Source organism: Aporhodopirellula sallentina SM41 (genome assembly GCF_000346505.1).
Classification (GTDB): domain Bacteria; phylum Planctomycetota; class Planctomycetia; order Pirellulales; family Pirellulaceae; genus Rhodopirellula; species Rhodopirellula sallentina.
In genome coordinates, this window is record NZ_ANOH01000141.1 from 1 (window position 1) to 57671 (window position 57671).

A 57671-nucleotide genomic window follows, 5' to 3' on the forward strand; every position below is an offset into this window, starting at 1 on the left:
GCCCGACCACAACACGGTCGCGTTGGGATCGGTAACCACCGGTTGATCCGGAGTCACGATCAACGTCACGGGGTCGTAATGACTCGTGATCGCCGCCATCCCGCTGCCTTCGAGCCGCACGTTGAACAAACCGCCGGCTAACATCGCGGTCATGCGTTTCATCATTTTGATGTTGTAGCTCAACGACGTTTCGAACGCGAGCAAGTCATTGCCGTTCACACAGATCGCTTGGTTCTCCAAATTGAGAATCGTGATCTTCTTTCCCGAATCGGCACAAAAGACGGAACCACGACCGCTCACTTTCGTCAACGAAGCCCCTTCGCCCGAGACGGCTTTCTTCAGCAAATTTCCCACACCGCGAGACAGGATCCCTTCTCGCTCGAAACGCACGTTGCCCGTGTATGCGACCATCGCTCCGAGTTTCGTCCAAACCTCGCCGTTGAGATTGATATCGAGCATGCGATCCGACTCGAGCTCAAACAAACCCTGACCGAGGTCGCGGTCACGTGTCTCTTCCAGGAACGCTTCGAGTGAAAAACGATTGTCGGCCATGATGAACTGCGCCTACTCGGTCAAATGAAAATTGGGCAACGAATCAGACAGCATGTCCGCCGGCCAGTTAACCAAAACTGGCCTCGAACAAACCGCCTGCTAATAAACAGGCCGCCAGTCTATCAGGCTGAACGTCACCGCATGACACCCCATCGGACGCCACGAATTTTGACGTCGGCGATTTCGAGTGAGAACACTCGATCGCCCGTCCGCAAAAAAATCCGCGATGGTTTTGACCAATTCATCGGTCGCATGTTGAATTTCAGCCGATTTGCCCGATCAGGTTTTGCAATTCCGCAGATTCGCCAGCCATAATCAAACAACGCTTCGTCCCCACCAGCTTTCCCTCCCGCTTTGCTCTATCCAATCGCTTGCCAATGCCATTTCCAGCGTCCTTCTTTTCAATCGGCCGGTGCCTCCTCTTCTGCTTCACGGTTGCCTGCCTCGGCAATTTGACCGTCCCCTCGAACGCGAGGGCGGATCAGACGCGAACGATCAACATGCGTTTGACCCCGCACTGGATCGACGAAGACCATTTTTGGTTCGAACGGACAACTCCCTCGGGCGAAACTGAAATCGTCAACGTTGACGCTGACAGCGGTTCGCTGACGGTCGCAACCGACGAGTCTTCCGGCGCAACCTCGAACCAAACGAGTGGATTCCGCGGCGGCAAAGCACCAGGTTCCGGTGCGGCGGATGATGACGCAGAAGTCACCTTTGTGAACGCGTCCAAGAAAACCGTGCAAACCTATTGGATCGATTCCAGCGGCAAACGAGTGCCGTACGCAAAGTTAGAACCTGGCAAATCGCACGTGCAGCACACCTACGTTGGGCACGCCTGGGAAGCGGTCGGCGATGACGGAACTTACTTTGGCAACATCGTGGTCAGTCGTTCGAAACAATCTGCCACGATCGAACAAACCTTTCCTCGACCGGCCAATCGATCGCGTCGACGCGGCCAACGTCGCTCGGTCCCCGATAACGTCCGTGATCAACTCTTAAAGCTTTCCGAGCCTCTCGATCCCGACGTCATGTTGGTGTCCCCTTCAATGTCACCCGACGGCAAGTTCTTGGCCGCGTGGAAGATAACCCGCGCCAACACGGAACCGGTCTTCACGATCGAATCGTCGCCGGCCGAAGGCGGACGCGCAAAACTCATCGAGCGCCCGTACGCTTTGCCGGGCGACGAAATGGACCGATACGACCTCGTCGTATGGAACGTTGCCGACGCGAAAACCGTCAACCTCGAAATGCCAACGATCGACTTCCGTCGACCACGTATTCGATGGAGACGCGGACATGAGATGCTGGTCGAAAAAGTCGATCGCGGACATCAACGTTTTCGACTGTTTTCAATCAATCCGTCGACTGCAAAGGTACGAACTCCGATCGATGAGTCCACCGACACGTTTATCTGGACTGCTCACGCGGGGAAAGTGCCGCTGGTCACTTACCTCGACAACGAAGACGAAGTGATCTACGCGAGCGAAAAGAGTGGCTACCGCCATCTGTATTTGGTCGATCTATCGAGCGACAAAGTGCAATCAACCGACACGATGCGTCCGATCACGCAAGGTGACTATCTCGTTCGCGAGATCATCCACATCGACGAATCGGAGCGTTACGCGGATCTCGTTGTCGGTGAATACTACGACGACCAAGATCCCTACCACCGCCACCTGATTCGCGTTGGGATTGATGACGGAGAAGTCATTTCGTTGACCGATGGTGACGGCGATCACGAATTCGAATTTTCAGAGGATCGACGATACGTCATCGTGAACCACAGCCGAGTTGATTCGCCACCGGTGCACGAACTGCGACGTACCAAGGATGGTTCGCTGGTTGCAACGCTCGCCGAAGCCAAACGGATCGGCGATGAGGCTCCGCCCAGTTTGCCGACCCGCTTTGCCGCAAAAGGACGCGACGGTGAGACCGATATTTGGGGCATCATCTGTTTCCCCGAAGACTACGATGCCGATCGGGCCGCGCAGTATCCGGTCATCGAAGCGATCTATGCCGGCCCTCATGACTCCCATGTTCCGAAACGATATCGGGCCGGGAAATGGTTCGGCGATCTGACTTCGTTGGGTTTCATCGTGGTTCGCATCGACGGCATGGGTACCGCGAACCGATCCAAAGCCTTTCATGACGTGTGTTGGCACAACCTCAAGGACGCGGGCTTCCCGGATCGCATCGCATGGATGAAAACGGCCGCCAAAGAACATCCCGCGATGGACCTTTCCCGTGTCGGAATCTTTGGCACATCCGCGGGCGGGCAAAACGCCTGTGGGGCGTTGTTGTTCCACGGCGACTTCTATCGCGCCGCCGTCGCGTCGTGCGGATGTCACGACAACCGAATGGACAAAGCCTCCTGGAACGAGCAATGGATGGGCTATCCTGTGGGCCCACACTATGCCGAATCGAGCAACATCGACAACGCCGGAAACCTACAAGGCGACCTGCTGCTGCTCGTCGGCGAACTCGACAGCAACGTTCCTCCGGAGTCCACGTTACGTTTGGTCGACGCGTTGATCAAAGAAAACAAACGCTTCGATTTTCTCATGATCCCTGGAATGGGACACAGCGACGGAGGCGCGTACGGAAAACAACGCACTCGTGAATTCTTTGTCGAGAAACTCAAACCGAACTCTCCGCCGTCACAATCTCGCGTCTCCGCTTCGCCAATCGATCCCACAGATCTCACGCCGAGCACCATCGCTGCCGACGCACTGAAACTTTACCGGGTCGACCGCGATCTGCTGCGTCGTCAACTGCCGTTGTCCATCGATCCGAATCGCCTTCGCCAAACAGAGCTCTTTCTGTCCAAATGGGAAGACGCCGTGTCGACGCTCGACGAAGCCGAGGCACTCGAACTGCGAGAACAAATCGAAAGTGATCGCGTGCAACTCGCCCGCAACAAGGTGTCTTACCAGCGTTGGCTTTCGAACGCACCGTTTGTCCAAACCATCATCGAACGATGCGAACCGGATCGCCGAGGCACGCCGGTGCAGTACGCCGAACTCGCCACCGAACTCGAAACACTGCTGCGTCAACTCGAAGCAGCCATCGATAACGAAAGCTTGACTACCGCCCCGTCAAAGAACATTGTTCGCGAACTCGATTCGACAGTCGCATCGGAGCTGGGAGGTGTGTTTGGATCGTGGAGACGATTCTACGCCGACTACGATCCCCAGTTCGATTGGTGGGCGAACGACACGGCAACGAAGGTCGAAGAAAAGTTAAAGCAATGGCGGCCCACTTTCCCCGAGCAGCCCGCGAGCCCGTCGATCTCGCAATCGCCCAACGAACAAACCGCGATGTTCGGCCCCAACTATCCGGATCTATCTCCATTCGAGAAGTCGCAAGGTGCGATCATGCCGGGCATCATGCGTCAGTATCGCGCCGACATCCGATCCGTCAAAAAACATCAGCGATCCGAACGACTCCGCGGATGGCAAAACGCGTTGGAGTTGCTCACCGCGAATCGGCCTTTCGATTCGTGGCCGAAACACGATCAAGTCGACTATCACCGGCTTCGTGAAGACATCCGCTACCGGTTGGCCGTGCTCGATCTGGCCGACGCGCCGAAGGTGATCGCCAAGTCGTCTGACGGTTCAGGGATTCAGGGAACCGTCGTCGGGCGCGATCGATTGCTGCTCGAGTTGCGCCGCGAATTGATCGATCACACGCCCGAAGAACTCATCGCGTTAGCTGAGATGGGTTACGCCAACTGCCGTGCCGAAATGGTGCGAGCGTCGCAGGAGATGGGTTTCGGAGATGACTGGCAGGCGGCGGTCGAGAAGATCAAAAACCATGCACGTCCCCGTCGGCCAGCAACCAAACCTGATTCGAAAGACGGCGAACGATTCGATAGCCTGGCTGCGTCAGAAGGACATGTTGACCGTCGAACCGTTCGCCGAAAAGAGTTGGCGGATGGAAATGATGAGCCCTGCACGACAATTGGTGAACCCTTTTTTCACGGGCGGTGAAGTCATCAGCGTCTCGTTCCCGACACGGCAGATGACCGCCGAACAACAGCGGCAAAGCCTACGGGGCAACAACGTTACATTCGCCAAAGCGACCGTGCATCATGAATTGATTCCCGGCCACCATTTGCAGGCATTTCAGTCGTCGCGATATCAATCTCACCGGTCCCAATTCATGACGCCGTTCTGGCTCGAGGGATGGGCCGTTTACTGGGAATTCCTTCTCTACGAGGACGGGTTTCCTCAATCGCCGGAGGAACGTCTCGGCTTTCTCGTATGGCGGGCCCACCGATACGCTCGCATCATCTTTTCGCTGCGTTTTCATCTCGGCCAAATGTCGCCGGATCAGTGCGTTGATTTCCTCGTCGACAACGTAGGCTTCGATCGGATCAACGCCGAAGCGGAAGTGCGTCGCAGCGTCGGACCGAGCTACCCGCCGCTCTACCAAGCCGCCTACATGGTCGGCGCAATGCAGTTACTCACGTTGAAAGATCGCTACGTGGCGACCGGCAAACCGGCCAAAACGTTTCACGACGAAGTCATGCAACAAAGCAGCCTGCCGATCTCGCTGCTCGAAGCGATCGTCTTGGACCAAACGATCCAACAAGACAATCCACCACTCTGGCGATTCGACGAATCGCAGTTTTCGCAGTAGTGCTCTGCAAAAGCAAACGTTCAATCTCCAGTGAACTGCCACAGCCAAAACCAAGGGATAAGGCCGTAGCGAAAACCGCCAAGGCTTTCGGTGATTCACGAACCCTCCCGAAACTCTTGGCGAGTTTCGCGACGTTGAAATCACGACGCACTAACACGAAACCGCCCCAGAACACTAGCGACACGCAACGCGAACCGCCGCCGGCAAACCATCGGGCAACGGATGAAACTCCGGGTGCAGGGCGTGGGCCAGAATTTCGAGACTATCGATCAAACGTGGCCCCGGTCGGCTGAAGTAGGCGGAACCGTCGACGATCGAAACGCGATCCGAACGCACACACGAGAGCGAATCCCAACCTGGATAATCACGTAAAATGGGAACATCTTGCAGCGTGCGTTCAACGTCGTATCCGCAACACGCGATCACCACCACATCGGGATCGGCATCGACTACCTGTTGCCACGGTGTGGTGACTGATCGTTCTCCCGCCTGACCAATCGCCTCGCGTCCGCCCGCGATCTCGACCAACTCAGGACTCCAGTGCCCGGCACTGAACGGAGGGTCGATCCATTCGAGCATCATCACGGAGGGCCGATCGGTGATTCCCATAGACCGGTCGGCAACACGACGCACTCGCTCTTTCAATTGACCGACATAGTCCACCGCGGTTTGTCTCGCATCGGCGGCATCGCCGACACGCATGATGCAGTCCATCACGTCATCGAGACAGCTCGGTTCGAGATTGATCACCCGCGGTGAATGAGGCAGCGAACATGCCGCATCGCGAACCTCGTCTTCCGCGACCGCGCACACATCGCACAACGCCTGCGTGACGATCAGGTCAGGATTCAGTCGCGTCAGCACGTCCATATCGAGCGAATAGAGCGCGGCCTTGGTTTTCATTCGCTCCCGAACCAGACCGTCAATCTCGCGGCTCGTTGCATCAACCGGAATCAGCGTCTTGGTCACCTTCGGCAGTTCAACGACGTCGGCCGGGTAGTCACATTCGTGGGTCACGCCGACCAATTGGTCACGCAGTCCCAACCCGCAAATGATTTCGGTAGCACTTGGCAGAAGAGAAACAATTCGCATGAGCGTTTTCGAGCAGGAGCAAGGTTACGGTGGTGTGCCGATATCGGATCGAGCCGAAAGCCAACTCGAATTTACGGGCACAAAGACTTAACCGACCGATCAATGTCAATACGCGACGTCAATGAGTGACCGCGCTGAGTTCTCTCAATTTGTCGATGCACGACTTCATCACGTCGATGTCAATTTCGTGCACGTTGATACTCTCGCCGATGTCGCGCAGCATCGTGACCGTTAACCGGCCGCCGAGATGCTGTCGAAACTCCTCGAGCCCTTTCAGCACCGCGTCACCGTCATCAATCGCCGAGCACCAAATCGGGGCGCCGATCGATGCAATCGTGTGGCACACCTCGAGCGCGGTTTCATGAGGCAGTCCAAACTTCCGGGCCGAATACAACGTGTCCAACGCCACCCCGATCCCGACCGCTTCGCCGTGCCGCAGTTCGTAGCGGGTCATCGGTTCGAGACGGTGCGCCGACCAATGTCCAAAATCCAACGGCCGCGCCTCGAGCGACTCGAACGGGTCACCTCCGAGCGTGATGTGATCGAGGTGCAAACGACACGAACGGGCAATCACCTCGGTACAGATCGCTTCATCACGTCGCTGGATCGCGTCAGCATGATCACGAATGAACCGGAACAACTCAGGATCTTTCAACAACGCAACCTTGATCGCCTCGGTCAACCCAGATCGGAAGTCACGATCGGGAAGGCTTTGCAAGATCGCGGTGTCGTTGATCACCGCCCACGGAACCGCAAAGGTACCGATCCAGTTCTTTTTGCCAAATTGGTTGACCGCGTTCTTCACCCCCACACCCGAATCGGCCTGCGCGAGCGTCGTGGACGGTAACCGAATCAGCCGAATGCCGCGGTGCGCGATCGCCGCGGCGTACCCCGCCACATCCAAAACCGCTCCGCCTCCCGCGACGACGATATAGCTGCGGCGGTCCATGTCGTGTTCATTGATGAGTTGCAACAGTTGCCGGAGCAGAGCATCCGAATTCTTACAGACCTCTCCGCCGGGAATCCGGTGCATCGGTGCCGCGAGATCGATTCGGTCGCAATCCGCCATCCGCGCGTGCAACCGAGCCGCAAAGTTCTCTGCATCAGCCGTACTTGCTCGGCCACTGCTTGCTTCACGACCGGCGTCGTCGAGATGCGAATCCACCCACAGCAAAACCTTGGCCGGTTGTTTCGCGTCAGTCTCGAGCAAATCGGTCAGGACAGCAAAGTCCGCACCGCTGACATCCACCGTTTGTCGAAGCCGGTGCGTGAAGGAGACCACAAAGGGGACATCAATGTTCGTCACGGCTTCTTTCGTTGCAGCCTCGTTTGTTGCAGCCTCGTTCGTCACAGCGTCGCCTCCACGGATTCGCAACATGCCTCGTGGTTGGTTGACTCGAATTTGCTTCCCTGCGTCTGATCTTTGCGTGGGGACGAGTCTCGATGTTTGACGTCAATAATGACAGGCATGCCGAATGGGATCACGAAAAGGCGATAGGTGGGTGGGATGGAGGCGGGGGCAGGATGAAAGGAACGATCGCGTTGGCAACGAATGGGGGATCGCTGTGTCAAAGCAATCCTGACGCCCGGGCGTGATGGGTCGCTGCAAATTCCGGCTTTCGAGCAAACTCGCGGTGCGTTTTCGTTCAGTCCGCGTGGCTAAACGCAACCGGGGATTGATGCCCAGCGTCAGGACGTTACAAACCTGCATCGAAGTATTGTAACCGCATTTCAACTCGTTCCCAGGGAACACAAAACGATGCAACAACGACGATTAGGCGGTAGCGGGCTGACGGTATCGGACATTTGCATGGGAACGATGACGTTCGGCGGTTCCTGCGACGAAGCCCTTTCTCACGAAATTTGCGATGTCGCGTTGGACGCCGGGATTAACTTTTTCGACGCCGCGGAAATCTACCCCGTCCCGCCACAGAAGGAGACCGTTGGCGTCACGGAAGAAATTTTTGGCTCGTGGTTGGCCAAACAGCCTCGCGACGCGATCACCGTCGCGACAAAGATCACCGGCCCCGGTCACGGTTGGTTTGCCCCACCGGTTCGCCACGGACGAACGACCATCGACCGTCACCAAATCCTTCGCTCGTGTGATGATTCGCTGCGTCGATTGAAAACCGACTACATCGATCTCTACCAAATTCATTGGCCCGATCACGGCATGCCGTATGAAGAGGTCCTCGACGCGTTGACCCATCTCAAACGCACCGGCAAAGTCCGCGTGATCGGATGCAGCAACGAAACGTGTTGGGGTTTGATGAAGAGTTTGTGGGCGGCGGATTTGCATGACGTCGAACGCTACCAAACCGTGCAAAACAATTTCAGCTTGATCAACCGTCGTTGCGAAAACGAACTGGCTCAGGTGTGTCGCCGGGAGAATGTCAGCCTGCTGCCCTACTCGCCTCTCGGGGGCGGTGTTCTGACCGGTAAATACAACGACGGGCCACCACCGGGGGCTCGGTTCACCGATTACCTCACCTCCGGCGGCGAGCGACAAAAGCGGATGGCGGAACGTTTCGTCAACGAACGCACGATCGAAACAACTCGCCGTTTGATGAAAATCGCCGAGTCCATCGGCGTTTCCGTAACCGCCCTCTCGGTCGCCTGGAGCAAGCAACATGATTTCGTCGCCTCGACGATCATCGGAGCAACCACGGTCGCGCAGTTGAAGGAATGCCTCGAAGCCGACGACCTGATCCTCGACGCCGAGACGCTCGAACGGATCGACGCGATCGAAGTCGAGATTCCTTATCCGATGACCGAAGACGGGCTTCGTCGGTTGAGTTAATCCGCATCGATTGCGGGCAAACCTTCCGTGTGGGGTAAAATCCCGCTCGGCTCGGACAGTATTCCACACGGCGGCATCACCGCATCCGGCAACGAATCCTCGGCCCGGATGCCGACGCTGTTTTTGGCAAACAATTTGCCAGGTGGGTGCGTACCAGCGGGCCGATCCTCTTTTTTCATTCGTGTTGATGGACCGTCGTGATGCCCGCTGTTGATCTTTTCCGTTCACGCAATTCGGCCCGTTCAGAACGTTCCGGTCGCCCGATTACGCGCGGTCGAACGGGTGGGCGGATCTCCTACTCGGCCCATTTGACTCTCGTGCTGGCGTTTGCGTTGCCGGTTGTGCTTGCCGGACCCGGAATCGTTTCGGCTCAGGACGGCGGAACTGACACGAACGAAGCCACGGAAGCTGCGACCGAGGGAGGGCCGGTACTGTTCCAACCATCCGGCGGCGACGACTCCTCCGCCACCACGCCGGAGTTCAGCTTTGGCGGCTCCCAACCGTCGACGTCCAAAATGCCGGCCGCGGATGAGCATGCCGGACACGATCACGCACATGACCACGACAATGGCGAAGCCCCCTCACCGGATCAAATGCGAGATGATCCCGAACAACTCAAGGTCGTGTTGAAGGACCTCCCCGAGGAAGTCCAGCCCGAGGCCAAAGCCGCGTGGGACCGATTTAAGAAGCTCGACCAACAACTCGCTGACGAGATGTTGGAACTGCGACGAACACAGCTTTACTATCGCAACGGATACGACCAAACGCCGTCGGCCATTATCGCGTTTCGCAAGCAACGCAATAAGGTTTGGGACGTGATGGACGAACAGTTCGACGCGGCCTTGGACCTGATGCGTTACCTGCCTAGCGTCGAGGCGGTCAGCTACGTCGTCACCATGGTGCAGCACCACGTGGAAAACGACATCTACGACGAGCGGACTTATGAAGGCGCGGCCCGTCTGTTGGATATCGGGCAGAATTTCCGTTTTCTCTACCTGGGACTCGGACGGTCGGCGGTCACGACCGGAAAATTCGATGTCGCCAAACGTGTTTATGAATCGTTGGCGGAAGAAGATCTCGAAGAAGCCGACTTGAAACTGAAATACCAACTCGAAGAACTCGAGAAACAATACAAAGAGGAACAGGAAGCAATCGCCAAGACGGATCCCGAGACTCTGCCGCAGGTCGAGTTCGAAACCACCAAAGGCAACTTCCTGATCGAACTGTTCCCCGATGCGGCTCCATCGTCCGTCGCTCACTTCTTGAAATTGGTCGAGAACGGATTCTATGACGGCCTGGACTTCTCTGTCGTCTCGCAGAACATCTTGGCCTTGTCGGGTGATTCCAGCGGCGATGGCCGCGGCAACTCGGGGGATTTTCTCGTTGACGAACAAAACCGAGAAGGAGCTCGACCGGGCCTCCGCGGATCGGTCGCGATCGCGAAGATGCCACTCGGCGACGGAAAATTCGTTGAGAACTCGGGCAGTTCCCAGTTCGCGATTCTCTATCTGCCGATTCCATCGCTCAAAGGAAAACAAACCGTCATCGGCCGCGTGATCGAAGGCATGGGCGTCGCGTCTCGATTGCGGCGAGTCGATCCCACGGAGAAGAAAGAGAAAAACCAAATCCAATTGCCGCCCGACGCGATCATCTCGGCAGAGATCGTTCGCCGCGGACCGGAGTTGCCCGAACCGGTCTACGTCGACATGAAGGCGGAGATCGAAAAAGCCGTGAAGGCGGGATTGCTCAAGAAAAGAACGCAAACTCCGCCGCAGTAATCCGGTGTCGGTGCCGCAATCGCTTGGCGGATCAACGGTTGTTTTCGTGGATGATTCCGAGACAATTTTCGCTTCTCGCTGACCCCCACTGCGAACAAGCGGGTCCTCGCGCTACAATGCCCCGTTTTCTCACGACGGGCTGGAACCGATGCCGATCATCGAAGTCAAAGATCTGACCAAGCATTACCGCGTCTATCAGAAGCGTGAGGGACTCGGCGGCAGCATTCGGGGGCTGTTCAATCGCGAATACCGCGAGGTGAAAGCCGTCGAGGGGATTAACCTGAGCGTCGAGCAAGGCGAGTTCGTTGCGTTTCTCGGGCCCAACGGTGCCGGAAAAACGACCACCCTCAAACTGCTCTCCGGCGTGATCCAACCGACCAGCGGCACCGCCACGGTGATGGGGTACGTCCCGTGGTTGCGGCAGAACGAATACCGTCGCCGGTTCGCGTTGGTGATGGGGCAGAAGAACCAATTGTGGTGGGACCTACCGGCGCGAGAATCCTATCGCCTGCATCAACATATTTATGGCGTTGATCCGAAAGAGTTCACCGGGCGGCTCGATGAACTCTCCGACTTGCTCGACGTGACCCGATTGCTCGATCAACCGGTGCGTGAACTATCGCTCGGCGAGCGGATGAAGATGGAACTGATCGCGGCGCTACTGCACAGCCCCGAGGTCCTGTTCCTCGACGAACCGACAATCGGGCTCGACGTGATCGCGCAGCACAACATTCAAAAGTTCCTGCGGTACTATCAGGAGAAACGCCAAATCACGATTCTCCTAACGAGCCACTACATGAAAGACGTCGCGGCACTTTGCCGGCGCGTCGTTGTCGTTGCTCGCGGAACGGTTCAGTACGACGGATCGCTATCGGGCATCGTTGACAAGTTCAGCGGCGACAAGCTGGTCACGTTGCAGTTCGCGGCCTCGGAATCACTCAGTCTTCCCAAGACGCTCGGATCGATCGTCAACGAGAACTGGCCCAAGATCCAATACCGGGTGCCGCGCGGCGACGTGCCCCGATTGCTAGCCGAGACGCTTCGCGATCACGCGATCGAAGACATCGTCGTCGAAGACCCGCCGCTCGAGGACGTGATCGCGGAACTGTTCCGCGAGTCCATGCAGAACGACGAATCCACCACCTCTTCAGCCACTTCATGATCACACTGGACAATATTTCGATCGGGTTTCGCGGTCCGCAACTGCTCGATGACGTCACCGTTCGCATCTCGCAGGGCGACCGCATCGGGCTACTCGGACGCAACGGCGCCGGCAAAACGACCCTGCTGAAGATCCTCGCCGGAGACATCACGCCGGATCACGGTAGTGTCGTCCCCGACGCGGGCAACCAACTCCGCGTGGCTCGTTTGACGCAGGACGTTCCCAGCGACATCGACTGCAACGTTCACGATCTGATCATGGCCAAAGCTGACGCCATCCCGGGGCTCGCCGGATCGCTCGGGCCGGCCGATCACGCGACCCGGGAGAGTTGGGAAATCGAACAACTCACCGAAGAAACGCTCTCGCGGATGGACCTGCGTGGAGACGTCGCGTTCGCTTCCCTATCGAGCGGAATGAAACGCCGCGTGCTGCTCGCTCGAACGATCGCCGCTAAACCCGATCTGCTGCTGTTGGACGAACCGACCAACCACCTCGACATCCCGTCGATCCTCTGGCTCGAGAATTTTCTCAAGAGTTGGCAGGGCACGCTGATGTTCATCACGCACGACCGGTCGTTCTTGCAGTCGCTCGCGGATCGAATTTGGGAGATCGATCGAGGTCGCTTGTTCGATTGGACGTGCGACTACCCGACGTTCCTCAAACGCAAAGCCGCCGCACTCGAGGCCGAAGAGAAACAGAACGCTCTCTTCGACAAACGTCTCGCCGAAGAAGAGGCATGGATCCGGCAGGGCATCAAAGCGCGGCGGACTCGCAACGAAGGTCGCGTCCGTGCGCTCAAGGCTATGCGGGTCGAACGCGGCGAACGTCGCAACACCGAGGCGACGGCCAAACTGAATTTGCAAACGGCCGCTCGTGGCGGTGCGTTAGTCGCCAAACTCGAAAACGTTTCGTTCGCCTACGACGATCACCCGATCGTGAACGACTTCAGCACGCTCGTCATGCGGGGTGACAAGATCGGCATCATCGGCCCGAACGGTGCCGGAAAAACAACGCTGCTGAAACTCATTCTCGGCGGTCTCGAACCGACCGAAGGCTCGATCAAACTCGGCACGAACTTGAAGGTTGCCTATTTCGACCAGCTCCGCGACACACTCGATCCCGAATTGACGGTGACCGAAAACGTTGGCGGCGGCAGCGACAAGGTGGCCGTCGGCGATAAAACGAAACACATCGTCGGCTACCTGCAGGACTACCTGTTCACGCCCGATCGTGCTCGCACGCCCGTCAAATTCCTCTCCGGTGGCGAACGCAACCGTGCCTTGTTGGCCAAATTGATGACGCAGCCCGCCAACGTCATCGTGCTCGACGAACCGACCAATGACCTCGATGCCGAAACGCTCGAAATGCTCGAGGAACAACTCGTGAACTTTGACGGCACGTTGTTGATGGTCAGCCACGACCGAACGTTCCTAAACAACGTCGTGACCAGCACCATCGTTTTCGAACATGACGAAGCCCCCGGCACGGTCAATGAATACAACGGCGGCTATGACGAATGGGAGGCCGCTCGGGCGAACCGAGTCCACGCCGCTGCGAAAGACGAATCGAATCCACGCAGTAACAAAAGCAAAAACCAATCCGCCAAAGCATCGCGTGAAAACACCGATACCAACAAACCCGATCGGCTGAGTTACAACGAACAACGAGAACTCAAACAACTGCCCGGCAAGATCGAAAAACTCGAAGCCAAAATCGAAAAACTGCACGCCGAGATGGCGGATCCGGATTTCTATCAATCCGGAGGCGAAGCCATCGCGGCGACCTCGAAAGTTCTTCGCGATGCGGAGTCTGAACTCGAAACCGCGTACGCGCGGTGGGAAGAACTCGAGGCGCGGGGATCGGTATGACGAAAACCGATCGCTCTTCGCAGCCTCAGTCGTCTGATAGCGAATCGAATTCGTGGTACGACCACCCTCAGTATTTCGACATGGTGTTTCGTGACGAAACGCCCAACGAAGTCGCGTTCTTCGAAGACGTGTTCGAACGGTACGTCAAACGGAAGGTAACGCGTCTTTACGAACCGGGCTGCGGCAGCGGTCGGTTGGTCGCAGCCATGGCGGCGAGAGGATACGACTTGGTCGCGTTGGACAATAACTCAGCCATGCTGGCTTACCTGCGCAAACGATTGTCGCGGCGAAAACTGCCCGGCGAATTGGTGCTCGGCGACATGACCACGCACCAGTGTCGGCCTCGCGTCGACGCGGCGATGTGCACGTTCAACACTTTCCGTCATTTGACCGATGCCGAATCGGCCGAGCGGCACCTGCGCAGTGTCGCCGCGTCGCTACGCAAAGGCGGCGTGTACATTCTTGGGTTCCACTGCATCCCGCTCGACGCCGATCCCGATTGCACCGAACGGTGGAAGGCATCGCACGCGGGAACCGACGTCAGCGTTACGCTGCGGGTTGTCGACTTTCAACGGCGAACCCGTTTGGAAACGTTACGGGTTTCCATCAAAGCGACCAAACCGAGCGGCAAGGTCGAACGGTTCCGCAGCGAGTTCCCGTTGCGACTCTACACGCCTTCGCAAGCCAAGTCGCTGCTCGCGAGCGTCGAGGATGTTTTCGAAGTCGCCGGGATCCATGATTTCGACTGTGACGTCGACATCGACCGCGTGATCGACGAAGACCTCACCGACGCCGTCTTCATCCTGCGAAAACGCTAATGACCCGCGATGCATCGCGAATCCGCCTGCCTCACCCGCTCTAGGGGGTGACATGCACGCGTTAGGCAAAACCACCGGGGATCGTTTATATTCGTCGCTCGGTGTCCCCCACTTCCCCTCTTTTCAAACCGAGTCAAGCGATGGATCGATTCCCTGTTAAAACGGACCGTGGTTCGTCCCGGATTTTGCCGCTCAATGCTTTCGCAGCTACCGCCATCCTGGCGTTGATCGTCGGGTGTGGGGGCGGCGATGCGAAACCCGCCCCCGAGACACCGACGGCTGAAACCGCCACCCCGGATACCGCGTCCGCCGAACCGGCTCAAAAATCATTGACCGAGGGCATGATGTTGCCCGACGATGTCGCCTTGCCCAGCGGCGAGGCCCCCGATTCGGAGGCCCCTGCAACCGAAAATGATGGCCCGAAAGGACTGCAGTTGCCCGACGATCTGCAGACCACGGTCACACCGAGAACCGCCGTCCAATTGGTCAGCACCGAAACCGAAGAATCGCCCGTCGATATCCGATACGGAACCTGGGACGAGATCAGCCGGGAGGTCGCCAAGTCGGGATCGATCACGGTGGTCGATCTCTGGTCACTCGCGTGTGTGCCATGTTTACGCGAATTCCCACATCTCGTCGAATTGCAGCGACAACATCCTGACCGAATCCGAGCGATCGGAGTCAACGTGGACTTCGACGGCCGCGAACGCTATCCGGCGAAATCCTACGCGCCGCGGGCGGAAGTGTTTCTAAGAGCCGTCAAGGCAACGTTCCCGAACTACCTCTCACAAACTCCTAGCGAAGAAGTCCTGCAATCGGCCGAGGTCGCGTCCCTGCCCGCCGTGCTGGTCTTTGACGCGAATGGGAAACTCGCTGCGCGATTTAGTGAAGGCACCGCCGACGGTGGGTTCAACTACGAAAACGATGTCGTCCCGTTGGTTCAAAATTTGCTGAACCAACAAACCGACTGACGCGTCAGCACGAAATATCCCGAGTTGTCCGACCGTCACGCCAATCAATTTGCAGAAGACTTCGTCCGCCGAGGCACTTCTGGCCCGATTGACGCAGTATACTGTCCTTAGACCGATCTTCTGACCGCTATCCTTTGACGGAATATTTATGAGCGTCGAAATGCAACTCGCTCGGATCATCATCTCCGAGCTGACTGACAATCAGGTAATCTATCTAAAGGAAGTCGAAGGCGATCGTCAGTTTCCGATCATGATCGGGATCTTCGAGGCAACCAACATCGATCGTCGCGTCAAACAAGACTACGTGCCCCCACGTCCGTTGACGCACGACCTAATCGTCTCGGTCGCCGAATCGCTCGATGCCACGATCGAACGCGTCGTGATCAGCGATCTGTCCGAACACACCTATTTCGCTCAGTTGCACCTGAAGACACGGTCGGGTGAGTCGATCGAGGTCGACGCGAGGCCGAGTGACGCGATCGCGGTCGCAGTCACCTATGACCCACCCCTGCCGATCTTTGTTTCCGAAGACGTCCTGTCCGACGCCACGGGCACATCGATCGATGGCGGAGAATCCATCTGACCGACGCATGTTGTAATGGTTCAACGTCGCTACTGCTGCGTCACGATCAAAGATGAGGGACCAAGCGCGTAGCGAATGTCGCCAAGACTTTCGGTAATTCACCACCCCACCCGAAAGTCTTGGCGAGTTTCGCTTCCGAAAAACGGGGCGTTGACGCACCACTGGCCAGATCGCGTGACCTCGATCCGCGAGAAACCAGTCATGGCGTATTCTCTTTCGACCGTTCAGTCCTGCTGGCGTTCTCGCTCGAGCCCCTCGACGAATTCCCTCACCACCGTTCGCTGAGTCAGCTTTGGATTGATGTGAGGACGTTTACTCAGCAGCAGAGCTTGAGCGTCTTCGGGCGTCATGTTTCGGTATTGGATCAACCAACAGATCGCGACCGTGGCACTGCGAGCCCGCCCGGCTTTGCAATGGATATAAACGATATCACCTTTGCTGACGTGTTCTTGAACGAACTCGACGCCTTGCCGGATGTTGTCAATCGTTGGGTGCGTGAAGTCAACCGTCGGAATGTGCAACTGCACGATTCCATGGCGACCGTATTCTTCAACCGGCCCGCCGTATTCTTCACATGTATTGACGACCGCCCGGACCCCCAACGCAGCCAGTGCGTTGACGTCGCGGGTGAATGGCCGTGCCCCCACGATGACAAACTCGTCGATGAAGTCCCACCAGTTTCGGACCTTCAAAAACCGACCGAGCATCATGTTCCAAGCGAGGGTCGGGTAAAACACCGTCCCGGCATAGGCCCGGTCATAGAACGAACGTTTCTTCATAAGATTCGGTTGTCGATCAAGCGTGTGCGTCCAACGTGTGCGGCGACCAGTGCGACCGCTCGCTGTTCAATTTTGCTGAGCGGTTCGAGAGTGTCGGCATCAACCACGACGGCGTAGTCGACTTTGTCGCATTTCATGAGTTCCGCCTTCATCGTTTGCTCCAACGATTCCACGTTTCTCTCACCGGCATCGAATGATGCGGCGGCCCGGTCAAGGGCACGCGAAAGCGACAATGCGGTTTCGCGTTCGCTTTCGCTGAGATAACGGTTCCGGCTGCTCATCGCCAAACCGTCTGCTTCGCGAACGATCTCACACGGCACGATCCGGATCGGCATGTTGAGATCACGAACCATGTGTTCGACGACTCGCAGTTGTTGATAATCCTTCTGCCCAAAAAACGCCGCGTCAGCTGGGATGATCTGAAACAGCTTCGTCACCACAGTGGTAACACCCCGAAAGTGCTCGGGCCGCGATTCCCCCTCGAGTCGTCCAGCGACCGGCGGAGGACTGACGAACGTCCCAAATCCCTCCGGATACATGACTGAATCGGTCGGCAAGAAGACAGCCTCGACGCCCTCGCTGCGCAACATCTCGAGGTCGTCCTCGAGCGGACGGGGATAGCGGCTGAGGTCTTCGCCCGCGGCGAATTGAGTCGGATTGACGAAGATGGTCGTCACACAGCAATCGCATTCCGCGTTGGCCCGTCGAACCAAGGACAGGTGCCCCTCATGGAGCGCTCCCATCGTCGGCACGAGCCCCACGGTCCGGCCGCCACGCTGCTGGCGGCGACACCACTCTCGCATTGCCTCGATATCACGAAAGGTATCCAAAACGCATTTTTGTCCGGTTCAAAGGGGATGGTCAATCGCCGCCAATGATAACGTCTTCCACGCCATCTTCGATACCGACCGGACCTGCCGATGGCGACAACGCCAGCGGCTTTTCCTCGCCCCCCGACCGGCCAAACTCTCGGCGAGCTCGGGCTACGGGAAATCGGGAACTCAACGCATCGAAAAGGGTGAATATCTCGCCGAAGGCTCTCATCGCTTCCATCTTCTGATCGATCTGTAATAAGCTAACGCGCAAGATTGTTCACGAATCCAACCACCGAGCGCAACTCCCCAACCCGCGTTCTTGACATCCATTCGGCAGGGACGAAGCCTTGAGTGACTTTTCATCGCGCGCGACATGCCTGCTCGGCCTCGCCGTCTTTATCGCACTGGCGTGGCTCGTTAGCACCGATCGCCGCCGCTTTCCCATTCGCGTCGTCGTCGGCGGATTGTTGCTGCAGATGGTGCTCGCCTATCTGATCCTGCAAACCACTCCGGGAGAATGGTTGTTTCGAAAAATTGGAGAGGGATTCGAATCAATCATGAGCAACGTCGATGTCGGCAGCGGTTTCCTATTCACCGCCGCCGGGCATGACGTGCCATTCGACGCACTTCTCATTCGAACCTTCGCCTTCGGAGTCCTGCCGACCGTTATCTTTTTCTCATCGCTGATGAGCGTTCTCTACTACCTCGGGATCATGCAAAAACTCGTCGGAGCGATGGCGTGGGTGATGAAGTTCACGCTCGGAACGAGTGGCCCCGAAACGCTCGCCGCGGCAGCGAATGTTTTCGTCGGACATACCGAAGCGCCTTTGGTCGTACGTCCTTATCTCAACCAGATGAGCCGCAGTGAATTATGCGCGATGATGACGGGTGGATTTGCAACCGTCACGGGCGGATTGCTTGGCGCGTATGCCGGAATGGGGATCGAAATCAGCCACCTGCTGACGGCATCCGTAATCAGCGCGCCCGCGGCATTGTTGATCGCTAAAGTAATGGTGCCCGAAACGAGCGTTCCTGCCGAAAACCATACCGAATTGGCCAATAGCGTCGATCAAACATCCGCCACCCCAGTCGACGTGAAAACCGACAAAGACGCTGACTCAGTATCAGGGAGGGTCTCCACGAACTCGGACTCCCTCACCATCGAACTCGAACGTGAGAATGTCAACCTCATCGGCGCCGCAGTCGAAGGGGCCAGCGAAGGGATGAAACTCGCAATCAACGTCGCCGCAATGTTGATCGCTTTCCTCGCTTTGATCGCATTGGTAGACACGCTGTTGGCAACCATTTGTGAATCGATCGGATGGGTATCCGCAAACGGTACGCCCGCGATCAGTCTCGGCGTCATCCTTGGCTACTTGGGTTGGCCGATCGCATGGTTGTTAGGCATCCCAGCAAACGAGTGTCTGGTTGCGGGACGATTGATCGGTTTGAAGACCGTCGCCAATGAGTTCGTCGCCTATCAACAACTCGGCGAGATGATGAAGTCGGATTCACCACCAATCAGCGCCCGCACCGGCCATGTGCTCACATACGCGTTGGCGGGATTCAGCAACTTTGCTGCAATTGGCATCCAAGTCGGCGGCGTGGGAGGTCTCGCCCCAAAACGCAAAGCAGAACTCGCCCAACTCGGACTCAGAGCCATGTTCGGAGGATTGCTCGCCTGCTGCATGACAGGCGCGATCGCAAGCTTAATGATGTAGGAATGTCACTAGAAGTCGATGCCCAAACTTCATTCCTTTCCGGCGACATCAACGCAGGCGACCGCGCATAAGAAAAGCGGAGATGAAATTCTCCGCTCTTCGTTCTATATCGGATGCCCCAGAAGAGAAACGTCTCAGTCCATCAATTGTTCTAGGACGCTCAGTGCGTTGCGTGCATCTTCGACGCCGCCCATCTCTTCAACCAATTTCTTCGCATTAAGAAGCGAGTCCAACGAAACTTCGCTTGCCGCGCTGGTGCGTGGTCCGCGACGAGTCGCCTTCTTGACTGCCTTCTTCGAAACAGCTTTGCGACCACGAGTCGTCTTCGACTTCTTTGAGTTCGATTTGACCGTGCTGACAAATTGAGCCGTCACGTCGATCCCTTGAGCCTTCATCGCTTCTGCAACTTCCAATGGCTTCGCCTTCGGGTTTGCTGAGCAGTAGTCGCGGATGGCTTGGGACTTGTTGACTCCGCCGCTTTTCTTTTTGGCCATGTTATCTTTCTGTCTGTGGGTTGGAAGGGTCTGCGTCGATTTCGCATTCATGCTGTCGCGCAATCATCCCTCATTTTTAGATGAACTGTGGTTAAAATAGGCAAACGACAGGATTTGTCAATTGCATATAAATGCAAACCACCTTCAAACCAATCCTACATACGGTCACACACCCCAATACCGAGCAACTTTAAGCCTTGCTTGATCACCCGACCGGTCAATACGACCAACGCCAACCGGGTCTTAAGAATGGTCGGATCGGTGTTACCGAGAACCCGACACGCGTCGTTAAACGTGCTATACGCCTTCGCAGTATCAAAAAGGTAGTCGCATAGCTGATTCGGGGTATAAGCAGCGATTGCGTTGTCGATCGCCTCTTCAAATCGAATCAATGCGATCGCCAAGGCACGTTCTGCGGGCTCTCGCAGTTGGATATCGGGGGTGGAAATGTTTTCGCCGATCCATGACTCGATATCCGCGATACCTTGCTCCTCAGCGACACGTCGCAAAATGCTTTGCGTGCGTGCGTAGGAATACTGCATATAGGTCGCCGTATTGCCTTCCAGGGCAACCATTTTATCAACATCAAACCGATAATCGCTGGTTCGATGATGAGACAGATCGGCATACTTGATCGCCCCCATCCCTACCACTTCAGCGATTTGGTTCTGCTCTTCTTCCCCCATAGGCGGGGACATGTTTGACAATCGTTCAGGGTTGCAGACAACATCCTTCGCGCGAGCGACTGCATCGTCGAGCAAGCTTTCGAGCCCAATCAGCGATCCGCTGCGTGTCTTCATCGGACGTCCATCTTTTCCGAGCACAGTACCGAATGACACGTGCACGAGTTCGATATTCTCCATACCGAGCGGACCCGCCATCGCAAAGAACTTCTCAAAGTGTTCGCTCTGACGAGAATCCACGACGTAAAGAATTCGATCGCATTGAAACACCTCGTTGCGATATTGGAGGGTCGCCAAATCCGTCGTCGCATACAAAAACGCACCATCACGTTTTTGAATGATCATGGGGCTATCAAACCCATCTAAAAAGACACAAACGGCACCGTCGCTCTTGGTCGTTAAGCCGAGCTTGTTGAGCATCTCAACGACTCCGGGCAAACGATCGTGATAGAAACTCTCGCCGAGCGTATGGTCGAACGTCACACCGAGCCGGTCGTAAATTCGGTTGATTTCATCCTTACAATGCGGCAGGAACTTTTCCCACAACGCGCGATTCTCGGCGTCACCTTCGTGCAGTTTGGCCGTTTCGCGCAAGACCGCTGCCGGAACGTCTTCGTGTTCCGCAGCGAGTGCAGCTAGTTTCGCGTCGTTGTCGACGTCGGCAATCTTTGCTTGTGTGGACGCAATGTCCGACTTGATCGATTCGAAACGACGGCGTGCCGCATCGGCCGATTTGCGTGCTTTCTTTTTCTCTTTCGCGGTAGCCTTCTCGTCGCTCTCGATCGCCTTCGCGGCCGCGTCTTCCGTCTCGGCGTGAGATTCCGCTTCGGCTAGTTTTGTATTGAGCTGTGGCAGTGACGCTTTCGCTTTTTGATATTCGATCAACTGGTTGGTCAATCGATACAAACTCGCCAGTTCCGGAACCGGGTTGGCAGCCACGACGTCGGGATCACCAAAATGTTTGTAGCCATAGATAATGATTCCGAACTGCGTTCCCCAATCGCCGAGGTGATTGTCGGTAATCACCTCGTGACCGACGAACCGTAACGTTTCCGAAAGGGCGTGCCCGATCACCGTGCTGCGGATGTGCCCGACGTGCATCGGCTTGGCGACGTTAGGACTCGAGTAGTCAATGACGATTTTCTCGGGTTGCTCAGTGGTAGCGACACCAACTCGCTCGTCCCCAATCATCTCAACAATGGTCGATGACAAAAATTCGTCGCGCAGTTTGATATTGATGAACCCCGGCCCGGCGACGTCAGGCGTTTCGCATACATCCTCGATTTGCAGTGCGTCGACCACCTTGGTCGCAACGTCACGCGGTGCCTGCCCGATCTTTTTACCCAGTGGCATGCACGCATTGGATTGATAATCGCCGAACTTTGGGTCCGCCGCGACACGAATCATTCCGGCGAAGTCTTCAGGTTGGTCGGTCAGTTCATTCAACGCGGCGTGGAACCGCTTCCGGAGTAGCGCGGATAGATTCATCGATACAACGCAAAGTGTTGGGTGAGAGAGTGAGCTTGGCTCATGAATGGATAAACGACTCGGCAACGCGATCGCTTTGCCGCGTGAGAGATCCCGCGGAAATGGACTCGGCGGGAGTCGAATCGACGTTTGCCAGGCAAACGTTGGACGGGTAGATGCTTCGCGAGCCTACAGTGACGACGCGGAGAGAACCGCTGTCGTTATTCGTTCGGAGTCAATCCGAGGTCTTCGAGCGGGACCGAAATGCCGTCAGCCCACAACGATTCGAGGTCGTAATACTCGCGGGTGTCTTCGTCAAAGAGGTGAACGACGAGACTGCCGTAATCGAGAACGATCCAACTGCTTTCTTGATAGCCTTCGATTCCCATGCGGCGATCGCCCATGCCTTTTTCGAGGGCATCATCGATTTGTTCGCTAATCGCGTGCAATTGACGGCGGCTCGTTCCGGTCGCAATCACAAAGAAATCGAACTCAGCGGATTGGCCGCTGATGTCGAGAACGAGGACGTCGCTGCCGTTGTTTTCCAACGCAACCCGCGCCGCTTCGGTGGCGAGCTTTCGTGCCTCCTCAATCCCGTGCGGGCGGATGGCCCGCGTCGGAGTTTCCATCGGATTGTCGCGAGGGGAGTATTTTTCGGCTGCGGCGGCTTGATCCGGGCTAACAGCGTCTTCGGGCGACTCAGAATTTTCGGGGGGGTGATCAGACAATTCGAACGTGCTTTTGCTACTAAATTGGACATATTGATCGGCCCCGACACTCACGCCGGGCCGACTGAGACGCTCTCAGTGTATCGCATCCGGGAATTGTGTCACCAAGGCACCGATTACATCAGGTCGGTCATTTTCCGGCGATCGAGTTCCGCAACCGCTTCGCGGACCCGCTCCTCGCTGCTCCGAGGAGCCACCAGGGTCGCATCCGGAGTCTGCACGACGATCAGATCTTCCGTGTCGATGGTCACAATCGTGTGGCCAGGCCGCGCGTGAATGATGCAGTTTTTGGAATCGATACCAATATGGGATCCGACGACCGCGTTGCCGTCTTCGTCGTGAGGGTGCAGTCGCGAAACCGCCTGCCACGATCCGACGTCATCCCAATCGAACGGAGCTTCGATCACGACGACCTCGTCATGACGCTCCATCACCGCGTAATCGATTGACTTTCCGTCAATGGCTTCGAATTCGCGTTGGAGGGTTTCATCAAAGCCATCCGTTCCGATCACGTCGGCGATCTTTTGGATGTGCGAATACATTTCCGGTTCATGCTTTTCCAACGCATCGAGGATCGTTTGTGCACGCCACAGGAAGATGCCGCTGTTCCATAAGAATGTTCCGGCCTCGACGTATTCTTTAGCCGTCTTTGCGTCGGGTTTCTCACGAAAGCACTCAACGGTGAACGCATCGTGCTCGGGAAGTTTCTCGCCCTGTTGGATATAACCGAACGATTCGGCCGGGTATGAGGGCCGGATGCCGAACGTGATGATCGCGTTGGGATGCTGTTCGAGAATCTTCTGCCCGCGCTGGACTCCCTCGGCAAATCGATCGTGTTGTTCGATCACGTGATCCGAAGGACAAACCAACATCATCGCATCAGGATCTTTCGCGGCCACCAATGCAGCGGCCAACCCCACACAAGGAGCCGTGTCACGACGACAAGGTTCGCCGACGACATTGCAGGCGGTCAGTTCGGGCAATTGTTCAGTGATGGGACTGACGAGAGCTTTGGAGGTAATCACGTAAGTCTGGTCAGCAGGCGACACCGCATCGAGCCGGTCTCGGGTGGCCTGAATCATCGAACGTTCGCCCGCCAAGGGCAGCAATTGTTTTGGTGTCGCTCGTCGAGAGGCGGGCCAAAAACGCGTGCCACTACCGCCGGCCATGATGATCGCGTGAAGCATATTGATTCTGTGCTGATTCTTGAAAGGAGATTGTTAAGGAGGACGCCCTTATTGGTTCTTCATGTGTTCTTCGAGCATCCTTAATGCTGTCCGGAACAATTCCACGTCGGGCTCTAATTCCACTGCACGTTGTAATTGCTTTCGCGCCGCAGGCAAATCACCGGACAAATATAAAGCTAGCCCATACCGATATTGCAGGTCGGCAATTTCAGGGGCGAGTTTCGCGTCACGATCGAGCAGCGGCAGTTCCTCGCGTCGGAGCTGGGTGACCTTCTTCTCAACGCCCGCGATCCCGTCCTCTCCGCCGACCGCGTTTAAGACCTCTTGCACCGACGGATCTTTGCGTGACATCGGAATAAGACGATCGAGCAACGCCGCGAGGTTCGTTCGCGGTCCGGTGGTCCCCGGTTCGACCCGCATCGCATTGCTATAAGAACGAATCGCCTCCGCCCACTGGCCACGCTGTTCGCTCAGCATCGCCCAACCCATGTGCGCACCAGCCCGATCGGACGCGTACATGAATTCATCTTTGACGTCGCTGAGCACCTGATCAAGCTCTCTCCGCTTGGTCCCCGACAATCGCTGATACGCGTTCCCGTTAACGATCCCCCGAGCCGCTTCGCTGCGGACCAACCGCGACGAATGTGACAGCAACGGGTAGAGCTTCTTCTGCACCTGCCCCGGATCCATCGCACCACCGCCTCCGAGCATGCCGATCGCGCGAGCCGCCGACGCGAGCAGGATCGGATGCAACGCTTCCGGATCCCTTTCGTTCTCATCGATCAATTGCTCCGCCGCATCAACCGCTTCGACGTGCCCCTGCATCACCAACTCGTCGAGCGCCGTCGCCCGAGCAATCACTGGCGTTAAGGCCTGTTTCGGATCGGTATTCGATCCGGCAATCAACTTCAACGTCTTGCGAACACCCGACCGATCACCGCGTCGCAGTGCGGCGATGGCCTCGGCATAGTGCGGTGGCTTGAGTCGCTGCTCGCCATACCATTTGTCGCACGCCTCATCGCACCACTGGTCGGTTTTCTCAATGACTTCACTGACCTTTTCATTGCCCTGCGAAGCGGCAAGCAGCCAGTCTTGATACAGTTTCAAATCGTCCGAGACTTCCGCCGGCAACGTGTCACGCAGGTCTTCAACGTGGCATCCGCTGCATGCGTTAGGCGTCTTCAACTCCACCGACAAATCGGGCCGTGGAATGCGGAAGCTATGGTCGCGCCGTGGATCGACCGCCATGTAGGTCGTGTGAGGCATGTGGCAATTGACGCACATCGCCCCTTCACTACCAACGGGATGATGATGGTGTGACGGCACATCGTATTTACCGGCGGCGTGTTGATGGCAAGAGGTACACGTTTCGTTGCCGGGGTGTTTGAGCTCGAGCGAGTGAGGGTCGTGGCAATCGGTGCAACGAATACCCTGATGATACATCTTGCTTTGTAGAAACGATCCGTAAACATAGACTTCGTCTTTGATCTGTCCGTCATCGTGATAGGTGTCGCCGCGCAGCAACTCCAGGTTGTAGTGGTCGCAGTACGCCGCGCCGGGACTCATCTTTCCATCAAGAACACCGCGTCGGCTGTGGCATGGTGCACACGTTTCAATCTGGGGCGTGGTGTCTTCCGTCTTCAGATTCACGAGCGCATAACCGCGATGCCGGTCCCAAAACAACGAACTCCGGTTGGCCAACTCAACGTGCAAACTCGCCGGACCGTGACAGGCCTCGCAACTGACGTCTATCTCTGAAAACGTTGTGTGGTATCTCTGAGTCGCGACGTCATAATTGCGTTTTAGATCGGTGCTGTGACACTCGGCACACATCGTTTGCCAACGCTGTGCGATCCCGGTCCAGTGCAGCGGATCATCCGGTTCCAACTTTTCGCTAACATCCGGTGGTCGTAGATAAAACCATTCCTTGCGGTTGGTGTCCCAACTGATTCGCAGGACTTGAACCCGTCCGACTTCATCCTCGGCCGCGTCTTCGGGCCGCTCAAACTCGACCATGTATTGCTGCAACGGGTCGACGCCAAAAACGTACTTGACCTCGAAGTGCTCCATCTCGCCGGTCGGTCCTTCGGTATAAACCATGAACTTCTTGCCGTCGCGATACAAACGACTTTCGATACCGTCGTTCACAAACGTGACGTCATTGAAATCGCCCAGCACGGTTTCGTCCGTCGCTAGGTCCATCGCCATGTCATGATGCGAACCGGTGAACGCCTGCGTTTCGGTTTCGTGACACTCAACGCAGGCATCACGGCCCACGAAGGAGGCGACGGCATCTTCCGGAAGGGCACGAAGATAGTCGGCCATCACGCCGCCTGCGACGAGAACGCCTACTGCGACGACGGCGATCAACCACGGATGGCGGGCGACAAAAGATCGATTGGTTGGGTGGGACATGAAGTATGGGGTTAGCGTTTGGTCGCTTCGGGATACTGCTGCAGCAACAAACGGGTGGCTTGGAGCCTCATGCGGTAGATCAGTTCACTGACCGCCTGAGATTGTTCAGAGGAATTCAGCGACGAATCGGTTGCTTGCGTGTGTTTCGTTTCGTTGTCAGACGCCTGCACTAGAGGAACGAGTTTCTCTAGCATTCTCGACGTCTTCAATAATGATTCGGCCGTCTGTACGAAAGCCGAGCGTGTTTGGGTTGACCGAATCGCGTTCGCCTGATGGCCGCGTCCGTTTGCGGGTTTCGCGGCATTTTCGATCCCGAGCGGATCACCCGAATCGGGGTCGAGGCTGGATCCGTCAAGCACGCTGCCTTGGCTGCGAATGACGTCGAGCACGTCGCCGAGCACTCCCGGAGGAGCGTTCGGGGCTTCGCCCTGCAACGCCTCGAAAATTTTCTGCTCCGCCTCCGGATCCGGCATCGGCGCGATCGGATCGGGAATCGGTGTTATCGGATTGGGAGACTCTTGGCCCTGCGTCCCAGGAGACTCCGATTGCGTCGGTACCGGCACAGTGTCGGTTGGCGGTTTAGCCTGACCGTTTGCGACCATCGTCAACAACATGACCGTCATCAATGCCAGCCGGCAACAACGCCTTCGCGACCGAGTGGATGCTCGCTCGACGAAGAGCGATCGAGAACACAGAGATTCGCTCATGAGGGTTTTCGTGTGCGTGTGCGAGGCTGGGGACGAGACTGCGGGAGAGGTTGATTGGCCGCGCGTGGGTCCGTCGGCACGGCGGGCGGCGGCGTTCCGGTCGATTCCGGCGTAGCGACCTTGGTTCCCTTGAGCTGCGCGGGAGCGACCGGCATGATTCGTCCGGACGGGTTGCCGGCAACGTTTCCCTGTCCCGCACGACGTCGCAGCGGCGAAAGAGCTCGCTCGGTTTGACGCGTCACCTCCGACAATAGTTCATCGACGCGGGCACGCAAAACGCCCGACGCGGCCAAAGCCGGGATGGCGACAATAAGACCGCCTACTGTCGTCACCAACGCTTGATAGATCCCTTCGGCGAGATCGCCCGCACCGGCCGAACCCTGCGTCGCGGCAACCTGGCGAAACGCGAAAATCATGCCTGTCACCGTGCCGAGCAAACCCACCATCGGCGACAAATTCGCGATCATCGATAGATAGTCAATCCGTCGGTGCATTTGGGCCGACCGGTCGATCAACGCGTCTTCCACGGTTTTCTCCATTTCCGACCAACCGAATTCCCGATTTGCAAGTGCCAACGAGATTACCCCGGCCAACACACTCGGTCGATTACGAAGCGCATTCTCCGCCTCCGACCAACGCGACTCACGCAGCGCCGCGGCGACTTCGCCGGACAAACCATCAGGAACGATGTCGGCTCGCCGCAACGAAATGAACTGGTCAATGACCAAGTACAATGCCGCGATGCTCAGCAACACGAGGATCAACAGAATTACGATCCCGGGCCAACCGCCACTGGTAACGATCTCCCAAAGCGAATCCGTTTCTCCGGGAGGCACGGTGGTTTGAGCCAACCCAGTCAATAAACAATCCGTCGCAGCCCACGTCATTTCGCATCCTCCGAAACCACCGGCGTGTCCCTCGCCTCGTTTGTTTTCGCCATGCGTCCGATCGACAGGAGAAACTCCGCATCGGCCAAGATCGGATCGCTCCATCGCAACCTCAACACACCGTCACGCTGCAGCGTTTCGATCATTGCATCATGCTGCGTCCGCAACGATCGGGCGATCCTTTCAATCCGCCGGCGTCCCTGACACACTGACAAAACGATCATTGCAAAAATCGCCATCGGCAACAAAGACAACAAGACGCTCGTGAACAGCATCCCGGCACTCGGATGCGGAAACCGCTGCAACCAATCATTCGCGTGCTCAGCCGAGACAGCGACTTCGACCGCTTCGGTCGTCGCGGGTTCGCTGCCGCCGGCCAGGTTGCCGATCGCGACATAGCTCGCATCGAGATAGTTGTGGTACAACGCGACGAGCGGCCCGGCCATCAACGCCCAAAAGATAATGGTGCCAATCAACCCGGCTAAGAACGCGAACGTTCCCGAAACACCTTCGCGGGCGATCGTTTCTTCAAACGCCGCTTGTGAACCTTCCTGCAACGCGTCGACTCCGGCGAGCGTCGCCACGGGCGAATCATCGTCAACAACTTCGCCCAGCGTTGTCCCCGAACGATGCAACCCGTTCAACTCGCGACGAAAACGCGACGCCATCGGCCCGAGTCGTTCGGTGACAGCAGTCGAGGCCCGTTGCCGCAAACCGTTTCGCAGGTCCAACGCGGATTCATGGCCGCCGCGGATATTTTGCACGCTCGTGTAGACCGCACCGACGAGCGAAGGGATCGATCCGGAAAACGACAGCAGCACGCGATCCCACGCCCCATGCGTTAGGTTCAACACCGACAAAACGGTGCGATAAGGGAACCAAATCGCGGCTGTTTCGGACAACAACGACAACCGCAACCGACTGCGAATCGCTGCCTTAAGCGGTATCTCACCGCCGAGCAGTGTGCTCGCGATTTGAGTCGGCAGGCGACGGGCCTCGGCGTCGAGTCGGTCCACCGCTGCGGTTAACTCAGGCAGTTGGCTCGTTAAAACCGACCCGACCGCTGCGGTGAATCTCGCGTCCAAAGCCGACAACCGAGTCGAGCGTCGGTGATCCCCGCCGCCCGATTCAGCCAACGCTTCGGAAATCGCACCGGCAATTTCCTCAGCGGCCTGCTTTCCGATTTCCTCTTCGCCTCGAGGATCGATTTCGAAATCACGAATCATTACCGCCGAAGCGATGCTGCTCTGCGGTGCCACCGATCGCAAGCGAGAGACCAACGTCTCGATGTCCGCTGTCAAATCATTATCGACATCCGCCCGCTGCGCGGTGCCCGATGCCGGCGTGAATTCATCAACGCCGACCATGTTTACGACCGGTATCACGATCGTTCCTTCGGACGCCGAAGCGAGCCCAGTGACACGTTGGCTGCGGAGCTGATCGCGGCGAACCACCAGTACCAAAACCGATGCGAGCGAAAGTGCGCGTTCGGCCACTCCAGCGATCGCACGACGGTCGTCGGTCGATCCAGGAGCGTCGACGATCAAATACGGGCCACCAATCGACTGCATCTTGGACGCGTCGCAGACGAGATATCGTTCGTGCCGGGTATCGAGATCCGATGGCGGTTTGGGGCCGACCCAGGTGAGTTTCTCGGTCGCTTCATCAAGGTTATTGCCGCTGCGGATCGCCGCCGCGATCGCGGGGTCACCCACCAATTGTCGGGCGAGCCATGATTTGCCTTGACCGGTCGTTCCCACGATAGCCACGACCGTCGCGTTGTCGGCGCGATCGGCAATCACCATCGAGCGAGCCTCATGATGGTGCCGACAAAGCTCAACAATCTCGATCCCCGCGTCACTGTCGCCGAGCACCCGAGTCGCCGCCCGTTGCACACGCTGGGTGAACTGTTCTCCGGCATCGCTCACGCTGACTTCCATCCCACGCGGCAGAGCATCGCTTACGCTCATTTCTTGATCCCCGAGGAACGCGGCAAGAGTTTGTTCAGTTCGCTAACGAATTCATCACGAACACGATACACCGGCATCGTCGGGCCGCTCGTTTCGCTGCGCGCGATTCGCGAGGCGGGTAAGGTGACTTGATGGTTGGCGACCCGCACCTTCATCGGTGGATCCGGGCGTGCCACACCAAGTTCGTCACAGAGGACCGCGAGGAAATCCGCGAGCTGCTGCCGCGCCGCCTGCTGACCGACTTCACGTGCACCTTGATTTCCCGCCCACATCGCCGCGAGTGCTCCGAGCCCCGCCGCGGCGAGCAATTCCGGGATCGACGCAGCGAGAATGAAGCTATGCCCAAAGTCGACAGGGATCATCAACGCCGCACCAAACGCGGCAAAGATCGTCGCCAAAGGAGTCAGCCCGTGAGCCAACTTCTTATGCATCGGAATCTCCGACCACATCATCCGAATTGCCTCGTCGAGTCGTCTCGGATCGAGCGTCGTAAAATCGTCCTGTTCGAAACGTGTCACCGCTCGCTGAATGGGCGGCAACAACAACTCCGCATCGTTCACAAAACCACGTTGGTTCGAAATCGTGACCGTGCCCTCTTCATTGGGCTCTTCCAACGACAAACCCGAATCGTCAATTGAATGTTTGCCCGGTGACGCTTCGGTTTGGTGATCCCGGTAGTGAGACAACACGACCGTTCCACCGTGTCGTTCGATTTCGGCGAGCAAACCTTCCGGTGCGATCAAGCCACCATACTCGCCGCTGCGGAAACGACCTTTAATGTCGTCGGCCGCCTTCTGCGAAAGAGCCGACGGGGTGAGCGAACGCATGAAGTCGCCGGCGCCACCGACGAACCGACGGATCGTGGAATTCAACCGCACACCCCAACGCGCATACCAAGGCGCGGTCGCGGCAAACGATTCCGATAATTGACGCAAGATCCGTTCGCTCTGATGCAGCCGCAGCTCCATGACTTCGCCACCGATCTTGCGATGCGCGAAGAACTCCAACGACGCGTCCAACAGCACCTCGTGACACTCGCGGGTTTTCGCAAACGAAGCGTCCGCGTTTCTACGAATCGCATCGAGGCCGCGATCCCAAATCACCTTCTCCAAGTTAATCCGCAACGCGCGATGGAGCTGTGAAAACAGCACGCCACGATCGAGCTTCAACGGCAACGATTCAAGGAAACGCCCTTCATCGATGGAGGCCGGCGGGTTTTCATCCGGGTTCGGCGAAACCTCAAAGAACACAGGCAACGGCTCAGACTCCTGCGCCGTTTCGCTCGATTCCACTTTTCCGGTCGACGAATCCATCGGATTAGCTAACCGACGATCACTCGCCTCGTCTTCTCTGTGCGGGATAAACGGGCGGCTCGCCGGCACGTCGTAATCGTACGCAGCGTAAATCGACGCCACGCCGTGTTTCTGGCTCAACGGCGAAAATGTCTCGTGGACTTGATCCGGTGTTTGCCGCGGCCGGACTTTGTTTACCGCCAACATCCGCGGAACCCCGGGCATCAAATCCGACGCGATCCGCATCAGATCAGCCAACGTGGTATCACGCGACGAAGCCGCATCGGTCACGATCAGAAACGCCGAACACAACGTGGCCGCGCGTCCGAGCAATTCCTTGCGTTCTTTGGGTGACCCTAATCCGAGTTCTTCATCAGAAACGATATCCGGACAATCCAACAAACCGACACCGAGTTCGTCCAACGCCGGATCGGTCGCGAGCAAAGCCACGGAGAGTTGCGAGTGATCGCCGCTACGATTGTTGTACTGAGAGGCAGCCTGGTCTGGATTTTCCGAAAGGTCTTCGGGCGGGTGTCCGAGCGAATCGCCGATGCGAGAAACCAGAAGGCTCCATAACTCAACGTCGTCCCGCCACGACTGCGGCAACCATAAAACAAAACGGTGAGTTCCCTCGCGGTTGCTCGTTCCCCGCAGCGTCCTCGCCTGACCAGCCGGACTCAGAAACGAACTCACCAAACTCGTCTTGCCACTATTGAGCATTCCCGCGACAGCGATCGTTGGCCGATCGACCAAACGCCCGGCGGTATCGAGTCGACGCCCCGCGGTCAGTGTTTCGGCAACAACCGAAGACTGCATCCGCCGCAACGCCGTCAGATAACTCTCGCGGCCCGGCGTGGGTGCCAACCGGGCAATGGTTGCGCGACGATCGTCATCCTCGAGAAGAGCCAGCAGCGCCGGCCAATCGATCTCCGGTTCTTTCGTTGAGCGTCGAAGCGGGAACATCAATGGGCGATAACTCCAGGCGGCACGCGTCAATCACGTGCGACGCCTGTTTCAAATAAATAGGAACGCTGGCGTTGAAGAACGAAACGTTTCTATCATCCCGATTCTTGCGACCGAGCACAACCAGACACGCTCATTACAAATTCCGACACCCGCGAGAACGCCTGGGTGAGGATATGCGGTTCGTTTCGAAGGCCTACTGCTCGCAGGCCTCCAACCATCCGCCCAAACGAGTCATCGGACGAATTTCTCGTCCCGCAAATACGGCTCAGTTTAAAACCGCACCTGGTGGCAACGGATCGGCACTGATGATGCGATCGCCCTGTGCGTCGTATTGTCCTGGATCCAAACGATTGGATTGGTAGGTACGTGGTTGCCATCCGCCGTCTGGTACAACGCCACCGGAATAGCCACCGTCGTACGTGCCGCCACCGAGATAGGGATCCACGACCGTACCGTCGTATTGCACACCGCCATAAGACGACACACCACAATCACCACCGCACGAGGTTCCGCATCCGCAGTCGGCAGGCATGCCCACCGAGTATCCGCCATCGACATAACCGCCGTTAGCGTAACCACTGCCGACGCAGCCACCTTGGCATGGTGCCTGGTATGGTGCCGGAGCGTAGGCCGTTGGGCATTGAGGCGCAGGCGCCCGAGCGACAGGAGGTGCGTAGGTCGGCGCCGGGTTGCGATTGAACAAACCACAACGTGGCGTTCCACATCCCGGTGCGGCGGGTGCGCCCGGTGCCGCGTTCGGAGGAGGAGCGAGCGGGTTGATCGCGGTTCCTACCGCTCCGATGCGGCTGCAGAGGCCACAGCGTGCGCCACGGCCAAAGAAAAAGTTTCGCATTCCACCGCACCCGGTTGCACTGCCCATGACCATCACGAGCGTTACAAGTGTGAAAGATCGGATAGTCATCAAAGTTTCCTTCAAAAGCAAAGCAAGCGTAAACGTTGGCCTCCGACGGGTGACCACTGAAAAGTAGTGCGCGTTTCGTGTTGTGCAAACGCAACATCGTTTTTTTTCAGCAACAATTGGTTGTCGCAGTGCAACACACACTCCCTCCGCTTGCGATGCGCCGATACAGAAGCTGGTGTGACAAATCGCTGCACCGGATTTAACCGTCGCAAACCCTTCATCTTCTTCATCCTTCCTTCATCAACGTCTGATCGTCGCCATGCTGCACCTTCTGACCCAACATGACGAATCGCGGATTGCCTCTCCCCAAGGGCAAACGAAGAATCTCCCCATGTCTGGAGCCCCCATGGCCGGAAAAGGAGATGTGTCCCACAACGTGCCCGTGTGTTTAGACGCATCCAAACCGATCGCGACTCAGAAGGCGAGACGCAGCAACATATGGACACGACATCTATTGATGTTCGCGGTCTGCACGCTCGCCACCCTATCAAACAACACGGTGAGTCGAGCCGAACCCTCCCAAACACCAGACGAGTGGACGTCGCCAGTCGATCAATTTTTACCAACACCGACATCTCTATTCGATTCGCCAATCTCCACGATCAGTCACTCAGACGCGAGTGTCGAACTGCACCCATCCATACCCGCCGATGATACGGGCACCACTGCGGTGTCAACGAAAGCGACAACGCCCCTGTCGAGCACGCCGTTGGCGATGCCGGCAATGCCTCAATCCTTGTCAACGGATCTACGCAGCGACCGGTTTTGGTTAGTCAACACGCGGCACCTCACGTGCAATACCTGCCGTATGAATTTGAACCAGCCAAACTTTCATATCTATCGATTGGACCGGTGTGGGCGGCGACTTCCTTCGGGACTCGACGACTACCTTGGCTCCATGGACACGACGCGGCCTCGCATCATCTATATCCATGGCAACCGCCGCGACGCGCCGACTGCGATCAAGCAAGGTCTTTTTGTCTACCGACAACTCGTCCGACATCGCTCCAGTGACCAGCCGATTGATTGGGTGATCTGGAGTTGGCCGAGTGAAGCGGACTCGCTTTTCCTGTCAGACGTTCGCGAGAAAGCTCAACGCACCAACGCGCAGGGTCTCTATCTGGCATGGTTGCTTCGCGAGCACGTCGTTCGCTCGCAGCCGAGCGGATTGATCGGGTTCAGCTTTGGCGGCCGCGTGGTTTCGGGTGGCTTGCACGCGTTGGCGGGCGGAACGCTCGGTCGTCGCACAATCGGTGAACCACCGATCACCGGTGCCAACATCGATGTCGGACTGCTCGCTCCGGCGGTCGATTCGACTTGGCTGAGCTCCAATGGCTATCACCGCTTCGCGACGCAGAACATGAACCGCATGGTGATGCTGTACAACCACCGCGACATCGCACTGAAATACTTCAAATTCGTTGCGGGCAACTCCAAAGCGAAGGCACTCGGTCACGTCGGCCCTCGGTATCTCGCGCCACGATACGACGGCACTCCCCTTCCGGTACGCGCCCGCGACTGTGCCCAAACGGTCGGCAATCATCACAGCGAAAAACGATACTACGAACGAACCTGCTACGCCGGTCGTGAAATGGCCTCACTGATCGATTCCGTCATGCGAGTCGACTGATCCGCGAAAGCGAATCGTTAAACTCTGCCCAGCCCGAACGACCGCGACGACGCGGCGCACATGCAACGTGTGCTCGATCGCTTTGACTGACAAATCCGCTAACACATCGCCGATGACTACCGGTGTGCGGACGGATGCCGCTGTCGATACCGACCCTACCAAGACGGATGCGATTGCAGGATGCGATTGAATACGATTCTCAAATTGCGAACGGTTCTCCTAGTCTCCGTTCTCGCCACCGGAGCTTGTGCGTCGGATCTCCAGGCAGGTTTTCCCTGGCAAGGTCCCTGGCCGTGGTCGAAATACGAAGGCTCGCGCCGCGTTGATGTAATCGGACCGCTCGGCAATCGTTTGCCCGAATCGTACCGCCGAAAATACAATCGCCCGACCTACATCGGCGGAAAGATTGCGTCGAAGGTCGAACCGTCGAGCCAAGAGGCGATCGCGTTCCAACGCGCCGAAGAACTCGGCCTGTACGACAACAACGGTGTCAAAGGGGCACTCAACGGCAAGCACTGCCCCCCGCAGCGTGTCGAACAACACTACTTCTATCCCAAACCGTGGGAAGTGCTCGCTGTCGGTCCCCGCAAAACGCCAATGCGAAATGATCGCAGCAACTCGGAATTCTCATCAGACGCGGGTGCGGAATTGCTCCCCGTCCCACAGTTCGAAGAGCCAAACGAGCACGGCGATTACTCGCCAAAAGGCGGATACTTTGGCGATCCGGAGCTGAACGCCAGCGAAGACTCATTCGAACTGCCGCAGCCCGTTATGGTCGATCCACTCGAATCGGACCTCGAACTGCCAACGCCGGGTTCCAATAGCGAGTAACTTAGAAGGCGTCCTCGTACGTCGCCTCCTTCGTATTCGCTATCGCCATGACCTCGCATCCATCCGCGTCGAGCGCTCTTTCTGATCGAGCAAACGGTTCACATGGCGTCGCGGACACGAATCCCTACGCCAGCCCACCGGCACCGGCGGATGAGAATTGGGTGCAACAATCGTCTCTCGGGGACGAACTGCAGCCGACCGCAAACGATCTTCTTTTACCGGGTGGTGACGAGCGTTTGTGGGCGGTTGTCCCCATCAAGCACATGCCGTTTCGCGAACTCCGGCCGCTGACTCGAAATCTCTTTGAGTATCTGCTGGTTCTGTTTGTCTTTAAATTACTGCGTGTCCCCAATCGTCCATCTTGGGCATCGGCACTGCTCGACCAGCGTGAGATCAGCGAACAGGACATCCCTGAACTCTTTGTTGCGGACTTCGACAAAGCACGAAGTGAAGCGACCGCACTCGGCTTTGTCGACCCTCACTATGTTTCGTCGCCAACCGTCGGGCCTCGCATGAGCGTCGAGATGTTGATGACGACTCCGGATGGACGCGTTCAATTGTCGTTCCACCGTTTGGTGACGATCGATGGATTCGCCCGATTGGACGAAACCCGACGGGGACTCCACAGCCTCCTGGCGGGCGACCGCAACCTCGTCACGATGGGCAACATGCCCACGCCCCGGCCGAGCGAATGGCAAACCGTGACGCGGATGCGAACCAAGTCGTTCGAAAAGCTTCTCGAACGTCATCGCAAACAACTCGCCGAACATGCGTCCCGCCCGATCGAACCGAGTCGAATCGTGGAAGAATCAATGCGCGAAGATCACCGACTGATCCAAGACGTGATCGAACGCGGCCTACTCCGGGAAGCGAACGGGAACGATATCCTGAATATCACCCAGCGTTATGGTTGATCGATGCCAGGCGTTTCTGTTAGCAAGACTCGCCAGAGTTCAGACGGTTCAACACTTCGCCGCGTCACACGGGTTCAGGCACGACCGAAGTCTGGCGACTCCGGCTACGGGATAGCGGGATAGACTGTCAACCGATCCACAACGCGGCACGGGCTAGCTGTAACCAGGCCTCTCCGGTTGGGTTGCTCATGTCGAAATCTTTTGTCGGGATGTAGGCTTTGCGAGAGTCGACAATCCGCACTTGAACCGACGCCTTTTCGACGAGCTGTTCTAGCCGACGGCGATTGCTGTACTGCAAGACAATGAACCGGTCGTTGCTGGTAATCGACTGAATTCCCCATGCCGCCGCATCGAGTCGCAACTCGGCGAGCTGGACCATTCTCGCCGCCGCGTCCGGGATCGGACCGAAACGATCCTTGAGTTCCTCTTGGAACTGAGCGATTTCGTCAGCGTGGTTGATGCGTGTCATCCGGCGATACAAATCAATTTTGTGACGCAGGTCCGGAACATAGTCGTCCGGCAAGTACGCTTCGATCGGCAAATCGATGTCGACGTCCGCAGACAGCTTCGGCGGCAGCTTTTTCGCTTGCCGAACCGCGTCCTCGAGCAATTGACAGTACAGCTCGTATCCCACCGCAGCGATGTGGCCACTTTGTTGACTGCCGAGCAGGTTCCCGGCACCACGGATTTCGAGGTCACGCATCGAGATCGCGAACCCGGCACCCATCTGCGAGTACTCCTCGATCGCCCGCAAGCGTTTGCTGGCTTCCGGCGTTAAGTGTTTGTTGGGCGAAACGAGCAGATAGCAATACGCCTGATGTTTGTATCGCCCGACACGTCCTCGGAGTTGGTGCAGGTCGCTCAGCCCGTACCGGTTTCCCTCATCGATAAACATGGTATTTGCGTTGGGGATATCCAAACCACTTTCGATGATCGTTGTAGCGAGCAACATATCGAACTTGTGATCAATGAAGTCAACCATCACCTGTTCGAGTTCGCCTTCCCCCATTTGACCGTGACCGATTCCGATGCGTACTTCCGGCACGACCTCGTTGATCTTGGCCGCGAGGTCCTGCATGTCGCCGATCCGATTATGGACGAAGTACATTTGACCGCCCCGGTTTAATTCGCGAACGATCGACGCCCGGATCATTTTCGGATCCCATCGTGTGACTTTGGTTTCCACCGGCATGCGTTCCGCCGGCGGCGTTTCCAAGTTACTGATATCGCGGGCCCCCACGAGCGCCATGTGCAACGTTCGCGGTATGGGAGTCGCCGAGAGAGTCAACACGTCCACGTTGGTGTGACGTGTTTTCAAACGTTCCTTGACCGCGACGCCGAAGCGTTGTTCCTCGTCGATAATCACCAATCCCAAGTTATTAAAGTCAACATCCTTGCCCGCCACGCGGTGTGTGCCGACGACAATATCAACCTTTCCACGGCGTAGGTCTTTGACCGTCTCGCGTTGATCGGCGGGAGCACAAAAGCGTGACATTTTGCGGATCTCGACCGGGAACTCCGCCATCCGATCGCAGAACGAATGATAGTGTTGTTCGGCGAGCACGGTCGTTGGAACCAAGACCGCAACCTGGTATCCCGACGTGACGGCTTTGAACGCCGCCCGCATCGCGACTTCCGTTTTGCCGAAACCCACGTCACCACAGATCAACCGATCCATCGGTTGGTGCGATTCCATGTCCGCCTTGATGCTCTCGATCGCTGTTAACTGGTCGGGGGTTTCGAGATACGGAAAGCTGGCGTCGAATTGCCGTTGCCATTCGTTGTCCGGGTCAAACGCGATCCCACGCCGGGTGGCTCGTTTGGCCTGCAGTTCCAACAACTCGTCCGCCATGTCGGTGACCGCCGCTTCGGCCGCCTTGCGTTGACTCGTCCACGAGATACCGCCGATCTTTGCCAACCGCGGACGCGTCTTGGTTCCACCGACGTATCGTTGAATCAACTGAATCCGAGTCGCCGGGACGTGAATTTTGGTCCCGCCGTCGAACTCAATCGTCAGGTGTTCTTGATGCTGGCCGTTCTTTTCGATCGAGTTGAGCCCGCGATACAAACCGATCCCATGCGAAAGGTGGATCACCAAATCGCCAGGTGTCAGCTGCAGAAAACTGTCGATCGGTTTGCCGCGCACCCGCGAACTAACCCGCCGCACCGGGCTGCGGTGAAACAACTCCGCACCGGTTAACACCAACACCTCAGCACCTGACAATCGGAACCCGCCGCTGAGCGAAGCGACCGTCATGTGCAATCGCCCCGACGTTGCCGCGTCGGTGTCACTGAGCAAATCCGTCAACCGTTGTCCGTCGGCAGGCGTGTCGCCCACGACGATCACTTCATGGCCGGCCGCGACACTGTCGACGCGGGTTTTGGTTTCGTCGAGCGACGAGGCAAAACTGTCTGCACCGGCGGTGTGCAAATCGACGAGATCCTCGTCTGCGGCGTCGGCGATCTGAGCGCCGGTGACCACGCGATGGCCGCGCAGTTCGGCGAGCAGTTCGGGCATCGTGACGAAACGATCCGTTCGCGCAACACGCGACAGCAACGCTTGGCTCGTCGCGGCACATTCGGCCGGGTCGACCAACAACACCACCGTGTCACTGGGCAGGTAGTCGACGATCGTTGATTCCGCGCCGCCGTTTTCCTCGGCAATCGGCAACTCGGAATCGAAGTCGTCCGAACCGAGGTCCGGTTTGCCTCGCTTCTTCTTTCGCCCTTTTGTCGGCGGCGGTTCGCTGTCGTCTTCCAGGCTCGCTTCGTCGAAGCCGTCATCAACGAGATTGTCCAAGATCATCTCGCTCGAGACCCCGTCGGCTCCGATCGCGGCGATCTCGACGCTATCGAGCGTCTCGCTGCTCCGCTGCGTGGCGGCGTCGAAACGACGGATCGATTCGATCTCGTCTCCAAACCACTCGATCCGAATCGGCGTCGTTTGGTCCGGTGAATGGATGTCAAGCAAACCACCCCGCGAGGCAAATTCCCCCGGCACGTGGACCGCCGTCGTTGCGGCAAAGCCTGCCTCGCTGAGCCAACGACGCAGATCCTCCGGCGCGACTTCATCACCGACGCTGAGTTTGCGGGTCGCACGCGTGAGCCGATCGGCCGAAGGGACGCGTTGAATCGCCGCCCCGATATAGGCGGTCACGACGAGCGGTTCGGGCGAGTCGTTGTCGCGACCACGCAGCGACTGCAGCACCTGCAACCGGGCCGCGTAATCGGCGTCACGAATCGATGCACCGGTCCCATCGCCCGCCGAAAGAGGCAACGCCACGACGTCTTCGATCCCGAATGCGCGGACGTCGCCCGCGACGATGTCAGCGTCCACAGCCTGGGGCAACAACACCAAAACGTGTGGCGTGTGGCGAGTCAGCGTGGCCGCGAGCAGACCACGGATGCCTCCCCAAACCCCCGAAAACGCCAACGGTGAATCGCGATCGGACCGGGCAATCGCCTTGCCGACTCCGGCGAACTCGTCCAACACCGAGGGAACGTCGTGCAACGAACGCAATGAAAGTTTGCGTTTTTTCCCGCGCGTTTTTCTAGCCTTGGGCTGCTGTTTTGATGTTGGTTTCGTCTCGGATGGCACGCTAGGCAGCCTTCGAATGCGGTCGGCGGTGGCGGTGTGCAAGCTGAAAACGTATCTTGATCGCTCGAACTCGCCTAGTTCATCTCGTTTCCCACACCCACTGTATTGAAAGAATTCATGAGCATCGGAATCGGTATCGTCGGAGCAGGCATGATCTCCAATTTTCATGCCAAAGCGATCGCAGACACCAATAACGGAAAACTGATCGGCTGTTACGACCGCAACGGCGAGCGTGCCGAACAGTTCGCCTCGGCCAACGGATGCCGCTCTTACAGCACTCTCGATGAAATGCTGGCCGACCCCGATGTTCAAGCCGTCGCGATCTGCACGCCCAGCGGTGCGCACCTCGAACCGGCCGTTGCTGCCGCGAAAGCCGGCAAACACGTGGTCGTCGAAAAGCCGCTCGAAGTGACCAAAGAGAAATGTGACGAAATCATCGCCGCCTGTGACGCTGCCAACGTCAAACTCGCCGCGACGTTCCAAAGCCGTTTCCACGAGTCATCTCAGTTGATGAAGTCGGCCGTCGACGCGGGGCGTTTCGGCAAAATCACCTTGGGAGACGCGTACGTGAAGTGGTACCGCAGCCAAGAGTATTACGACAGCGGTGCGTGGCGGGGCACATGGGCCCTCGATGGTGGCGGGGCGTTGATGAACCAAGCCATCCACAGCGTTGACCTGTTGCTATGGTTGATGGGTCCCGCCAAACGGGTCCACGCGATGATGGACACGATGACCCACGAGCGGATCGAAGTCGAAGACATTGTGATCGCGAACATCCAATTCGAAAACGGTGCGTTGGGCGTGATCGAAGCCACCACGACGGCGTTCCCCGGTGCACTCAAACGTGTCGAAATCGCCGGCAGTGAAGGCAGCGCGGTGCTGGAAGAGGAAGACCTGACGCAGTGGACTTTCGCCAGCGAAACCGATGAAGACGCGTCGATCCGTGAACGCATGGCGGGCAAAACCGAAACAGGCGGCGGAGCAGCCGACCCTGCCGCGATCGGACACCACGGCCACACCGAAGTCTTCAACGACTTCATCGAGGCGATCGAAAACGACCGTGAACCGTTGGTCAACGGCGTCGAAGGCCGACGCAGCACGGAGTTGATCTGCGCGATCTACGAGAGTGCTCGATCCGGCAAGACCATCGAACTGTAGATCGTTGTTGTTCCGTTTGTAGCGGTTCCGTTCGTAACTGTTCCGTTCGTTGCGGTTGGCAACGAACGCAGCCCACCTCTCGAGTCTTTCGTTCCACGTCACGCGAGCGTCCTGACCTTCATGTCCACCTTACCGGTCGCTGATTCTTCCATACCGAACCACGCGCCGATCGGCGTGATGGGGCGTCTGCGGATATGGAAGATGATCTTCGCCACCGCGTTTTCGGAACGGTTGGTGTATCGCGGCGATTTCGCGTTGGGGACGTTGATGCGTTTCCTGCCGATCGTCACGCAGATCTTCTTGTGGTGGGCGATCTTCGATTCCATCGGACAAAGCAACACCGCGGGGACGGAGTCGGGGCAACCGGCCGGCGGCGAAGCGGTCTCGATCGGCGGATATGGTTTTCGCGAGATGGTCGCGTACTACCTGTTGACGATGATCGCCCGTGCGTTCTCCAGCATGCCGGGGCTCGCCTCGGGAATCGCTCAGCAAATTCGTGAAGGCGAAATCAAACGCTACCTGATCCAACCGATCGATTTGATCGGTTTCCTGTTGCTTAACCGCATCGCACACAAATGCGCGTACTACGCCGTCGCGATCGCTCCGTTTGCGTTGGTGTTTTACCTATGCCGTGATTACTTCGTTGACGGGTTCCCGCCGCTGCATCTGTTCCTGTGCTTCGTCGCGTCACTCTTGATGGGTTTTCTGATCGGGTTCTTTTTGGAAGCGTCGATCGGCATGATCGGGTTCTGGTTTCTCGAGGTCTCCTCGCTGCTGTTCCTCTATATGTTGTTCAGTTTCTTTCTCTCCGGTCATATGTTCCCGCTGACGCTGTTGCCGGATTGGATCGAACCGGCGGTGAATTTCTTGCCGCTGAAGTATCTCGCGTATTTCCCCGCCGCCGTGTTCCTCGGCAAAATCCCAGAGGACGAACTCGCGATGGAAATGGGGATCCAGTTTGCATGGTTGGTGTTTTTCATTGTTCTCTGCCGGTTCGCATACGCACGCGGCGTGGCACGTTACAGCGGATTCGGGGGCTGAGAACATGTGGTCTGAATTGAATCGCTATCGCCGCGTGTTTTTCACGTTCGCGCAGAACAGTTTGGTTCGCGACATGACGTTCCGCACCAACTTTGTGATCGAGTGCTTGAGCAGTCTGGGTTGGACGTTGATGAACGTCGGCTTCTACCTGATCATTTTCGAACATACCAAGTCGATCGGCGCCGACAGCGGTTGGGACCGAGAGAAGTTCTTTCTGTTTCTCGCCACGACCTGGTTCATTAATTCGCTCGTCCAAGCGTTCTTCATGCCGAACGCGGAAGAGTTCAGCGAACTGATTCGTACCGGCGGGCTGGATTTCGCCTTGTTGAAACCGATCGATACGCAGTTTCTGATTTCCTTCCGCCGGGTGAGCTGGAGTTCGCTCGCGAACTTCGCCGCCGGAATTGTGATCGCGGCGGTGTCGCTCTGGAAACTCGCCAATCGCGAGGTCGATCCCTACGTTCCGACGGCGATGTCGTGTTTGCTGTACGTGTTCTTTTGCGGGTGCGGGGTCGCGATCATGTACAGCCTGATGATCTGCCTGTCGGCAACGAGCATTTGGTTGGGACGCAATCAAACGCTCTACAACTTTTGGTTCTACATCACCAACTTCAGTCGTTATCCGATGGAGATCTACAACCGGGGATGGGGACAAGCACTCTATGGTCTGTTCACTTTTGTGATCCCCGTTTTAGTCGTCGTGAACGTCCCCGCTCGCCTGATCGCGAGGCCTGTCGAACCGCGCAGCGATTCGGAATGGTGGCTCGTCGGTTGGACCATCGTCGCGACGCTCCTGAGCGTGCTGGCAAGTCGATGGGTGTTCCGAACCGCCCTGGGCAGCTACCGCAGTGCCAGTTCGTAAAGCCAACTTCGCCGCGTCTGTGGTAGACTGCAACGCATTCTTTTTCTTCCAATTTCTCCTGTAACGATTGAAACCATGCCTCGCTTTCAAACGATTTTTATCGCACTTGTTTTGACGACGTTGGTCGGTTGTGCCCCAACGCCACGCGGAGGACGTCCCGGGCCCGAAGACCCTGATGCTCCGAAAGAGTTCACGACGACAGAATCAGGATTGAAGTACAAAATCCTGCGTCGCGGCAATGGCGAGAAACCGAAACCGATGAGCTTCGTCACGGTCGACTACGCCGGGTGGCTCGACAGCGGCGAGGAGTTCGACAGTTCTTACAACCGCCGAGAGCCGACCAAGTTCAACCTTAGCAGCGTGATCGCCGGTTGGACCGAGGGCCTGCAGTTGGTCAGCGAAGGCGGCATGATCGAACTGAAGATCCCGTCGGAACTTGGATACGGGCCCGCGGGCATGCCAGGTTCGATTCCTCCCAACGCAACGCTTCACTTCAAAGTCGAACTGCACGACGTCCGCGGCGGTTGATCGAAATTCGACCTCGGTCGGCCTCTGTGAAATCGAAACGCCCCGCCCCGACCGCAGACGTAGCCTGACTCGCTCCGGCTTGTCGATTTAATCAAGAGTCAACCTGTTTCGTTTAACCGCAATACCGTTCAATGAAGCACCGGGTTGTGGCGCTTTCGATTAACCGGTAGCCGTAGGCGACGCTTGACGGAACACAACCTACCCTTCGGGCACGGGTTAGAGGAAAATTGAACGGTATTGCGTTTAACCGGTAGCCGTAGGCGACGTGCGGTGGCAAGTAGGTAGCCTTTGGCTGCGCGTTAAACGATAAATCAACAGCCCGGCTCATCGCGCGTTCGCTTTTTCGAGCTTCGCTTTCCAATACGTCCTCGCGGCGCGAATGAACGGGGCATATCGGGCGAGGTTCACGTTTCGTTGTGACCGCAGATGCTGCTCGTAGTCGCCCAACCACGTTTGAAAGAACTCAACGCTTCCTCGCGAAATGCGGCGTTCCCCCTCGATGTCGAAATACCACGGCGCCGTTGTGGCGGCGCGGAAGTGGTCTTCGAATAGCGTCACGACTCGGATCAACGCCCATCCGGGTTCGTCCACATTGATGGGCGGAATCTTGCCGCCGGCCTTGGCGTATTCGTCGAGTTTGGCGGAATAGTGAATTTTGCCGTTGTGGATCACCTCGAGATAATCGACCGGATCGCGAACGGTCAGCGTCAACTCCGGCGTCACACGCATCGGAACGCCCGTGGCCCCCTCAAAAACGTGCCCGGGCAGCTTCCCTCCCAACGTCGCCTGCAGAAGTGGTCCGTTGGTCGCAAAACTGTGTCCCGCCCACGCGTTGTCCCACCACTGTTCGCGTGATGTCACCGGGCTGGGTATTGACCGAACATTCTCATAGGTTGACTCCGCCGCGTATGGACCGGCGACGTACAAACGGTTGTACCCGACCGGATGCAATCCGCCGCCATCGCCGCTGCCCGCCAACGGGGCCATGCGGAACCCGGCGTCGAGCGTTTCCCAGTAAATCTGTTCGGCTTCGCGTCCGAGCAAGATCGCCGGACGTGGTGTCGCGGTCGAAAACGGTCGACCGTTCTTCGTTTGAAGCAACTTGCGATCCAATCGCAACCAATCCCCAAGCACGAAGAACCCGTCGATCTGTCCGCTCGCTAACATCACCGGCATTGACCACGCGAACGGGTCTTCGATCGCGACCTTCGGCTCGGCCGCTGCGGCGTGATTCTCCGGTGCGCGCAGAATCTCCGGTGCGTCAGTTGGTTCTTCCCCACGTCGCCGCTTCGCGAGATTCGCCAATCGATAAAACGCAGCCAGCGTCAGATCATTCGATTCCTTCGAATCGCTCGCCGATGGCTGAGGAAGGTCGTGATAGAACACCAACCCCGCAACGGCATCGGCGGATGAGTCGATGAACATCGGTTCGGTAAGTTTGGGCAACTCCTTGCGGTTGCGACGCGCACGCAGTTGTTCGAGCTCTTCCTCCGTAACGATATGCGATGAAGACCGAGAATCGTTTTCTCTCGCAGTATTATCCCTCGCAGTGTTATCCCTCGCGGCGTTCACAATTGCAACGTGCAGATCTTCCGCGGACATTCGTATCGGAAGGTTTTCCTTCGACGGCGGAACCAAACAATCGCCGCTCGTCCAACCCTGCTCCCGCATCGACAGGATGCGAGGGACGATCAGTGTGGTTTCATCTTCGCTCGTCTTTTCGATTTCGAAATTTCCGGCGATCACGCGAGACTCCGGCCCCCGGGTGACTCGAAATTCATACGGTCCTTCGTGCAAATTTACCTTGGCCTCGCCGTCGACGACGAATCCATAGCCCGTGTCTACCGAGGTTCTCCCCGCGAGGGGCCGTTTGACGGCTCGCGAAGCCAACCGTCCGTTCGCCCGGATCATTTGCGGCCGTGTCAGCTCGATTCGTGCGGATACGGGCTCTCCGGTGGCTTCATCCACCGCGAGAAACGTCAACGTGCCCTCCGCGGCATCGGCCACTGAAAAAAATCCGATCAGAAACGCAAACAGTATTCCGAATCGATCGCGTGCGAATCCGTTAGTTGGGGCAGGCCACTCGGTATTTGGTTTGGCGTTTGCTACAGTGTGCCGACTGCTGTTCGGACTGCCGTTTTGACGCACCCTCAGGCACCGGCGGCAATGACCTGTTTTTTCGCACCTGCGACGTTTCCTACTTTGTTGACGATTCACTGTGGCCGAAGACCTTTATCAAACGCTTGGAGTTTCTCGCGACGCGGACAAATCCGATCTGCAAAAAGCCTATCGCAAACTGGCGCGAAAATACCACCCGGACATGAATCCTGACGATAAAGCCGCTCAGGAAAAATTCAAACGCGTCCAGGAAGCCTACGAGGTTTTGGGCGACGAGCAAAAACGGGCAGCCTACGATCGCTACGGACCCGACTTCGAAAAAATCCGCGGTGGCTATCAGCCTGGCGCCGCCGGCGCAGGCGGTGGACCGACGTTTGACGGATTGGACATGGAAGAAATCTTCCGAGCCGCCGGTAAAGGTGGCGGCGGCGGAGGAGGCGGATTCGAAAACGGATTCAACGATTTCTTCGAACAGATCCTCGGTGGCGGTGCCGGATTCGGCGGCCGCGGAGGAGCTCGTCGTGCTCAACCGGCGCCGCCTCAACGTGGTTCGAACGTCCGTTACGAATTGTCGATCCCGTTCGAAAAAGCAGTCCTCGGTGGCAAGGCGGAGTTCTATCCGACCGGTACCGGAAAGAACGAAAAACTGTCTGTCACCATTCCGGCGGGGATCGAAGACGGTGCCAAGATCCGCTTGCGCGAACAAGGGCAGCAGATCCCTGGGGGAACGCCCGGCGATTTGATCCTGACGATCAAGATCGATCCGCATCCGTACTTCGAGCGCAAAGGCAAAAACCTCGAACTCGAACTGCCGATCACGATCGGCGAAGCCGCTTCGGGCGCGAAGGTCGATGTGCCGACGCCAAAGGGAACTGTCACCCTTTCGATCCCGCCACGCAGTCGCAGCGGCAAACGGCTACGGCTCAAAGGCCAAGGAGTCCAATCGGCCAAAGGCGACCCAGGCGATTTGATCGTCGAATTGCTGATCCAACTGCCCGACACCATTTCGGACTCCGGCATCGAACTGCTCAAGCAATTCGAAAGCGAAAACTCGTTCGAGCCTCGCGCGGGATTGAAGTTCTAAAGCGTTTTGAGAGCTGACGTAGCCGATCGGATACGTCAAATATCAAATCGCTCCTACTAGCCTGGCCCGATGAATCACTCGTTCGTCGGCGATAAATTCTCTGCCGCTGCGGCGTACGCGTTGTGGCCGGTCGACTCGCCTTCGAGAATCGGCTGTTGATCGGCTGGGATGAACGCCGCGTGCTGAGATAGGATTTCGGCGTACTCCGGGTTGGCGGCGAGGTTGGTCCATTCATGAGGATCGCTTTGCAGGTCATACAACTCACGCGAGCCATCGACATACTCGATGAAACGAAATCGTTCCGAGCGAACGGCGACGTTGCCGCGGCCGAACGTCGTGATCGCGGGATGATTCCACTTTTCGCTTTCTCCCGTCATCAACGGCACCAAACTGTCGCCCTCTTGCCCATCGTCGACAGGCAATCCCGCCAACTCGAGCAACGTCGGATAGACATCGATCAACTCAGCCGGTTGAGTGACACGGCGAGCCGGAACGGTGCCCGATCGACTGCCCGGCCCGGCGATGATCAGCGGCACTCGCGATCCGTCTTCCCACAACGACCGCTTTGCCCAACGTTGCTTTTCGCCGAGATGGAATCCATGATCGGAAAACAAAACTACGATCGTGTTTTCGGCATGTGGTCCTGACTCGAGCGCGTCGAGCACCATGCCGACGCAGTGATCGACAAACGTGACTGATGCCAGATAAGCCTGCACCGCGTGTGCCCACTGGCCGGCTTCGGTAACCCATTGATGCGTGGGACTGACGTGCATTCGGTTGGTTAAGTCGATTGCGTATTGGCTCAGATCGTCGCGGTCATCATCACGGACCTCCGGCAACCGAATCTTTTCGCGTGGGTGCATGTCGAACCACTTTTGTGGCACATACATCGGCACGTGCGGTCGGTAAAAACCGACACCCATGAAAAACGGCTTTTCGTGTTCCTTGCTGAGCTCTTCTGCAGCCCAACGTGCCGAACGCACATCGGGCATATCCTCATCACGATCGGGGAACGCACCCCAATCCCAAAGCGGATGCCCGTGCGGCTGCGATATCTTCTTTTCCGGTCGAGGCCCGAACCCGCCGACGCGGTTGTATTCCTGAAAGAAACGCTTTCCGCCTTTGTGGAAAATCTTGCCGCTCGCCATCGTGTGATACCCGTTGGCCGCAAAGGCCTCCGGCATCGTCAAAACTCCTTCGAGCGCCGGAGCCGCCTTCAGATCCGGTGACAAGAAATAGATTCCGGTCGTGTGTGGATAACGACCGGTCATCATGCTCGCCCGAGACGGATTGCACACCGGCGACTGACAGTGCGCATTCTCGAATAAAACACCTCGCGTCGACAGACGATCGATATTCGGCGTGATCGCCTGAGGATGACCGCCGAGACAGCCGACCCAATCGTTGAGATCATCGATCGAGATCAACAACACGTTCGGCCGATCGCTCGCAAAGACGGACGTTGTCGGTAACAACCCCGCAGCCGATAGCAAACAAAGCGTCAACGTTAGCATTCGAATCATGGCTAGTCCTCTCATGGATCCCTCTCAATCGATGTAAACAGTCAACGTGCCGACCTGCGCAATCCAATCACCCGCGTCCATTTGGCTTTCGCTTTTGCGGCGCGGACTTGGCCTTTCGTCTCCCACCCATGTGGTTTAGCGCTTCCATCTCGGTCGCCTGACCGCGGTCCGAACAATGTTCCATCCACTGCTCGAGTTCCGCTCGCAACTTTGCCATCACGGCAGCATACTCTGGATTCTCCGCGAGGTTATGCATCTCGTTCGGGTCTTCGACAACGTCGTAAAGTTCGATCTCCGGTCGATGGGTGTAGCGGTGAACCAAACGCGCCGCATCTTTGTCGCCCGATTCCGCCTTCGCGATCCAACTTTGGAAGAGTTTCGAACCGGTGCACATGTTTTGGAACTCAACATCCGGAGAGAAGTTCCAAATGTATTTGAATCGTTCTGATCGAACCGAGCGGATTCCGAAGTGGTCCGAACCATCGTTGATTCCGCGGGTCGTCATCTCCCCAAAAACAAATTGTTTGTGTTCCTGTTTTCCAGCAAACACAGGCAGCAGACTCTTGCCGTCCAGTACCGGGGCAACTACACCGCCGGCCGCCTGCACAAAGGTCGGCAGCAGGTCAACGTATTCCACCATCGCCGGGTTCACTGCACCGGGTTCAATCTTGCCGGGCCAGCGTACGATCATTGCCGACTGCAGTCCGTTGTCGTAGCAGGTCCATTTGGCAAACGGCATCGAGTTCCCTTGCTCGCTGACCACGACCAACAACGTGTTGTCCGTCATGCCGTGTTTGTCCAATAGGTCCATCGCCTCGCCGACTTGACTGTCGAAGTACGTGATTTCGGCGAGGTATCGTGACATCGCCTCGCGCGTTTCCGGTGTGTCAACGTGATACTCGGGCAACTGCACTTCGCCCGGCGGATACGCCGACGCGTCGCCTTTGTCCCATGGCGTGTGAGGTTCATTGGAACAGAGCAGCAGACAGAAGGGCGTTTCGTTCTGGTCGCACTCTTCGATGAACGCGTCGACTTTGCCAAAGTCAGGATTTTTCCCTTGGGGAATTGTCTCCCAACTGAACACAGACCGGGGCGCCACGTGCGACTTGCCGCTGTGTGCGACTCGGTACCCGAGATCGCCGAGGTATTGAACGACCGATGGTGTTCCTTTGGCGACGTGAGTGTGGTTGGGATACGCGCCGGTTTTGACCGGATACTGTCCGGTGTAAATATTGTGCCGGGTCGGCGAACACATCGCTGCGGCTTGGAAGCAGCGGGTGAACCTCATTCCCTGTGTCGCGAGTTTATCGATATTAGGCGTCTTGGCCTGACCGCCGTAACAGCCGATGTCGGAATAAGTGCAATCGTCCGCGATGATAAAAACGATGTTCGGTTTGCTATCGCGGAGCGGGGCGTCGTCAGCCGCATATGCGACCGACGTCAGCAGCGCAGCGGCCAATACCAAGGCGTGTGATTTCATGACGTGCTGTGGGGAAGCAAGGAGGGCGGCGACAATCGACGCGAAACATCGAGAAGATCCGTTCGAGGAAACCAGATCGCCGGAGTGCAAAGAGTATAGAGGATTGCATCGCACGTCGCACAACGCAGGACAGCGTGCGTGTTAGACGCGGACCGTGCACCACGCGTCCATGCGCTGGACGGGCCGCGAATCTCTACCCGGCGGCGTTTCTTTCGCTAAGAAACGATCGCAAACTTATCAGCCGCCGGCGTCCGCCGCGGTTCCCATCGGACAACCGGAACGAACGATCTTTGGCAAATGCGTTTGTCGACGTTGTCAGTTGCAGCCAATGACGCGAGTGCCTGCGGGTCATCCGCCTACGCTCATCTATCTACGTTCAACTGCCTTCGCTGTCACCGACGAGGCCGAGTTCGGCGAGCCAACGACGGCCCGTTTTGGCGGGAGCGGCGTTGTCGCGTTTTTCACGCTGCAACTCTTCGAGACGTTCCTCGAGTTCTTGAGCCCGCTTGGCGAGTTCTTGTCGTTCGCGTGATAGTTTTGCTCGTTCGAGCGAAGCCTCAATCTCCGCTTGACGGAACTTGTCTTCCCAGTCGTTCTTCAACTGTTGCAGACGCTCGCGTTCTTCCATCACGAGTTCGTCCGAATCGATCATGCTAGCGATCGCTGCCGCACCGATGGCGGTACCGTCATCACGTGTTCCGGATTGATTTTCGAGCAGCATCCGCAACTCGCCAATTTCCTCGTCACGCTTTAGCAAACTTCGTTCGGCTCGTTCAGCACGCTCGACCAACGACTCGACAAACTCCTGCGGAGTCGGAAGTGGTTCCGGTTCAGCCGCATCGCCCACGCCTTCACTGGCAGCAACAACCGCCTTGCCTCCTCCGTTGGACGACAGCGAACTGACAAACTCGTCCGCGTCGAAGGTGTCCTCTTCCATCTGACGCATGATCAGAGCTTTGCGTTCCTCCCATGACAACGAATCATCATTGCCGCTGCTCGCCTTGACGGTTTGGCTGACGTTGGATTCGGCAACCTGCGCCGCCAGCATTTCGTTCTGATGGCGTAGCTCTTCGTTGGTACGCCATGCTTCATCGAGCGTCGACTGAAGATGCAGGTAGTCTTCTTGCAGAGCGGTATGTTCGGGCGACAGTCCGGCGGGCGGGTCCGCGTCCGCATTTTCACCTTGGCCAATCCCTGGACATTCCACGCCGTGCATTTCCCAGCCATCGAGACGTCCATCGAGCTGGTCGAACCGTTGCAATAGAGTCTGCAGTGACTCGAGGATCACGACGGAGGTTTCCTCCATCACGCTCGCGTTCGTGGCGGGAGCGTTCGAAACGTGCTCCGGATCTTCGGCGAAGACTTCACCGTCATCTGCCAATTCGAGTTCTTCGGTGAATGACTCGTTGCGATCGAGGTACATTGCCTCTTCGTGTTGCGCGACATCCTCCGTCGGCGTGACATTCTCAGACTGCACGGCATCCGCATCCTCAGCGACCGTGTCAACAATCTCCATGATCGTGTCAACATCGTCAGCGATTGCGTCAACCTCGTCCGCAATGATGTCAACATCGTCGGCGTACGTGTCGGCGCAGACCGCATCGTCGAGGTTCGTCAAATCCGACTCTGCGTTGCCGGACTCTTCCGCCGTAGCGATCTCGCTCACCGTATCAGCGAGCGGCGTCGAAAGTGCGTCGGATTGTTTTGGCGCACCGATAGACTTTTTGGGCTGCTTGCGGCGACTCCTTCTTCGACTCGAACGTGACATACCGTGCGACTAGCGTGCAAATGATGGTGGATGGATCGGCGACTCAATCGCCTCAAGCAATCACGAAGGCGGCTTCCGTCAGTGTGCCCGGATCTGTTCGGATTGCTGGCCTTCGTGTTATAGTCCCGTCAGCGCCGATTCCCGGTTGCCCGCGATCAAGTTCAATAACGACTCGCGGATGCATCGGCGGGAACGGGCATTCAGGCCTACCGAAAACGTAGGTTACAAAAGTATCCCCCGCAAATAACGTTTAAGTCTGCAGAGCGTCCGTTTGGCCAAAAAGAAGACCGCCGCGAGGCCCGACCAATCCGCTGAAACCTCCCAACCGGATTCTTCGGTCGAAAAGCCCGATTTCGAAGCAACTCTGTCTGACATCGAATTGATCGTGAGCAAGCTCGAGAGCGGGGAGCTGTCGCTCGACGAATCGCTGCAGCAATACGAGTCCGCCGTGGGGAAAATGCGGCAATGTTACGAGTTACTCGAGGTCGCCGAACGACGCGTCAGCATCCTGTCCGGGTTCGACGCCGAGGGAAACCCGATCACCACACCGCTCGACGACGACGGTGACGGCGACGGAAATGATGCGGAATCGCTGAAGAACAAACAACAAAAACGCGGCCTCCGACGGGGCGTTTCCCAAAACACGGCCTCCGACGCCGGTGACGAAGACGATGACGGTGACGATGACGCGGATTCGGAGGATTGGTCATGATCGATGTGGCTGAACTGCTGCGGCCCTACCGCGAAGTGATCGAAGGCGAACTCGACCGCGCGTGCCGGTTTCCGGAGGGCTGTCCCGAAAAGCTCGCCGAGGCGATCCGGTATGCAGTGCTCGCCCCGGGCAAACGTTTGCGTCCGGCACTGGTGATGATGTCCGCCGAGGCCTGTGGCGGTTCGCGCGAAGACGCGTTCGCACCCGCAGTCGCGGTGGAAATGATTCACGCCTATTCGCTGATCCATGATGATTTGCCGGCGATGGATGACGACGATCTGCGACGAGGTCGCCCGACGACTCACATCGCCTACGGCGAAGCCACCGCGATTTTGGCCGGCGACGCACTGCAGTCGCAGGCGTTCGCACATCTCTACTCGCGTATTTCTGACCCCATTTTGGCTTCCCGGTTGATGGGTGAACTCGCGATCGCCTCGGGAGCATCCGGTTTGGTCGGTGGCCAAGAGGACGACCTCGCGGCAGAAACGATTGAATTGAGCACTTTTGAATCACCCTCGCTCGCCCAAAAACATCTCGAGTCGATCCACCGCCGCAAGACCGGCGCGTTGTTCATCGCTTGTGCGAAAATGGGAGCCATTGCGGCGGGAGGCAGCCAGGAGCAAGTCGATGCGTTGGCGAGATTCGCCGATGCGTTCGGTTTGGCCTTCCAAATTACTGACGATGTGCTCGACTTTACCTCCGACGCGGAAACCCTCGGCAAACGTACCGGGAAAGACAGTGGGCGGGGAAAATTCACATTCCCTGACCTGATGGCCGCTCAGCGAGACGAAGAATCTCGAGTAGAATTAGGGCTGGCGGTAAACCCCCATGATGCCGATCTAAGGTCTGGTCGCAGCGAATATGACGATTCCGAGACCACCACGCGAACGGACATCGACGTCGGGATCGCGTTGGCTCGAGAACAAGCTGCGGCACTCATCCAGTCCGCACATGATTCGATTGAGTTATTCGGCGCGGCGGGACAGCGGTTGGGGCTAATGGCGGACTATCTACTGGAGCGAACCTCATGACGAACAATCCTTCTCAACCGACCGGACCGAGACATCCGTTGCTCGCTTCGCTCCCCGACGCCACGCCGCTGGCGGAGATGACTTCCGAGAAGCTCGACAAGATGGCTGTCGAGATCCGCGACGTGCTGTGCAACCTGTTGGCCACCCGGACCGCTCACTTTGCATCGAACCTGGGCGTCGTCGAATTGTGCTTGGCTTTGCACGCGGAGTTCGACTTCCGCCGCGATCGTTTGATCTGGGACACCGGCCACCAAATCTATCCTCATAAACTGGTCACCGGCCGGTACTCGCAGTTCGAAACGATCCGCACTCGCGGCGGATTGATGGGATATCCCAACCCAGCCGAGAGTGTTTACGACCTGTTCATGACCGGTCACGCGGGCAGCAGCGTTAGCACCGCGGTCGGTCTGCGAAGCGGCGACATTCTGACCGGTCAACCCGACCGCCGAACCGTCGCGGTGATCGGGGACGGGGCGTTCCCGAGCGGGATCGTGTTCGAAGCACTCAACAACGCCGGCGCGTCAAAGGAAAATCTGACCGTCGTCCTGAACGACAACAAGATGTCCATCTGTCATCGCACGGGAGCGGTGGCGAGTTATCTCGATCGGCTGCGTAACAATCCGTTTTACACAGGGTTGAAAAACGAAGTCGTCCGGTTGCTCGACCACGTGCCCATGTTCGGTGACCCGGCGGAGCGTTTGCTCGCCCAAATGAAAGAAGGCGTCAAAGCCGGCCTGCACGGCGGAATGCTGTTCGAAGAACTCGACATTCGCTACATCGGCCCGATCGATGGCCACAACATCGCGTTGCTTCGCAAGTACATGAAACTGTGCCAAGAAGCCGAAGGCCCTGTGCTCTTGCACGTCGTGACGGAAAAGGGACACGGATACAAACCTGCCGCCGAAGATCCAGTCTTCTTCCACACTCCGCCGGCGTTCGAAGACCGTGGCGGCACGCCGGTCACCCGAGGCAGCGAAGGACGCCCCCCATACACAACGCACGCCCGCGACGCGATCGGCGAAGCGATGAAGCGGGACGACCGCGTGACGGTGATCACCGCCGCGATGTGCCAAGGCAATAAACTCGAACCGGTCCGGGAACAATTCCCCGAACGATTCTTTGACGTCGGGATTTGCGAATCACACGCGGTCGCTTTTGCCGCCGGACAATGCAAAACCGGCATGCGTCCGATCGTTGATATCTACAGCACGTTCTTGCAACGCAGCTACGATCAGATCTTCCAGGAAGTCGTGCTGCAAGATTTGCCGGTGGTGTTCATGATGGACCGGGCCGGCCTCACGGGCCCCGACGGTCCAACACACCATGGCGTTTATGACATCGGATACATGAGGTTGTTCCCCAACCTCGTGCTGATGGCTCCCGGCTACGCGGCCGAGCTCCCGATGATGCTCGACGCATGCTTGGAACACGATCACCCGACTGGGATTCGCTATCCGAAAGCCTCCGCGCTCGAGTTCGAACACACGCCGGCGCCGATCGAGATGGGCAAAGCCGAGTGGATTCGCGAAGGCGAAGACGGCACGATCGTTGCCTACGGGGCGATGCTCGAACAAGCACTCGACGCGGCCGAACAGCTCGAAGGTGAACTCAGCGTTGGGGTTGTTAACGCTCGCTTCGTCAAACCGATCGATCATGAAATGGTGGCCAAATCCATGGCCGACGGTCGCTTTGTCGTAACGCTCGAAGAGGGAACAACCGTTGGCGGTTTCGGCTCGGCGTTTCTCGAATCGGCAGCGGATCAGCGCCTCGACACACGGCAAATTCACCGACTGGCATTGCCGGACGTCTTCGTCGAACACGGCGATCGGTCCGACCTGTTGGCTGACGCGTCCCTCTCGGCAGACGGCATCGCCAGCACATGTCGCAACGCAGCAAGCAACGTGAGCGTGTGATGACACCTCCGACCGACGGCGACGAACCAGCCCGCACGGCACCCCACTCCGACAGCAACTCGAACGCTCCACACGAGGAGCGACTCGATTGGTGCCAATGCGGAGAAACGCCTCGGATCGTTGTCATCGGGACGCCCGAAAGACAACGCGTTCAGTCGGCTTGGCGACGATTGCGTCCGGTGGTCTCGGGCAGCGCGAAATTGGTCGCCGAAGACTTTGCATTCGATTACCAATTCACCGGCGATGACGCCGACTTGGTGATCGTGCTCGGCGGGGACGGCTCGATCCTGCAGTCGGCCCGGCAAATGGGGGCGCACCAAATTCCTGTGCTCGGCATCAACTGCGGCCGACTCGGCTTCCTCGCTGCACTCTCTCCGGAAGACTTCCTCGACGCGTGGCCAAAAGTCTGCGGCGGCGACTTTGCCGTGATCGACCATTTGATGTTGAAGGTCGAAATCGTTCGCGGCGAAAAGGTCATCGCCGAACAACTCGCGCTCAACGAAGCCGCGGTGTTGTCGGGACCGCCGTTTCAGATTCTCGACATCGACTTCTACACCGATGGTGAACTGGCAACGCAGTACCGTTGCGACGGTTTGATCATCGCGACCCCGGTCGGTTCCACCGCCCACAGTTTGTCAGCAGGCGGCCCGATCGTTCGTCGGCACTTGCACGCGATCATTATCTCGCCGATCAGCCCCCACACGCTGACGTATCGGCCCGTGGTCGAGTCGGCAGACACGTCGTTGGAGTTCACCGTCACCGAGCCACAGGAAACGACGTGCATCCTGGTCGACGGGCGTATTCTCGGCAAACTCGAAGATGGCGACCGGGTACGCGTCAACCGAGCACCGGTATCCTTCCGGATGCTGCGCGTGCCGGGACAGAACGATTACCGTACGCTGCGTGAGAAACTCGGATGGGGCGGTTCGGTAAACCTGAGACATTGATCGACATTCTTTGGCAATGCGATGTCGCGGTGGCCGTCGACAAACCTGCCGGGTTGAGCACGACGTCACCGCCCGGCACGGACTCGCTTGAGTCTTGTTTGCGTCGCCAACTCGGACGGGAAAACGATTACCTCACCGCGGTCCACCGGCTCGATCGCGACGTCAGCGGAGTGGTGCTGCTGGCGTTAACGAAAAAATCGGCACGGTTGCTTTCGCAGCAATTCGCCGCTCGACGCGTTCGCAAAACTTACCTGGCATGGGTGAACGGCAACGTCGCCCAAACACAATCATTTCCGCAGGATTCGCCCAACTCAACGATCCGATGGACCGACCACGTTCGGAAGTTGCCTGACGTCGCCCGCGGCGAAATCTGCTCGCCCGAAACACCGGGCGCGAAGAAAGCAGAGACGGAAATCGCCGTTGTTCACTACGACCGGAATGCCGATTGCACCTTGTTGCGGTTGTCACCGCTAACCGGTCGAATGCATCAACTGCGATTGCAAACGGCGTCGCGGGGACACGCAATTTTGGCAGACCCGATCTACGCAGCGCCGACCGAAACCCTGCCGCAACATTCCCAATGGCGGTTCGACACGATTGCCCTCGCCGCTACCAAGTTGACGTTTCATCATCCACGCACCGGTGTGTTAACGGAAGTCCAGTGCGATCGGTTAACTGAAGTGTGAACGATGCGTCCCCCCATTCACGAACGAATCCATGTCGACTCACACCGCCCCACAGCCTCCCACTTCGACGCACGCCGCCGATCTTCCGGATCCCGACGTGAACCCGGGGCGTGATGTCGTGATTTTTGACGGCCAGTGCAACGCATGCGGTCTCGCCGCGAAACGCTTGCACCAACTCGACCGGTTCGGTGACCGACTCTCGTTCATCTCCTTGCACGACCCTCGCGTCTTACAGTGGTACCCGAACCTCACGCACGATGATCTCATGGCGCAGATGTATGTCGTCGATACCGATGGTCGTCAACATGGCGGCGCAGACGCGCTGCGTTACCTGTCGCGACGACTGCCGATTTTGTGGGCGTTCGCGCCGCTGTTACACATCCCGGGAACCGCCGGTTTGTCTCACTGGCTCTACGGCATCGTCGCCCGTAATCGCTACTGGGTTTCGCGTCGCTTCTTCGGCACGAAAGACGTCTGCGACTCCGACGCCTGCTCGATTCACTTTCGCAAATAGTTCGCTCGGCCCTGCATGCCCGTGACGATCCG

45 protein-coding genes are annotated in these 57671 nt (G+C 57.6%); 24 read left to right on the forward strand and 21 right to left on the reverse strand.

Features of this window, described 5'->3' with window-relative positions:
- The coding region (locus RSSM_RS09045; RefSeq protein WP_008676995.1) for an AIM24 family protein at positions 1-552 on the reverse strand (552 nt) is incomplete at its 3' end.
- A 500-nt stretch (positions 553-1052) separates the two neighbouring features.
- Here RSSM_RS09045 and RSSM_RS09050 point away from each other — a divergent pair.
- Both RSSM_RS09050 and RSSM_RS31595 read left to right on the forward strand, forming a co-directional pair.
- Positions 1053-4544: a prolyl oligopeptidase family serine peptidase gene (locus RSSM_RS09050; RefSeq protein WP_160168118.1), complete on the forward strand. Its 3492-nt coding sequence runs from the start codon at positions 1053-1055 to the stop codon at positions 4542-4544.
- Positions 4519-5196: a DUF885 family protein gene (locus tag RSSM_RS31595; protein WP_008677000.1), complete on the forward strand. Its 678-nt coding sequence runs from the start codon at positions 4519-4521 to the stop codon at positions 5194-5196. The genes RSSM_RS09050 and RSSM_RS31595 overlap by 26 nt, the downstream gene beginning before the upstream one ends.
- 174 nt (positions 5197-5370) lie before the next feature.
- Here RSSM_RS31595 and RSSM_RS09055 read toward each other — a convergent pair whose 3' ends face one another.
- The gene (locus RSSM_RS09055; RefSeq protein WP_044301967.1) at positions 5371-6288 is read right to left on the reverse strand and encodes a cobalamin-binding protein; all 918 of its coding nucleotides are present in this window, start codon (positions 6286-6288) and stop codon (positions 5371-5373) included.
- A 118-nt stretch (positions 6289-6406) separates the two neighbouring features.
- Complete coding sequence (locus tag RSSM_RS09060; protein WP_008677006.1) at positions 6407-7666, reverse strand: 3-dehydroquinate synthase; 1260 nt, start codon at positions 7664-7666, stop codon at positions 6407-6409.
- 381 nt (positions 7667-8047) lie between these two features.
- On the opposite strand from RSSM_RS09060, the gene RSSM_RS09065 reads away from it, so the two are divergent.
- The 7 genes from RSSM_RS09065 to RSSM_RS09100 all read left to right on the forward strand — a co-directional run bounded on the left by RSSM_RS09065 (position 8048) and on the right by RSSM_RS09100 (position 16268).
- A complete protein-coding gene (locus RSSM_RS09065; RefSeq protein ID WP_008677008.1) occupies positions 8048-9088 on the forward strand; it encodes an aldo/keto reductase in 1041 nt (346 codons plus the stop codon).
- 341 nt (positions 9089-9429) lie between these two features.
- Positions 9430-10866 carry a peptidylprolyl isomerase gene (locus RSSM_RS09075; RefSeq protein WP_236621028.1) on the forward strand — a complete coding sequence of 479 codons (1437 nt, stop codon included), beginning with the start codon at positions 9430-9432 and terminating at the stop codon, positions 10864-10866.
- 148 nt (positions 10867-11014) lie between these two features.
- Complete coding sequence (locus tag RSSM_RS09080; protein WP_008677013.1) at positions 11015-12028, forward strand: ABC transporter ATP-binding protein; 1014 nt, start codon at positions 11015-11017, stop codon at positions 12026-12028.
- Positions 12025-13896 carry an ATP-binding cassette domain-containing protein gene (locus RSSM_RS09085; protein WP_008677016.1) on the forward strand — a complete coding sequence of 624 codons (1872 nt, stop codon included), beginning with the start codon at positions 12025-12027 and terminating at the stop codon, positions 13894-13896. Before RSSM_RS09080 ends, RSSM_RS09085 begins: the two co-directional genes overlap by 4 nt.
- Positions 13893-14714, forward strand: coding sequence for a class I SAM-dependent methyltransferase (locus RSSM_RS09090; protein ID WP_008677017.1), 822 nt, complete (start codon positions 13893-13895; stop codon positions 14712-14714). The genes RSSM_RS09085 and RSSM_RS09090 overlap by 4 nt, the downstream gene beginning before the upstream one ends.
- Before the next feature lie 140 nt (positions 14715-14854).
- Positions 14855-15685, forward strand: a complete 831-nt coding sequence (locus RSSM_RS09095; RefSeq protein ID WP_008677019.1) for a TlpA family protein disulfide reductase — start codon at positions 14855-14857, stop codon at positions 15683-15685.
- Positions 15686-15833: 148 nt separating this feature from the next.
- Positions 15834-16268 (forward strand): bifunctional nuclease family protein, encoded by a 435-nt coding sequence (locus RSSM_RS09100; RefSeq protein WP_008677020.1) that lies wholly within the window; start codon positions 15834-15836, stop codon positions 16266-16268.
- Between the two features lie 224 nt (positions 16269-16492).
- Here RSSM_RS09100 and RSSM_RS09105 read toward each other — a convergent pair whose 3' ends face one another.
- From RSSM_RS09105 to RSSM_RS09115, 3 genes are read right to left on the reverse strand one after another with little or no spacing between them, the layout of a single operon-like run.
- Entirely contained in the window at positions 16493-17047 is a 555-nt protein-coding gene (locus RSSM_RS09105; protein WP_008677023.1) for a phosphatidylglycerophosphatase and protein-tyrosine phosphatase 1 family protein, read from the reverse strand.
- Positions 17044-17877 carry a pantoate--beta-alanine ligase gene (panC, locus tag RSSM_RS09110; RefSeq protein ID WP_044301968.1) on the reverse strand — a complete coding sequence of 278 codons (834 nt, stop codon included), beginning with the start codon at positions 17875-17877 and terminating at the stop codon, positions 17044-17046. Before panC ends, RSSM_RS09105 begins: the two co-directional genes overlap by 4 nt.
- A 31-nt stretch (positions 17878-17908) precedes the next feature.
- Positions 17909-18100 (reverse strand): hypothetical protein, encoded by a 192-nt coding sequence (locus RSSM_RS09115; RefSeq protein ID WP_008677026.1) that lies wholly within the window; start codon positions 18098-18100, stop codon positions 17909-17911.
- 109 nt (positions 18101-18209) lie between these two features.
- Between RSSM_RS09115 and RSSM_RS09120 the strand changes: the two genes are divergently transcribed.
- Positions 18210-19583: a NupC/NupG family nucleoside CNT transporter gene (locus RSSM_RS09120; RefSeq protein ID WP_008677028.1), complete on the forward strand. Its 1374-nt coding sequence runs from the start codon at positions 18210-18212 to the stop codon at positions 19581-19583.
- 134 nt (positions 19584-19717) lie between these two features.
- Here RSSM_RS09120 and RSSM_RS09125 read toward each other — a convergent pair whose 3' ends face one another.
- From RSSM_RS09125 to RSSM_RS09170, 10 genes are all read right to left on the reverse strand, one after another.
- Positions 19718-20077, reverse strand: a complete 360-nt coding sequence (locus RSSM_RS09125; protein WP_008677029.1) for a hypothetical protein — start codon at positions 20075-20077, stop codon at positions 19718-19720.
- Positions 20078-20232: 155 nt separating this feature from the next.
- Complete coding sequence (argS, locus tag RSSM_RS09130) at positions 20233-22248, reverse strand: arginine--tRNA ligase (RefSeq protein WP_008677031.1); 2016 nt, start codon at positions 22246-22248, stop codon at positions 20233-20235.
- A 200-nt stretch (positions 22249-22448) separates the two neighbouring features.
- On the reverse strand, positions 22449-22955 hold the full coding sequence (gene rsfS / locus RSSM_RS09135; RefSeq protein WP_236621029.1) for a ribosome silencing factor: 507 nt from the start codon (positions 22953-22955) through the stop codon (positions 22449-22451).
- Positions 22956-23071: 116 nt separating this feature from the next.
- Positions 23072-24142, reverse strand: a complete 1071-nt coding sequence (locus tag RSSM_RS09140) for a mannose-1-phosphate guanylyltransferase (RefSeq protein ID WP_008677037.1) — start codon at positions 24140-24142, stop codon at positions 23072-23074.
- A gap of 48 nt (positions 24143-24190) precedes the next feature.
- Positions 24191-26557 carry a multiheme c-type cytochrome gene (locus tag RSSM_RS09145; RefSeq protein WP_008677039.1) on the reverse strand — a complete coding sequence of 789 codons (2367 nt, stop codon included), beginning with the start codon at positions 26555-26557 and terminating at the stop codon, positions 24191-24193.
- An 11-nt stretch (positions 26558-26568) separates the two neighbouring features.
- Entirely contained in the window at positions 26569-27264 is a 696-nt protein-coding gene (locus RSSM_RS09150) for a hypothetical protein (protein WP_144059676.1), read from the reverse strand.
- On the reverse strand, positions 27261-28151 hold the full coding sequence (locus RSSM_RS09155) for a MotA/TolQ/ExbB proton channel family protein (protein ID WP_008677043.1): 891 nt from the start codon (positions 28149-28151) through the stop codon (positions 27261-27263). Before RSSM_RS09155 ends, RSSM_RS09150 begins: the two co-directional genes overlap by 4 nt.
- The gene (locus tag RSSM_RS09160) at positions 28148-30121 is read right to left on the reverse strand and encodes a hypothetical protein (protein WP_144059677.1); all 1974 of its coding nucleotides are present in this window, start codon (positions 30119-30121) and stop codon (positions 28148-28150) included. The genes RSSM_RS09155 and RSSM_RS09160 overlap by 4 nt, the downstream gene beginning before the upstream one ends.
- Entirely contained in the window at positions 30118-32376 is a 2259-nt protein-coding gene (locus RSSM_RS09165; protein WP_008677046.1) for a hypothetical protein, read from the reverse strand. The genes RSSM_RS09160 and RSSM_RS09165 overlap by 4 nt, the downstream gene beginning before the upstream one ends.
- Before the next feature lie 268 nt (positions 32377-32644).
- Positions 32645-33265, reverse strand: coding sequence for a hypothetical protein (locus RSSM_RS09170; protein WP_008677048.1), 621 nt, complete (start codon positions 33263-33265; stop codon positions 32645-32647).
- Positions 33266-33632: 367 nt separating this feature from the next.
- Between RSSM_RS09170 and RSSM_RS09175 the strand changes: the two genes are divergently transcribed.
- From RSSM_RS09175 to RSSM_RS09185, 3 genes are all read left to right on the forward strand, one after another.
- The gene (locus RSSM_RS09175) at positions 33633-34931 is read left to right on the forward strand and encodes a hypothetical protein (protein ID WP_236621031.1); all 1299 of its coding nucleotides are present in this window, start codon (positions 33633-33635) and stop codon (positions 34929-34931) included.
- A 180-nt stretch (positions 34932-35111) separates the two neighbouring features.
- Entirely contained in the window at positions 35112-35762 is a 651-nt protein-coding gene (locus tag RSSM_RS09180; protein ID WP_008677055.1) for a hypothetical protein, read from the forward strand.
- 47 nt (positions 35763-35809) lie between these two features.
- Complete coding sequence (locus RSSM_RS09185) at positions 35810-36676, forward strand: hypothetical protein (RefSeq protein WP_008677057.1); 867 nt, start codon at positions 35810-35812, stop codon at positions 36674-36676.
- A gap of 127 nt (positions 36677-36803) precedes the next feature.
- Here the strand turns inward: RSSM_RS09185 and mfd are convergent, their stop codons facing one another.
- Entirely contained in the window at positions 36804-40196 is a 3393-nt protein-coding gene (gene mfd / locus RSSM_RS09190) for a transcription-repair coupling factor (RefSeq protein ID WP_044301987.1), read from the reverse strand.
- A 195-nt stretch (positions 40197-40391) separates the two neighbouring features.
- Between mfd and RSSM_RS09195 the strand changes: the two genes are divergently transcribed.
- The 4 genes from RSSM_RS09195 to RSSM_RS32115 all read left to right on the forward strand — a co-directional run bounded on the left by RSSM_RS09195 (position 40392) and on the right by RSSM_RS32115 (position 43863).
- Positions 40392-41432 carry a Gfo/Idh/MocA family protein gene (locus RSSM_RS09195; RefSeq protein ID WP_173403143.1) on the forward strand — a complete coding sequence of 347 codons (1041 nt, stop codon included), beginning with the start codon at positions 40392-40394 and terminating at the stop codon, positions 41430-41432.
- Between the two features lie 177 nt (positions 41433-41609).
- Positions 41610-42473 (forward strand): ABC transporter permease, encoded by an 864-nt coding sequence (locus RSSM_RS09200; RefSeq protein WP_008677063.1) that lies wholly within the window; start codon positions 41610-41612, stop codon positions 42471-42473.
- Positions 42474-42477: 4 nt separating this feature from the next.
- On the forward strand, positions 42478-43335 hold the full coding sequence (locus tag RSSM_RS09205) for an ABC transporter permease (RefSeq protein ID WP_008677065.1): 858 nt from the start codon (positions 42478-42480) through the stop codon (positions 43333-43335).
- A 75-nt stretch (positions 43336-43410) separates the two neighbouring features.
- The gene (locus RSSM_RS32115) at positions 43411-43863 is read left to right on the forward strand and encodes an FKBP-type peptidyl-prolyl cis-trans isomerase (protein WP_008677067.1); all 453 of its coding nucleotides are present in this window, start codon (positions 43411-43413) and stop codon (positions 43861-43863) included.
- 324 nt (positions 43864-44187) lie between these two features.
- On the opposite strand, the gene RSSM_RS09215 is transcribed toward RSSM_RS32115, so the two are convergent.
- Positions 44188-45870, reverse strand: a complete 1683-nt coding sequence (locus tag RSSM_RS09215) for a hypothetical protein (RefSeq protein ID WP_236621032.1) — start codon at positions 45868-45870, stop codon at positions 44188-44190.
- 211 nt (positions 45871-46081) lie between these two features.
- On the opposite strand from RSSM_RS09215, the gene RSSM_RS09220 reads away from it, so the two are divergent.
- Positions 46082-47065: a DnaJ C-terminal domain-containing protein gene (locus tag RSSM_RS09220; protein WP_008677071.1), complete on the forward strand. Its 984-nt coding sequence runs from the start codon at positions 46082-46084 to the stop codon at positions 47063-47065.
- Positions 47066-47139: 74 nt separating this feature from the next.
- Here the strand turns inward: RSSM_RS09220 and RSSM_RS09225 are convergent, their stop codons facing one another.
- The 3 genes from RSSM_RS09225 to RSSM_RS09235 form a co-directional block, all read right to left on the reverse strand.
- Positions 47140-48588: a sulfatase gene (locus RSSM_RS09225; protein WP_008677073.1), complete on the reverse strand. Its 1449-nt coding sequence runs from the start codon at positions 48586-48588 to the stop codon at positions 47140-47142.
- 67 nt (positions 48589-48655) lie between these two features.
- Positions 48656-50068 carry a sulfatase family protein gene (locus RSSM_RS09230; protein ID WP_008677075.1) on the reverse strand — a complete coding sequence of 471 codons (1413 nt, stop codon included), beginning with the start codon at positions 50066-50068 and terminating at the stop codon, positions 48656-48658.
- A gap of 376 nt (positions 50069-50444) precedes the next feature.
- The gene (locus RSSM_RS09235) at positions 50445-51734 is read right to left on the reverse strand and encodes a hypothetical protein (protein WP_236621033.1); all 1290 of its coding nucleotides are present in this window, start codon (positions 51732-51734) and stop codon (positions 50445-50447) included.
- 373 nt (positions 51735-52107) lie between these two features.
- Here RSSM_RS09235 and xseB point away from each other — a divergent pair, with 373 nt between their 5' ends.
- The 6 genes from xseB to RSSM_RS09265 are packed head-to-tail and all read left to right on the forward strand — an operon-like array spanning position 52108 to position 57639.
- Positions 52108-52548, forward strand: coding sequence for an exodeoxyribonuclease VII small subunit (xseB, locus tag RSSM_RS09240; protein WP_008677080.1), 441 nt, complete (start codon positions 52108-52110; stop codon positions 52546-52548).
- The gene (locus tag RSSM_RS09245) at positions 52545-53579 is read left to right on the forward strand and encodes a polyprenyl synthetase family protein (RefSeq protein ID WP_008677081.1); all 1035 of its coding nucleotides are present in this window, start codon (positions 52545-52547) and stop codon (positions 53577-53579) included. Before xseB ends, RSSM_RS09245 begins: the two co-directional genes overlap by 4 nt.
- A complete protein-coding gene (dxs, locus tag RSSM_RS09250; protein WP_008677082.1) occupies positions 53576-55492 on the forward strand; it encodes a 1-deoxy-D-xylulose-5-phosphate synthase in 1917 nt (638 codons plus the stop codon). The genes RSSM_RS09245 and dxs overlap by 4 nt, the downstream gene beginning before the upstream one ends.
- The gene (locus tag RSSM_RS09255; protein ID WP_008677084.1) at positions 55492-56439 is read left to right on the forward strand and encodes an NAD(+)/NADH kinase; all 948 of its coding nucleotides are present in this window, start codon (positions 55492-55494) and stop codon (positions 56437-56439) included. The genes dxs and RSSM_RS09255 overlap by 1 nt, the downstream gene beginning before the upstream one ends.
- Entirely contained in the window at positions 56409-57125 is a 717-nt protein-coding gene (locus tag RSSM_RS09260; RefSeq protein ID WP_236621034.1) for an RluA family pseudouridine synthase, read from the forward strand. Before RSSM_RS09255 ends, RSSM_RS09260 begins: the two co-directional genes overlap by 31 nt.
- A gap of 31 nt (positions 57126-57156) precedes the next feature.
- Complete coding sequence (locus RSSM_RS09265; RefSeq protein ID WP_008677089.1) at positions 57157-57639, forward strand: thiol-disulfide oxidoreductase DCC family protein; 483 nt, start codon at positions 57157-57159, stop codon at positions 57637-57639.
- The last annotated feature ends 32 nt before the right edge of the window (positions 57640-57671 follow it).

Bases quoted from the DNA above. Each gene is read 5' to 3' on its own strand.
- RSSM_RS09200 (WP_008677063.1), top strand. From the start codon at position 41,610: ATGGGGCGTCTGCGGATATGGAAGATGATCTTCGCCACCGCGTTTTCG.
- RSSM_RS09165 (WP_008677046.1), bottom strand. From the start codon at position 32,376: ATGTTCCCGCTTCGACGCTCAACGAAAGAACCGGAGATCGATTGGCCG.
- RSSM_RS09090 (WP_008677017.1), top strand. From the start codon at position 13,893: ATGACGAAAACCGATCGCTCTTCGCAGCCTCAGTCGTCTGATAGCGAA.
- RSSM_RS09245 (WP_008677081.1), top strand. From the start codon at position 52,545: ATGATCGATGTGGCTGAACTGCTGCGGCCCTACCGCGAAGTGATCGAA.
- RSSM_RS09150 (WP_144059676.1), bottom strand. From the start codon at position 27,264: ATGAGCGAATCTCTGTGTTCTCGATCGCTCTTCGTCGAGCGAGCATCC.
- RSSM_RS09065 (WP_008677008.1), top strand. From the start codon at position 8,048: ATGCAACAACGACGATTAGGCGGTAGCGGGCTGACGGTATCGGACATT.
- RSSM_RS09230 (WP_008677075.1), bottom strand. From the start codon at position 50,068: ATGAAATCACACGCCTTGGTATTGGCCGCTGCGCTGCTGACGTCGGTC.
- RSSM_RS09060 (WP_008677006.1), bottom strand. From the start codon at position 7,666: ATGTTGCGAATCCGTGGAGGCGACGCTGTGACGAACGAGGCTGCAACA.
- RSSM_RS09125 (WP_008677029.1), bottom strand. From the start codon at position 20,077: ATGGCCAAAAAGAAAAGCGGCGGAGTCAACAAGTCCCAAGCCATCCGC.
- RSSM_RS09195 (WP_173403143.1), top strand. From the start codon at position 40,392: ATGAGCATCGGAATCGGTATCGTCGGAGCAGGCATGATCTCCAATTTT.
- RSSM_RS09160 (WP_144059677.1), bottom strand. From the start codon at position 30,121: ATGAGCGTAAGCGATGCTCTGCCGCGTGGGATGGAAGTCAGCGTGAGC.
- RSSM_RS09055 (WP_044301967.1), bottom strand. From the start codon at position 6,288: ATGCGAATTGTTTCTCTTCTGCCAAGTGCTACCGAAATCATTTGCGGG.
- RSSM_RS09185 (WP_008677057.1), top strand. From the start codon at position 35,810: ATGACCTCGCATCCATCCGCGTCGAGCGCTCTTTCTGATCGAGCAAAC.
- dxs (WP_008677082.1), top strand. From the start codon at position 53,576: ATGACGAACAATCCTTCTCAACCGACCGGACCGAGACATCCGTTGCTC.
- RSSM_RS32115 (WP_008677067.1), top strand. From the start codon at position 43,411: ATGCCTCGCTTTCAAACGATTTTTATCGCACTTGTTTTGACGACGTTG.
- RSSM_RS09105 (WP_008677023.1), bottom strand. From the start codon at position 17,047: ATGAAGAAACGTTCGTTCTATGACCGGGCCTATGCCGGGACGGTGTTT.
- RSSM_RS09225 (WP_008677073.1), bottom strand. From the start codon at position 48,588: ATGATTCGAATGCTAACGTTGACGCTTTGTTTGCTATCGGCTGCGGGG.
- RSSM_RS09205 (WP_008677065.1), top strand. From the start codon at position 42,478: ATGTGGTCTGAATTGAATCGCTATCGCCGCGTGTTTTTCACGTTCGCG.
- RSSM_RS09180 (WP_008677055.1), top strand. From the start codon at position 35,112: ATGCGATTGAATACGATTCTCAAATTGCGAACGGTTCTCCTAGTCTCC.
- argS (WP_008677031.1), bottom strand. From the start codon at position 22,248: ATGAATCTATCCGCGCTACTCCGGAAGCGGTTCCACGCCGCGTTGAAT.
- RSSM_RS09080 (WP_008677013.1), top strand. From the start codon at position 11,015: ATGCCGATCATCGAAGTCAAAGATCTGACCAAGCATTACCGCGTCTAT.
- RSSM_RS09260 (WP_236621034.1), top strand. From the start codon at position 56,409: ATGGGGCGGTTCGGTAAACCTGAGACATTGATCGACATTCTTTGGCAA.
- RSSM_RS09140 (WP_008677037.1), bottom strand. From the start codon at position 24,142: ATGCTTCACGCGATCATCATGGCCGGCGGTAGTGGCACGCGTTTTTGG.
- RSSM_RS09115 (WP_008677026.1), bottom strand. From the start codon at position 18,100: ATGGAAGCGATGAGAGCCTTCGGCGAGATATTCACCCTTTTCGATGCG.
- RSSM_RS09255 (WP_008677084.1), top strand. From the start codon at position 55,492: ATGACACCTCCGACCGACGGCGACGAACCAGCCCGCACGGCACCCCAC.
- RSSM_RS09170 (WP_008677048.1), bottom strand. From the start codon at position 33,265: ATGGTCATGGGCAGTGCAACCGGGTGCGGTGGAATGCGAAACTTTTTC.
- RSSM_RS09175 (WP_236621031.1), top strand. From the start codon at position 33,633: ATGTCTGGAGCCCCCATGGCCGGAAAAGGAGATGTGTCCCACAACGTG.
- RSSM_RS09050 (WP_160168118.1), top strand. From the start codon at position 1,053: ATGCGTTTGACCCCGCACTGGATCGACGAAGACCATTTTTGGTTCGAA.
- RSSM_RS09155 (WP_008677043.1), bottom strand. From the start codon at position 28,151: ATGACGTGGGCTGCGACGGATTGTTTATTGACTGGGTTGGCTCAAACC.
- RSSM_RS09085 (WP_008677016.1), top strand. From the start codon at position 12,025: ATGATCACACTGGACAATATTTCGATCGGGTTTCGCGGTCCGCAACTG.
- RSSM_RS09265 (WP_008677089.1), top strand. From the start codon at position 57,157: ATGTCGACTCACACCGCCCCACAGCCTCCCACTTCGACGCACGCCGCC.
- RSSM_RS09100 (WP_008677020.1), top strand. From the start codon at position 15,834: ATGAGCGTCGAAATGCAACTCGCTCGGATCATCATCTCCGAGCTGACT.
- RSSM_RS09095 (WP_008677019.1), top strand. From the start codon at position 14,855: ATGGATCGATTCCCTGTTAAAACGGACCGTGGTTCGTCCCGGATTTTG.
- RSSM_RS09145 (WP_008677039.1), bottom strand. From the start codon at position 26,557: ATGTCCCACCCAACCAATCGATCTTTTGTCGCCCGCCATCCGTGGTTG.